Raw genomic sequence first — 56,225 nt, forward strand, 5'->3', positions numbered from 1 at the left:
GGCGCTGACCGTTGCGGCCCCTTCCAGCCCCAGCCCGCAAGGCAGTGCAATCGCAACCGCCCCTTTGCGCTGGCTGACATCCAGCGGATTGACGCCGATGGCGGTCTGCGCAAGCAATACCTCGCCCGGCCCCGGCGAGGAAAGATGCACCTCTTCCATCTGCATGACTTCAGGCGCGCCGGTGCTGTGAATTCGAATCGCTACGGCCATGGCTTTTATCCCCTAAAACAATGAGAAGGCGATCGTATGCACCCCGAATCTATGCATCAATATGGTTTAGTACAGATAATAAATGCACCACATGCAGCAATAGAAGCGTGCAGCCATGGCCACCTGCATGCGTCAAAATTGAGCCGTGCGCGTGTTCATGGCTGACGGAGATATCGGGTGGGGGAGGGTTTTCAAATCGGTTGCCGATGTCACCTCTTGCGCCATTTACTACGGCACGGATGAGGACAGCTGAGAAGGCGCTGAGTACGCATCGCGCCCGCGCTGTAGAACGCTTTGCAAAATACCTGGCGTGATATTTGGGGCGATGGCCAGGAGCACTCCTCCACTTTCTGAAATTTGCCCCTCTATACTGTCTTTCAAACCATGGGAGACAACGTGCCGGGCAACCGCAATCATTTTCTGCGAAAAACCATTGCCGCAGCAGCAATGGCCGTTACTTTTACGGCCAGCACCACCAGCTGGGCCGCACGCGATTTCACACCCCAGGCGGGCACCTGGGTCGTCAGCGATGAGTTGAATGGCAAACCCGGCCGGGGCCTCGCGATTGACGTGCAAGGCAACACCTTCTTCATGCAGGTGTTTGGGTATGAGAACAATGGCGACGCCACCTTTTACACCGCCACCGGCCAGATGCAAGGCGATGCCGTGACGGCGCCGCTCATGCGCTACCAGGGCGGCCGCAGCTTTGGCAGTGAAGCACGCGATGCGGTGGAAGACAAATCGCTGGGCAATGTGACGGTGAGCTTCAAAAACGGCCTCACGGGTACGATCCAGTTCCCCAACGAGCCCGCGGTGGCCATCGAGCGGTTTCTGGTGCAAAGCGATGAACCGTCTGCCATCAACCCGCGCATGCAAAACGGCATCCGCGTCGTGCAGTTGCTGGTACAGAGCCCACAAGGAGATGTTGCCTACGACTGGCGGCTGGACATGCTCCGGAACGAGGACAACAGTTTCCACCTGTATTTGTCGCAGCCCACCGATCGAAGGACTGACCGGGTTACCTACAGCGCGTTTCAGGAGATGGCGTGCCAACTGGTCGGCGCACGCGCGCGTTTTTCATGCACCGCCATTGGCAAGCCTCCTTATATCAATACCAATATGTCTCCAGAGCCCGTAGCTGGCCCCTGGGTGGACCGCATGCAGTTCGAGCTGGTGGGCTATGAAGTCACCGGTATGGTGCACATGGGGGACAAGCAAGCTGGCTTATCGATGCCTGCGACCGGCTACAACGCAGGGGCAGATGCATTCGGCCCGCAGAACGGTAGCGATACCACCCTATGGAAGACGCATGTTCAGCAGAACTACCTGCAAAGTCATTTCTCGTGGGGAGGCGCTACCTGTGCCGGTTGTGTGCCCAATAAATACCTCCATACCTTGATGCCCATCAACGGCACCTGGGTCGTGGAGGACGAGCTGACCGGCAAGCCGGGGCGAGGGCTGGCTTTGGATATCCAGGGCAGCACGGCCATTCTTCAGGTCTACAACTACCGAGCCGATGCACGGCCCACCTTTCACATGGGAAGCGCTGCGTACCTGAGCAAAGGTGCAAGCTCACCGACAACAGCCGCCACCATTCCCATGGACGAATATGCAGGTGGCCGCAGCCTGGGCGGAGCCAGGCAGTCGGCGCAGCTTCGCAATCGCGCGGGCGACGCGCAGCTGGAGTTCGCCTACCAGCGATCCGACGACCAACCCCTGGAAGAATGGATGTGGTGGACGGTAGGCCAGCTGCAACTGCCACAGGAAGCCCCCGTGCGCATTCGCCGGCTGCAGCTTGAAAGACCGGCCAATTTCGCAGAAGAGATGCTGGGGCAATGGTTTCTGCCGCTGGTTCAGAAAACCATCACCCTCACCCGCGCAGATGGAGACACCGTGACGTCGGCAGACGACCTTGTGGTCTGCACACCCGTCACCAACCGCAAAGGCGTCGATGCGAGCTGCGGGCAGCCGGGGGAAAACGGCGCATGGGTGTGGCACCAGTTCCTGAGCAAGCCACTGATGAACCGTGGCGGCACCATGGTCCGTTTGCGCGACCGCCATGGCAATGCGGTGGGATTGGGGCAGTTGGATTGAGTGCAGATATTGTGCGGTCTAGCCCGATAGCAGGCCTCGCGCTGCGAAAGAACTTTCGTCTATTCCAACTCCAAGTTTCAGGAAACAAAGTGAAAAACACCAAACGTATTAGAACGCTACGCTCCGCTATCGCCGCCTCTGTAGTAGCTCTTTCATGCACAGCAAGTTGGGCTGCACGTGATTTCACACCACAGGCGGGCACCTGGGTCATTTCCGAAGAACTGGATGGCAAACCTGGCCGCGGCCTGGCGATTGATGTGCAAGGCAACACCTTTTTCATGCAGGTGTTTGGGTATGAGAAAAACGGCGACGCCACCTTCTACACCGCCATTGGTGAAATGGATGGCAATATGGTTACCGCCCCTCTTTTTCGTTATGAAGGCGGGCGGCATTTTGGAGGCCATGCAACCGATGCAGTGGAGTCAAATTTTCTTGGCAATGCAATTATCTCGTTCACCAATGGGCTTGCAGGGATTATCGAATTACCCAATGAAAAGCCTAAAAAAATTGAACGATTATTAATTGATAATCGCAAACTCGAAGATGAAACGTTGCGAAAATTCGACCATGTAAAATCCAGCTTATGGTGGGTACTGGACGAAGAAAAAAACTCGACACTTCAATTGTTTGCAGAGCTGCATATGCCAACTGAAGATACCTATTTACTTCGACTAAGTTCTGCCTCGTTCAACGATTACCTCTTTTACAACTGCCAGCGCATGGAAGGGGTCCAAAAATTCAACTGTGAAAGTGTGGTGAGCAATGGCAATTGGGTCCCTTTTCCCCAGGTGAAATTTCAAATACTGGGGTCTGAAGTGGTCGCACGCCTGCGGGATCGCAACGGCTCCCACCTCGAGGCCATTGGTGCAGCAATGGGCGTTGGCAAGTCATTGAAGGGAGCAGTCTCGTTGTGCAACCTCTACCAGTACACCTACATGCCTGGCATCGGCTGCAGCAATTGGCAAGTACCAGCAAACGGAACATGGATTTTTGCGGACGAACAGACCGGTAAGCCTGGCCGTGGAATCAGTGTGGATGTGCAGGACAAGACAACCATCTTGCAGGTATTTAACTACTTGCCAAATGGCCAACCAAGCTTTCACATGGGAAGCTCCATCCTTGACATGAGTTCGGACACAGATGCCAGGACTGGAGCAAGGAATATTCCGCTTTCTCGCTATGCCGGTGGACGCCATCTCGGTGGACCAGCCTCAACAGCCGCAGTGGTACAAGGTGACCCCGAGGCAGGAAATGCAGTCATCAGTTTCCGCGCACAACCGCCAGGATCATCCCAAGATTTTGTTTCCGGTAGCTTGCAATTGCCAGGTGAGGGGGCCAAGCCACTCGTCCGTTTGGATCTTGAAGGCCTTTCTCCTCCCGCGCGCCTGCTTGGGCAGTGGATCATGCGCTTTGACAATCTCAGGGAGGGGGGGCAACAGATCAGTCGGAAAGTCAATTTGACCACCATGATCGACAATGCCGCCATCAGCAATGATGGCTCGACGGTCTGCACTCCTTCAGGCAGCGACAACACCTACCGTTGTGATGCATACACCGACGCCCACAGAACCATAAAGTGGGGTACTTTTGATGCAAGCTTCAATGGTTTCACTGTTCATGATGCCCGCGCTATCCAGTTGAGAGACAGGTTCGGCAATTGGCGAGGCTTGGGTAATGTGGTGCTCGACTGATAGTCTCTAGTCGCCAGCGACTACAGCGGCCCCTTCTACAGCTGTGACGGAGCGCTCCAGAGCAGACACCCAATCCACGAAGGCTTGGGTTAGGGAGCAGTAACTAGTTGATGTCTTCATGAAGGATCTTTAGATGCAAGCCGTAAAAATATGGGCTTCTTATGCCATGTTTTTTGTATCCTGTTCGGCCTTCGCTGCTTTGCCTCAAACGGGCATGTGGGGTGTTGATTCGGAGGTCAATGGCAAGCCTGGTCGAGGCATCCAAATTGATCGACAGGGAGGAAATACGGTGATCGCTTCTTACTATGGCTATCGAGACGATGGTTCTGCTACGTTCTACCAAGCAGTGGGCATCATGGAAGATGGCAAAAGCTTCACTGCAGATTTAGTAGAGTACAAAAACGGAACAGCCCTGGGCAAAGACGCTAAAACTGGTGAGGTATCTCGTGTCATCGGCCCTGTTTCGATGGAATTTGACACCCCCTCTTCTGGATCTATTTTATTACCAGGAGAAACAGCGAAGCGTTTCTCACCTTTAATTTATGAAGACACCCAGGCCCGACTGAATAATTCTTTTAGAGTATTAAGGCTAAATGAAACCAGTCAGAATATCAATAATTTGCAATTTTCCACAAAATCCGACGATATAACAATCTCGATTGGAGCTGAAAACTATACATGCAAATTTTATGGAAAGTTAGTGACAAATGGCCTCACCTTTGAGTCCATTGCGAGTGGCACATGTTCATCCGGCCCTTCAATTAGCGTCTACTCCAAAAAATTTGAGGAAATTACTATTGACGAGAAAGGCACACTGTCCATGTCGGTGAGCGACATCGATCCAAAGAATCCTATCAATATCGCCATCAATGGACAGTACTTTGGGCGTTGTATCAAGGCACTTGCAAATATTGATGATACGACGACGATTCCATCCCCATGCGATTAATCTTGACTCTTTCAAAGGTCAATATCTCTTTGCTAAGTACTCGTCATTTTTGAAACAGGGGACGCAATCAGCCGGCTCTCAATGAGCCCATCGCCTTTTACCTATAAACAGATCAACCGTCTATTGGCGGTTTCTGCGCCCCAACGGCCTCTTTACAGCCCATCCTTTCGGTGCCTGCAGGATGGTGGGCTTTCATTCAAATAGGCAAAGTGCGCCGATTCATGCGCCCTGCGGATTGACAGCCTGTTTGGCGAATCTTCGAAAATTACGACCCAACGCATACAGGTGCCTTTCTATTTCATCGGTTCCGTTTGCTCCTGAATTTTGAGCACTGCGGGCCGATTGACGACTTTTCTTACCCCCCACCAGCCGGCGCCACCCGCAGCGGAATCGTCACCGGCCCGTCGTTCATCAGATACACCTTCATATCCGCCGCAAAGCGGCCGGTGGCAACTACCGGGTGCGCTGCGCGGGCCTGGGCTACCACGTAGTTGTACAGGCGCTCTCCTGCGGCGGGCGGCGCTGCGTTGGTGAAGCTCGGGCGGTTGCCTCCGCTGGTGTCGGCGGCCAGGGTGAATTGGCTCACGATGACCAGGCCCCCCGCCACATCCTGCACGCTCTTGTTCATCTTGCCGGCCTCGTCCTGAAAGATGCGCAGCTTGAGCATCTTGGCCAGCAGTTTGTCGGCCTCGGCTTCGGTATCGCCTTTTTCGGCGCATACCAGGGCCAGCAGGCCCTGGCCTATCTGGCCGATCACCTCGCCGTCGACTTCGACGCGCGCCTCTCGCACGCGCTGCAATACACTGATCATTCCAACTCCTCTGGCAAGAGCTTGCGAGCTGTGCATTACAGCCATGCGCAGCTTTCTGCTTCAACTCAATGCTCTTTTATTGATAGCTTATAGCGCTTATCTTGCAAGCGCTAAGGCATGTTTTGCGCGGCAACCTCGCTCTGCGTCTGCACGCCGATGGGCAGTACTTCGACGGTGATGCGGGCGTTGGGTACATCGCGCAGCAAGGCCGCTTCCAGTTCCATGCGCAGACGGGTGGCGTGGGCCAGGCTCCAGTCGCCGGGCATGTGCAGGTGCAGGTCGATGAAATTGAGCGCACCGGCGCGGCGTGTGTTGAGCCTGTCGCTGTGCACGGCGCCGCCCCTCTCGGCTTCAAACCGGCGCACGCAGGCATCAATGGTGGCCAGGGTTTCGGCGTCGATGGCCTCGTCCATCAGGCCTTGCGAAGAGGTCCACACCAGCTTGCCGCCTTCCTTGAGGATGTGCAATGCCACGGCAATGCCCAGCACGGCATCCAGCCAGTGCCAGCCGGTCCACATGGCCAGCAGCAGGCCCAGCACCACGCCAACGGATGTCCAGACGTCGGTCAGCAGATGGCGGCCATCGCCCTCCAGCGCGGCAGAGCGGTGCTGCCGGGCCGCGCGCAGCATGACCATGGCCAGGCCGCCGTTGAGCGCGGTGCTGATGAGCGAGAGCACCAGACCCCAGCCCAGCTGTTCGAGCGGCTGCGGGTGCAGCAGCCGGTCGACCGATGCCCACAGGATTGCCATGGCAGCGCCGAAAATCAGCAGGCCTTCAAAGCCGGCCGAGAAGTATTCGGCCTTGGTGTGGCCGTAGGGGTGGTCGTCATCCGCCGGGCGCTTGGCAATGGTGACCATGCCCAGCGCAAACAGCGCGCCCACCAGGTTGACGAGCGACTCCAGCGCATCGGACAGTAGGCCGACAGAGCCGCTGACGGCCCAGGCCACGGTTTTGAACGCGATGGTGGCAATGGCCACGACGACCGAGATGCGCAGCAGGTTCTCGGGCGTGGTCCAGCGGGATGGTGTGGCGTCGGTCATTAAAAATGATAGCTATTCGCGCTTGCGGGTGAAGCGCCAGCAGCTAATTTACAGCAAACGCGCCTTCACGCTCTTGCCTTTGACGCGGCCACTGTTGAGTTTGTTCACGGCCTGCTGGGCAATGCCGCGCGCCACGGCCACGTAGGTGGAGAAATCGTTGACGTTGATCTTGCCGATCTGCTCCTTGGTGTAGCCAAAGTCGCGCGTCATCGCGCCCAGCACGTCGCCCGCGCGGATTTTCTCCTTGCGGCCGCCGATGATCTGGATGGTGCGCATCGCAGGCACCATGGGCTCGCCGGGCGCCGGTTTCAGCTCCGACAACGGGTGCCATTCCGATTCGCGGCCCTGCAGCAGCTCGATCTTGCCGACCGAGCCCATCTCGTCCATGCTGGCCAGTGACAACGCCAGCCCTTCGGCGTCGCCCCGGCCGGTGCGGCCGATGCGGTGGATATGCACTTCAGGATCCGGCGTGGTGTCGACGTTGATCACCGCTTCAAGGTTGGCGATGTCGAGGCCGCGCGCGGCCACGTCGGTGGCCACCAGCACACTGCAACTGCGGTTGGCAAACTGCACCAGCACTTCGTCGCGCTCGCGCTGCTCCAGCTCGCCAAACAGGGCCAGCGCGCTCACGCCCTGCGCCTGCAGCACGTCCACAAGGTCGCGGCACTGCTGCTTGGTGTTGCAAAAGGCAATGGACGATTCGGGCCGGAAATGCGCCAGCAGTTGCGAGACCGCATGCAGGCGCTCGCCTTCGCTCACCTCGTACCAGCGCTGTGCAATCTTGTGCGCGCTGTGCTGCGATGCGACCTTGACGGTCTGCGGGTCGCGCATGAAGCGCTGTGCCAGTTGAGCGATGCCTTCGGGGTAGGTGGCCGAGAACAGCAGGGTCTGGCGTTCTGCCGGGCATTGGCTGGCTACGGTCACGATGTCGGCGTAAAAACCCATGTCCAGCATGCGGTCGGCTTCGTCCAGCACCAGGGTGTTCAGCGCCGCCAGGTCGATGGCGCCGCGCTCCATCAGGTCCATCACCCGGCCGGGCGTGCCGACGATGATGTGGGCGCCGTTTTCCAGGCTGGCAATCTGGTTGCGGGAAGGTACGCCGCCATAGACGGTGACGACCTTGATGTTTTCTTCGGCCCGCGCGAGGCGCCGGATTTCGGTGGCCACCTGGTCGGCCAGTTCGCGCGTGGGGCACAGCACCAGGGTCTGCACGGCAAACCAGCGCGGGTTCAGGCGTGCCAGCAGCGCCAGGCCAAAGGCGGCCGTCTTGCCACTGCCGGTGCTGGCCTGGGCAATCACGTCCTTGCCCTGCAGCGCCAGCGGCAGGCTGGCGGCCTGGATGGCGGTCATCTGCGTATAGCCCAACTGCTGCAGGTTGGCCTGCATGGTGGCGCCCAGCGGCAGTTGGCTGAAAGAAGTGGCATCCGCTGCATGGGCGGACGTTTTGGATGGTGCGTTCATGCCCCAATTATCCCGTGCGGGCGGTTTTCGGGCCTGCCCACCGGCGCTTACCCCTGCATCTGGCAGCGGGTGCCCCGGGCCATGCCACCGTTTTGTCATGCGGGGCACCCGGGGCCGTTGCACAATGGTGCATGACCCATACCAAACCTGCTTTTATCGCACCGACCAGCCACCGCACGGCGGAAGCCGCGCTGGCGCAGGTGCAGGCGATCTACGCCGAACAGATCAATTTCCTGCGCGCGGCCATGCAGCGCTTCGTGGCGGGCGAGACACCCGCCGCGCCCTACCGTGCCTGCTACCCCTTTGTGCGCATGCATACGCGCACCGTGGCGCGCGCCGACAGCAAGCTGGCCTATGGCTTTGTCGAAGGCCCCGGCCACTACGAAACCACGCTGACGCGGCCCGACCTGTTTGACAACTACTACGCCGAGCAGTTTCGCCTGCTGATCGCCAACCATGGCGTGGAGCTGGAAGTGGGCACCAGCAACCAGCCCATTCCCATCCATTTCTCCTTTGCCGACAACGACCACATCGAAGGCCAGTTGAGCGCCGAGCGGCGCCTGCTGATGCGCGATGTATTCGACCTGCCCGACCTGCACGCCATGGACGACGGCATCGCCAATGGCACCTGGGAGCCGCTGGCCGGTGATCCGCAGCCGCTGTCGCTGTTCACCGCACCGCGGGTGGATTACTCGCTGCAGCGCCTGCGCCACTACACCGGCACCCTGCCCGAGTGGTTCCAGAATTTTGTGCTGTTCACCAACTACCAGTTCTACATCGACGAATTCATCCGCCTGGGGCGCGCCGAGATGGAGAACCCGGACAGCGAATTCATTGCCTTCATCGAGCCGGGCAATGTGGTGACGCGCCGCGTGGGCCTGCCCGCCCAGAGTGCCGATGCACTGGGCACCCCGCCGCCCCGCCTGCCGCAGATGCCGGCCTACCACCTGGTGCGCGCCGACCAGTCGGGCACCACCATGGTCAATATCGGCGTGGGCCCGGCCAATGCAAAAACGATCACCGACCACATCGCCGTGCTGCGCCCGCACGCCTGGATGATGCTGGGCCACTGCGCAGGCCTGCGCAACAGCCAGCAGTTGGGCGACTATGTGCTGGCCCACGCCTATGTGCGCGAAGACCATGTGCTCGACGAAGAGCTGCCGCTGTGGGTGCCGATTCCTGCGCTGGCCGAAATCCAGCAGGCGCTGCAGCAGGCCGTGGCCGATGTGACCCAGGTGCCCGAGGCAGACCTCAAGCGCTTCATGCGCACCGGCACCGTGGCCAGCACCGACAACCGCAACTGGGAGCTGCTGCCCAACAACACGCCGCAGCGCCGCTTCAGCCAGAGCCGCGCCGTTGCGCTGGACATGGAAAGCGCCACCATCGCCGCCAACGGCTTTCGCTTCCGCGTGCCTTACGGCACCTTGCTGTGCGTGAGCGACAAGCCGCTGCATGGCGAGATCAAGCTGCCCGGCATGGCCAACCACTTCTACCGCGAGCGGGTGGACCAGCACCTGCGCATCGGTCTGCGTGCAGTGGGTATCCTGCGCGCGGGTGGCATAGACCGGCTGCACAGCCGCAAGCTGCGCAGCTTTGCGGAAGTGGCTTTCCAGTAAAGCCAGGCCTCACCAGGTTACTCACAAAAAGAGAGCTGCAGGTGCTGATGGATAAAGCGTCAGCGGCTCTTTCTTACTCAATTTCGCCGCCCGATGTGGACAGCATATGCGTTGGCTGCACACGACTGGGCGGCAAACCCTGTGGAATTCTGCTCCCCGCCGCTTCACAATGGTGCATGGGCAACCCCGCCCATTACCTAGGGATCTAGTCTAGGGTTCCTCTGCAAATCGCCCTGCCTTGGTCTGAGCGCAGCCTTGGCCGATCCGCCCCCATCCCTATGGCAAGGGTTCTGCAGAGACACCCTGCACCAACACAACAATTCAGGAATCGCTCGTGTCCACTCCCCCCTCCACTGCTTTTCGCCTGCTGGCCGTTGCCGGTGCGGCGCTCGCGCTGACTGCCTGCAGCACCGTCCGTTTCGATGCCAGCGCCCTGTCGGGCCAGCAGGTTGCGGCCGACAAGATCGGCCTGCCCACCAACGGCGCCACGGTCACCAAGGTCGAGGCCGTGACCGCTGCCGATCCGGCCAAGGGCCCGCAGCCGCCTGCAGCCTTGCGGGCCGATGTGAGCATTGCCCCCGTTGACCCGGCTGCGCCCGCCATCAAGATGGCGCTCATCCTGCCGAAGGAATGGAATGGCAAGGTCGTCATGCTGGGCGGCGGCGGCTACAACGGCACGCTGCCCAACCTCTTCAGCTACCCGGCAGCGCCTGCCAGCCAAGGGCCGTATCCGCTGCTGTCGCAGGGCTACGCTGTGTTTGCCAGCGATTCGGGCCACCAGGCTGGCCCCGCAGGCAGCCGCGACGGCAGCTTTGGCGTGAATGACGAAGCGGTGGCCAACTTCTCGGGCGCTGCGCTCAAGAAGGTGAGCGATGTGGGCGACGCCCTCATCACCCGCTTCTACGGCAAAAAGCCCAGCAAGCGCTATTTCATCGGCGGCTCCACCGGTGGCCGCGAGGCGCTGGCCGTGGCCCAGAAATGGCCCAGGGACTGGGATGGCATCGTCGCCTGGTACCCAGCCTGGAACGCTGCCAGCCTGGATCTGCAGTTTGGCCGCATCAGCCGCGCCTTTGCCCAGCCCGGCGCCTACCCGAGCCTGGCCCAGCGCAAGCTGCTGCGCCAAGCCGCCATTGCACAGTGCGATGCGCTCGATGGCGTGGCTGATGGTTTGATCAGCAACGTGCCCGCCTGCAACGCACAGTTCGACCCGGCCAAGGCCCAGTTCGAAGGCAAGCCGCTGCGCTGCGCCAGCGGAGGCAACGAAGGCGACCAGTGCCTGAGCGACGCCATGATCGCCGCCTTGAAGGTCTATGACAGCGAAATCCGCTTTGGTGCCAAGCTGGGCAGCGGAGAGACGCAGTACCCCGGCTTCAACATCTGGGGCGCCGAACTGGGCGAGGAAGGCACAAGCCCGCTGCAGCCCACGGTGAACCTGCTGGCCATGAACACCACGCCTCCCGCAAGCCCTGCGCCGCTCACCGCGCCGTACTGGGCGGTGTTCTGGGACCAGTGGGTGCGCCATTTCGTCACGCGCGACCCGTCCTTCAACAGCCTCACCCTCGACCCGCAGAACCCCGGCCCCTGGGCCGAACGCATCAACCAGCTCACCCAGCTGCAGGACATCAACAACACCGACCTGACGGCCTTCTACAAACACGGTGGCAAGGTGCTGATGGCGCATGGCATGGCGGATACCCTGGTGAGCACCCGTGCCAGCGAGCATTATTTCGACCGGGTCATCAACAAAATGGGCCGCCAGGTGGTGCGCCAGTTTGTGCGCTACTACGAGGTGCCGGGCTATGGCCACGCCGTCAGCACCACCTTCAACGCCAACTGGGACTCGCTGGCCGCGCTGGACCACTGGAGCACGACGGGCAAGCCACCGGAAAACCCTGTGGTGACCGATGCGAGCGGCGTGCCAGGCCGCACCCGCCCGCTGTGCGAATACCCGTTCTGGCCGCGCTACAAGGGCACGGGTGATATGAACAAGGCCGAGAGCTTTATGTGCTGGATGGAGTAATCCGCCAGATACCCACCCTCTTTTTTCGATAGCTGCTTGCGCCCTACAGATGGGCGCAAGCAGTTTTTTTATGCAACTCCAACCCGCCAAGCCACCACAGGATGCGTCCATGTGTTGTGGCTCTGTCACATATATTTTAAAAATAGTTAATAACAATTGATTTGTATAAATTAATTAAATAATAGGATTTATAAATTTTTCTCTTGGGTTCTTCTGCACCCCGTTCTTCGCTATTCGTAGGTGAATCATGTCCGCGCCCTTCTTCCACAGTGATCGCACACTCCCGGCAACCTTCGTCACCGCGAGCAAGGCAGCGTTGCAAGCAGCGACTTTGCTCGCCTTGTGCCTGGCAGGTACTGCGACACACGCCCAAGCCATCACGTACACCCCGACCACTCCGCAAACCGCTGCCGATGTGGTGCCTGCAGGCGTTGGCGCCATCAAGGTCATCGTCAGAGGCGGTGCGGGCGGAGCGGGTGCCTACGACGGCATCGTAGGGGGCAAGGGTGCGGCAGGCACGCAGGTGGACGCCATCATCCGTGTGCAGCCGGGCCAAACCATCACGGCAGTGGCCGCCAGTGGTGGACAAGGTGGCGCTACCTATGGGCGTAGCCCCAGTGGCGGTACCGGAGGCAACGGCGCGGGCGCTGGCGGCAATGGCGCCGCCATGGGCCCCAGTTTTGTCAGCGGCGGCGGCGCGGGTGGCGGCGGCGCATCATTTCTGAACGTGGGCGGCGCCTGGGTGCGGGCCGGCGGTGGCGGTGGCGGTGGTGGCGATTCCTTCCGGGCGCCGCCTGTGGCGGATGCATCGGCCATTGCGCTGTTCACACCGGAGGTTGCCGCGTGCGCGACCCCTGCTCCAGGCGACGCAGGTATTCAGGGCACCGGTGACGGCGGCGGTGGTGGTGGTGGTGGCGGTGGCTACCAGGGCGCCGCAGGTACCGGTGGCACTTTTGGTATCGATACGGCACAAAGCGCAGGCTCCGGCGGCATGGGCGGCTCCTGCACCTATAGCGCTGCGCTCAACACGATCAGCAGCCCAGTGGCAACGGTGCCGGGCTCGCCTACAACGCCGCCTCCCAATACCGACCCAGCCCCCAATGGTGTGGATGGCCTGGTGTCGTTCGAATACATCTACCAACCCACCATTACCATCGCATGCGATAAATCCGCCCTGACGGACAGCGCCAACCAACAATCGGTCTGCACCGTCACGGCCAGCACCCCGGCTCCGGCGGGCGGTCTGTCCGTTCCATTCACCATTTCGGCGGCAGACCCGCAATACAGCACCCAAAGCTGCAGCAGCCCGGTCGTGATCCCCGAGGGGCAGACCCAGGCGCCCGCATGCACCATCATTGCCAACGACAACCAGGTGGCGGGCGAAGCGCCTGTGACGGTCACCCTGCAAATCACCGACAGCAACAATTACCTCACCGGCAGCCCTGCGCAGGCGAGCGTGGTCATCACCAATGACGACAACGGCACGGTCACGCCTCCGGTAGCAACGCCGCAGCCCGTGCCATCGCTGGGCGGCTGGGCCACCTTGCTGCTGACTGGCATGGTGGGTGCGCTGGTATGGATGCGCCGCAAGGCATTCATGAGCCTCTGAGCCAGAACGCTTCTAAATAAATAGCTGCCTGCGCCCTAACAATGGGCGCCAGGTAGCTATTTTCATATGCACCAACGCGATCCGAGCGGTTGCGCTTCTTGCGCTTGCCGGTCGTGCAGGCGGCAGAGGTATCCGATTCCGCTTACTCCGCCACGCGGGGGCGAACCAGCGCAGCCGCCTTCTTGGCGTTGTCACGCGCGGCATCCGTATCTGCGGCGCGCGCCAGCGCCACGCCCATGCGGCGGCGCTCAAAGCTCTCGGGCTTGCCAAACAGGCGCACTTCGGTGCCCGGGATCTGCAGCGCAGCGTCCACGCCATCGAACACAATGCCCTGCGCCTCGACGCCGCCATAGATGACAGCGCTGGCACCGGCCGTTTTCAGGCTGGTGTCCACCGGCAGGCCCAGGATGGCGCGGGCATGCAACTCGAACTCGTTCTGCCACTGGGTGATCATGGTCACCATGCCGGTATCGTGCGGGCGGGGGCTGACTTCGCTGAACCACACCTGGTCGCCCTTGACGAACAGCTCCACGCCAAACAGGCCCAGGCCGGCAGGCTCGCCATTCAAACCACGGCCCAGATCGGTGGTGATCTCGCGGGCAATGTCCTGCGCCAGCGTGAGCGCAGCAGGCGCCATGCGGGCGGGCTGCCAGCTCTCCACATAATCGCCCTTGACCTGCACGTGGCCGATGGGTTCGCAGAAATGGGTTTCGATCTGGCCGGAGGCATTTTTCGCACGCACCGTCAGCAGGGTGATTTCGTAATCAAAGTCGATGAAGCCTTCGACGATGATGCGGCCACCCTGCACACGGCCGCCTTCCATGGCGTAGTTCCAGGCTTTTTCCACATCGGCGGGACCGTCGATCTTGCTCTGGCCCTTGCCCGAGCTGCTCATCACCGGCTTGACGACGCAGGGGTAGCCGATGCCGCTGTCGATGGCGGCCTGCAGCTCAGCGAGCGAATCGCAGAACTTGTAGGGGCTGGTGGGCAGGCCCAGGGTTTCTGCGGCCAGGCGGCGAATGCCTTCGCGGTCCATGGTGAGACGCGTGGCACGGGCGGTGGGCACCACGCGCACGGTGCCAGCAGCCTCCAGCGCCTGCAGCGCGGGCGTGGCGATGGCCTCGATCTCAGGCACCACCATGTGCGGCTTCTCGGCCTCGATCAGCGCGGTCAGTTGGGCCGGGTCGCTCATGGCGATGGTGCGCGCATGGTGGGCCACCTGCTGGCCGGGGGCGTTGTCATAGCGGTCCACGGCAATGGTCTCCACACCCAGGCGCTGCAGCGCGATCAGCACTTCCTTGCCCAGCTCGCCACTGCCCAGCAGCATGACTTTGGTTGCGTTTTTGGAAAGCGGGGTGCCGAAGGTGGTCATATCTAGCCTTGTCGATGAAGGGCTGCAGCGCAGCGATGCGGGCGATTTTAGGTGCCCGGGCTTACCCCAGCAGCCCTGTCACCCAGTTTATGCGGCGGTGCAGCAGGGGCCGCTATGATGCTGGCGATGGCGGCGCAGCCGCTTTGGCCCAACAGCAAATCCAAAGGAAGACAGATGACGATCCAGACCGTAGGCGTGATTGGTGCAGGTACCATGGGCAATGGCATTGCGCAGACCTGCGCGGTGGCGGGCCTGCAGGTGGTGATGGTGGACATCTCCGACGCCGCCGTGCAAAAGGGCCTGGCCACGGTGGGCGCCAGCCTGGACCGCCTGATCAAGAAGGAAAAGATCACCGAAGCCGACAAGGCCGCCGCACTTGCCCGCATCAAGGGCTCGACCAGCTACGACGACCTGAAGGCCGCGCAGCTGGTGATCGAGGCCGCGACGGAAAACTACGAGCTCAAGCTCAAGATTCTCAAGCAGGTGGACGACCTGCTGGCCCCCGAGGTGCTGCTGGCATCGAACACCTCGTCCATCTCCATCACCCAGCTGGGCGCAGCCACCAAGCGCGCGGACAAGTTCATCGGCATGCACTTCTTCAACCCCGTGCCGATGATGGCGCTGGTGGAAGTGATCCGGGGCCTGCAGACCAGCGATGCCACGCATGACGCCGTCAAGGCCATGGCCGAGAAGCTGGGCAAGTCGCCGATCACGGTGAAGAACTCCCCCGGCTTTGTCGTCAACCGCATTCTGGTGCCGATGATCAACGAGGCCTTCTACGTGCTGGCCGAAGGCATTGCCTCTGCGCAGGACATCGACGACGGCATGAAGCTCGGCTGCAGCCACCCCATCGGCCCGCTGGCGCTGGCCGACATGATCGGCCTCGACGTGTGTCTGGCCGTGATGGAGGTGTACCTGAAAGACTTTGGCGACAGCAAATACCGCCCCTGCCCGCTGCTCAAGGAAATGGTGGCCGCCGGCCACCTGGGCCGCAAGACCGGCAAGGGCGTGTACCAGTACTGACCCGGGCCTGCCCTGGCGCACGCGCAGGGCTCCCGATCCACAGCCATGACCGCAAACGGCAAGCCATCCATCCTGCGCAAGGGGGTTCGGCTTGCCGTTGTGCTATTGGTGCTGGCGGGGCTGCTCGTGGGTTTTCGCCTGTGGAAGACCTCGCTGGAAAATGCCCCGGTGGATGCCAGCTACCGCGATTTCCTGGAATACGTTACCGCGCAGTCGCCTGCTGCACGGCTGTACCTGGGCCGCTACTACCAGCGGTATGCGCGCGACACCGTCGCCGCGCGCCACTTCTACCAGGTGTGCAGCAGCGTCACCCACCTGGCAGACCGCGACGGCGTGGATCTGCGAGGCAGCGCCTGGCACACCATGACCGATGCCTGCCGCAGGCCCATGACGGACGATGAAATCCACATCCTGCCCTGACACCAAAAGGCAGTGAAATCATGCAGTGAAGACGACCGGAGACATGCCATGCCCGACAAGAACCTCTTCAAGCACGCGCTGGCTACCGGCCAGACCCAGATCGGCCTGTGGTCGGCTTTCCCATCGCCCTATGTGACCGAGCTGCTCGGTGGCAGCGGGTATGACTGGGTCATGCTCGACACCGAGCACGCTCCCAACGATGTGCCGCAGGTAATGGCACAGCTGCAGGCGCTGGATGCCGCGCGCCAGCCGCGCCCCACCAGCGCCGTGGTGCGCCCGGCGTGGAACGATCCGGTGCTCATCAAACGCTACCTCGACATTGGCGCGCAGACCTTGCTGCTGCCCTTTGTGCAGAACGCGCAGGAGGCGCAGGCCGCCGTGGACGCCATGCGCTACGGCCCCATGGGCATACGCGGCATGGGCGGATCGACCCGCGCCAGCAACTTTGGCCGGGATGGCGCCTATATCGCCGACGCGCACCGCGAGTTGTGCCTGCTGGTGCAGGTGGAAACCCGGCAGGCGCTGGGCCAGATCGACGCGATTGCCGCCGTTGATGGTGTGGACGGCATCTTCATCGGCCCGGCCGACCTCTCGGCCAGCATGGGCTACCCGGGGCAGATGCGCCACCCAGAAGTGGACGCCGCCATCAACCAGGCCATTGGCCGCATCCGCGCGGCTGGCAAAGCGCCCGGCATTCTGATGGTGGACGAGGCCCGCGCCCGCGAATGCATTGCGCTGGGCGCCCAGTTTGTAGCCGTCGGCATGGACCTGATCCTGCTGCGCACCGCAGCCGACGCGGTGGCAGCCCGCTTCAAGGACCAGAGCGGCACGGTGGTGCAGACGGCGTACTGATACCGGTAATGCCCTACACATTGCAAAAGGCATTGCAGAAGGTGCTGCAGAAGGCAGGCCGAGCCCGCCCGTCGCCCAAAGCGCCACACCGCGCCTCCAACCACTGAAAAGCCCGCTGCCTGCGAGCGACGCATCGCCCCTTCCTGGTTCATGGTCTTGCATAATTAAATTGCGCACAATTTAATTGTCGGCAATAATAAACCCATGTCCAACGCCACACCCTCTGCATCCAACGCGCTGCTGCTCGATCACCAACTGTGCTTTGCGCTGTATTCCAGCTCGCTGGCAATGACCAAGCTCTACAAGCCCTTGCTGGAACCGTTGGGTTTGACCTACCCGCAATACCTCGCCCTGCTGGTACTGTGGGAGCACGATGGCTGCATGGTTTCGCAGTTGGGCGAGCGCTTGTTTCTCGACTCGGGCACCCTCACCCCGCTGCTCAAGCGCATGGAGGCTGCCGGTTGGCTGCGGCGCCAGCGCGATGCGCAGGATGAGCGCCGTGTGCGCGTCACCCTGACGGAGGCGGGCCGCGCCCTCAAGACCCAGGCTGCCGCCGTGCCCGCCTGTGTGCTGACGCGCAGCCAGTGCACCGTGCAGGAGCTGCAGGCCCTGACCCAACAGATCCAACAGCTGCGCGATCGTTTGACCGCGCAGCCGTCCACCGCTTCGTTGTGAAGCACTTTCGCCCATCCTCAACCAGGAGTTCACCATGGCCAATCTCGACAAAGTTCTGTACACCGCACGCTCCCACAGCACCGGCGGGCGCGAAGGCGTCTCGCGCAGCGACGACGGCAAGCTCGACATCACCCTGACCGCCCCTGGCGGCAAGGGCGTCAACCCCGAGCAGCTGTTTGCCAGCGGCTACTCGGCCTGCTTTCTGGGCGCGATGAAGGCTGTCGCCGGTCGCCAGAAGATCACCCTGCCGGCCGACACCTCGATTGACGCCGAAGTCGATCTGGGCCCCGTGGGCGATGTGTTCGGCATTGCCGTGCGCATGACCATCCACCTGCCCGGCATGGACAAGGCCGCCGCCGAAAAGCTGGTGCACGATGCCGACCTGGTCTGCCCCTACTCCAACGCCACGCGCGGCAACATCAACAAAACCTTGACCGTGGGCTGATGGCCCGCCAGCGCTAAACTCTCAAATCAATAGCAGCCTGCGCTTGCCTTTTGGGCGGCGCAGGCCTTTTTGTTCAATTTTTCCACCCTGTACGCCCATGCCCCTCTTCACTTCTGCGCACGGCGCAAGCGCCCCATGAGCTGGGTGTATCTGCTCACCGCCATCGTGGCGGAGGTCATTGCCACATCGGCCCTCAAGGCAAGCGATGGCTTCAGCAGGCTGTGGCCATCGGTCATCACCGTGGCGGGCTACACGGTGGCGTTCTACTGCCTGTCGCTCACCCTGCGCACCATTCCGGTGGGCATTGCCTACGCCATCTGGTCGGGCCTGGGCGTGGTGCTCATCACCATTGCCGCCTGGCTGCTGTTTGGCCAGAAGCTGGATCTGCCTGCACTCATCGGCATGGGACTGATCGTGGCGGGCGTGGTGGTGATGAATGTCTTCTCCAAGGCCGTGGGGCATTGACCGCAGCCCCCCCTCAAGCGTTTCTCGACAGTTGGCGTGCAGCGCTGCGGCAAGATGGCGGCATGAACGACATCAGTTTTGACGATTTTCTGAAGGTGGAGCTGCGCGTGGGCCGGGTGCTCGCCGCCGAGGTGTTTGCCGAGGCGCGCAAGCCCGCCTACAAGCTGCAGGTCGATTTCGGCCCCGAGATCGGCATCCGCAAATCCAGCGCGCAGATCACCCAGCTCTACCAGCCGCACGATCTGGTGGGCAGGCTGGTGGTGGGCGTGGTCAACTTTCCCAGAAAACAGATCGGGCCGCTCATGAGCGAGTGCCTCATCACCGGTTTTCACAACGCCGACGGCCATGTGGCGCTGTGCGTACCCGATGGCGATGTGCCCCTGGGCACGCGCCTGCTGTAGCGCTGTTGTCCTTGCACGACAGGGCGGCAGCGGCTGAGAGCGCCCTTTTACAATGCAGCCACACTATCCATAACAAGGGTTGCATATGCCGTATCTGGGCGCGGGCGCACACATCATCATTGCCATTTTCTTTGCCATTCATGCCGTGCGCACAGGGCAGAACAACTACTGGCTGTTCATCCTGCTGGCATTTCCGTTTCTGGGCAGCGTGGTGTACTTCTTCGCCATCTTCCTGCCCAGCTCGCGCCTGCAGCGCCACGCGCGCCAGCTGGCCAGCAGCGCTGTCAAGGCGCTGGATCCGACGCGCGAAGTGCGCGAAGCCCAGGCCGCCTACGACTACAGCCCCACGGCGCAGCATGAAATCCGCCTGGCGCAGGCGCAGCTGGCCGTTGGCAATGCACAGCAATCGCTGCGCCACTTCGAAGCGGCAATGAAAGGCCCGTTTGCCACCGACCAGGACATCCGCTGGGGCGCCGCGCAAGCCGCCTACCATGCGGGCGAGCCCCGCACCGCGCTGCAATACCTCAAGACCATTGCGCAGACCGATGTGCACTACCGCGCAGAGCCCGTGGGCCTGCTGATTGCCAAGTCGTACGCGATGCTGGGCGACCAGGAGATGGCGCGCAAGAGCTTTGATTTCGTGCGCGAGCAATCGGGCGGCTTCGATGTGATCGCCGAATACGCAATCTGGGCCGCAGAGCAGGGCGACTGGGCCACGGCCAACCGCCTCAAGGCCGACGCCGACAAGGCCATGACGCACTGGAGCGGCCAGCAACGCCTGCTGAACAAGGAAATGCTGCTGCGCCTCAAGGCAGCATTTGCCAAGCAGGGCAAGTAAAGCAGCGTTCGGCAGCTGCTGAAGCTTTTTGGCCTCTAGGGCATATACACAAAGCGCTACCAGCTATTGTTTTTGATATTACGAAACGCCCGTGCTTTGCGCCTGCGCAGCACAGGCCGCAATGCCCTCGGTAAAATCAGCGGCTATGGCAAAAATCATTGTTCTGGCCCTGGTGCTGCTCTTCTTTGGCTGCGGCCTGTACATGCACCTGCGTGGCAAGGTGCGGCACAAGGTGCTGCGTCAGCTGTTTGACCACTCCACCTTCACGGCGCCGTTCAATGTCTTCATGTTGATGTTCAGCAAGGTGCCGCGCACGCCTTACCTGCCCACCAGCACCTTCCCCGAGCTGGCACCGCTGCAGGCCAACTGGCGCGAGATCCGCGAAGAAGCCATCAACCTGCAGAGAAACATGCAGATCAAGGCAGCGGCCAACAACGACGACGCGGGCTTCAACTCCTTCTTCAAGACCGGCTGGAAGCGCTTCTACCTCAAGTGGTATGGCGACGCCCACCCCTCGGCCATGGAGCTGTGCCCCAAGACCACGGCGCTGGTCAAGGCCATCCCCAATGTGAAGGCCGCCATGTTTGCCGAATTGCCGCCCGGCGCCAAGCTCAACCTGCACCGCGACCCCTACGCGGGCTCGCTGCGCTACCACCTGGCCGTACTCGCCCCCAACGACGACCGCTGCATGATCGAAGTCGATGGCCAGCCCTATAGCTGGCGCGAGGGCGAAGGCGTGATCTTCGACGAGACCTATATGCACTGGGCCGAAAACCGCAGCGAAGGCAACCGCATCGTGCTGTTCTGCGATGTGGAGCGCCCCATGACCAACGGCTTTGCCCAGTGGCTCAACCACTGGCTGGGCAAGAATGTCGTCGCTGCTGCGAGCTCGCCCAACAACGAGGGTGATCCGCGCGGCTTCATCAGCCGTATCTTCAAAATCTCGTTCTACATGGGCCAGTGGCGCCGCCGCTACAAGGCCTGGAACAAGACCGCCTACAAGCTCACCAAGTTCGGCCTGATGCTGGCCGTAGCGGCGCTGTTTGCCTGGTGGCTGTGGCCTGCCTGACAGGCCAGGTCTCCGTCACCCCAAAAGCCACTGGTGCGCAAACACCCAGCGGCTTTTTCTTTTTATATGATTGGCTTGCCACCCGGCACACCTCAGGAGGCTTCATGCGCATCGTCTGTCTCACGTTGTTGTTGATTGCAATGCCCCCTTTTGCAGGTGCGCAGACGCTGTACAAAACGGTGGGGGCCGACGGCAAGGTGGTCTACAGCGACCGGCCACCTGCCGAAGGCAAGGTGCAGGCCTTGCAGCAGGAGCAATTGCCGATCAGCATCGTGCCGGGCATGCCACCGGCACCCGCAGGCAAGGCGACCACGAAGAAGGCGGTGGTGCAGCATGGCCAGGCCGTGCTGTACATGGCGCAATGGTGCGGCTACTGTCGGCTCGCGCGCGCCTATCTGGCCAAAAACCAGATCGCCTACCGCGAAATCGATATCGACACGCCAGATGGCAAGGCAGCTTTTGCAGAGATTGGCGGCAGGGGCGTACCGGTGCTGCTGGCGGACGGCCAGCGGCTGGCGGGGTTCCGCGAATCCAGCTATCACGCGCTGTTTGCCAAGCGCAAGGCTGCAGCGGGCAAGAAATAGGGCAGAACTGGCCACTGATTCCCGTCCATCAAGCGCAATACGCTACATAAAAAATAGCAATCTACAAGGTCTTGCGCAGGCTGGCCGCCGGAATGCGCAAGGCTTCGCGGTACTTGGCGACCGTACGGCGCGCGCACTCGATGCCCTGCTCCTGCAGCAGATCGGCGATCTTGGCATCGGACAGCGGTTTTTTCGGGTTTTCCTCGTCCAGCAGCTGCTTGATCAGCGCCTTCACCGCCGTGCTGGAGGCGCTGCCCCCGGTTTCGGTGCCCAGGCCCGAGCCAAAGAAGTACTTGAGCTCAACCGTGCCCTGTGGCGTTGCCATGTACTTGGCCGTGGTCACGCGGCTGATGGTGGATTCGTGCAGGCCCAGCTCATCGGCAATCTCGCGCAACACCATGGGGCGCATGGCCAGCTCGCCATGCACAAAGAAGTTGCGCTGGCGCTCCACAATGGCCTGCGACACCCGCAAGATGGTGTCGAAACGCTGCTGGATGTTCTTGATGAACCAGCGCGCCTCCTGCAGGCGCTGCTGCAGCGCACCATGGCCTTCGCTGCCCTTGTGGCTGCGCAGGGCATTGGCGTACACCTCCTGCACACGCAGGCGCGGCATCACTTCGGCATTGAGCTGCACGCTGAAACCCGGCACGGGCAGGCCGCGCTCGCTGCTGGGGCGCACGATGATGTCGGGGATGATGGCGTTGCGGTCAACGTCCGCATAGGGGCGGCCCGGCCGTGGCTCCAGCTTTGCAATCACCGCCAGCGCGCTGCGCACGGCGGCTTCGTTGCAGCCGGTCAGTTGCATGAGCTTGCGCACATCCCGGCGCGCCAGCAGATCGAGCGATTCCTGGCATACGAGCAGCGCGGTCTCCAGGGCGAGCGCATCGGCCTCGGGGTGGGCAGAGCCTTCTTCATCCAGCAGGCGCTGGCGGGCCTTGATCTGCAGCGCCAGGCATTCGGCCAGGGTGCGGGCGCCCACGCCCACCGGCTCCAGGCTTTGCAGCAGGCGCAGCGCCACGGTCAGGTGGTGCAGCAGCGCGTCATAGGCATCCGGATCGGAGGCATCGCCAAAGCTCTGTGCCAGCTCGGCCAGGGTCTCTTCCAGGTAGCCGTCGTCGTTCAGCGATTCGATCAGAAAGTACAGCGCGGCACGGTCTTCCGGGCACAGCCGCAGCGACAGCGCCTGGCGGTGCAGCACGTCCTGCAGGCTGATGTGGACCGAGCTGCGGTCTGATGCGGGCGTTTCGTCTTCGTCGTCGGCAGCGCTGGCGCGGGCTGGCACATCGCCGCCCCACTCTTCCCAGTCGGAGGCAGAGTCGCCCGCAGCGGCTTCGGCGTCGGCGCCGGTTTCCTTGCCAGCGGCAAAGTCCAGGGTTTCGCCGGAAGAAAAATCGGGCTCGAAATCAGCTTCTGCACTGACTGTGTCTGCGGAAGCAGCTATCTTTTCAGAAGTATTTTCCGCGCGATCATCACCCCCATCTGCACTGGTGCCCGTCGCATCGGCAGGCGCCGCTGCGGCGTCCGGCTCTGCAGCAGCCTCCTCCGCATCCCGCTCCAGAAACGGATTTTCGTCGAGCATCTGCTCCACTTCCTGCGACAGCTCCTGCGTGGACAGTTGCAGAAGCCGGATGGACTGCTGCAACTGCGGCGTGAGCGTGAGGTTCTGCGAGACGCGCAGTGACAGCGAGGGCATCATCGCCAACCCCTTGGCACTGCAATCACTGCAATGTATGCGCTTGCTACGAAATGGTTGCGTGGCCAGCCAGCCACCGCGCCAACAGCGCGCTGCCTGCTGACTCGCCGTGCATCACATGCGGAAATGCTCACCCAGGTACACCCTCCTCACATCGGCGTTTTCCACAATCTCTTGCGGCGTCCCGGCTGCCAGCACCTTGCCATCACTGATGATGCAGGCGTGGTCGCAAATGCCCAGGGTTTCGCGCACGTTGTGGTCGGTAATCAGCACGCCGATGCCACGGTCTCTCAAAAAAGCGACGATACGCTGGATCTCGATCACCGCAATCGGGTCAATGCCCGCAAACGGCTCGTCCAGCAGAATGAAACGGGGCTGCGTGGCAAGCGCCCGCGCAATCTCGACACGGCGGCGCTCGCCGCCCGACAGCGCAACCGCCGGCGACTCGCGCAGGTGCTCTACGCGCAGCTCCTGCAAAAGCGCCGTCAGTTGGCGCTCCACCTCATCGCGCGGCAAGGGCTTGCCATTGGGGCCTTTTTGCAGCTCCAGCACGGCGCGCACATTGTCCTGCACGCTCAGCTTGCGGAAGATCGATGCTTCCTGCGGCAGATACGACAGGCCCAACTGCGAGCGCTGGTGGATCGGCATGTTGGCCACCGAGTGGCCGTCGATGCGGATGTCACCGCCATCGCTGCGCACTAGGCCAACGATCATGTAGAACGAGGTGGTTTTGCCTGCGCCATTGGGGCCGAGCAGGCCGACGACCTCGCCCTTGCGCACGGAGAGCGACACATCCTTGACCACCTTGCGGCTGCCGTAGGATTTTTCGAGGTGCAGCACTTCGAGCTGGCTGCGATGATCGCTGGCTGCCGCCTTGGCGTTGACCGAGATTCCCGACGAAGTTTCAGCCACGGTCACTTGGCTCCGTCATTGAGTTGGGTGCTGGGGCGCAGCTTTTCCTTGTCGTCGGGAGCGGGCTTGGGCTTGCCTGCGTCCGCTTTCGCATCGGCCTTTTCATCGGCCTTGGGCGTCAGGATCACGCGTACGCGCCCATTCTTGGGCGCTCCGGGCTTGGTCTCCGCCGTCTGCTCGCCCTTCTGACCATTCACGGTAAAGGTGTCGGTCAGGTTGTTGTAGACGATGACCGAGCCGCTGACCTGGTCGGTCAGGGTGGTTTCACGGTAGCGGCGCAGCTCGCCCCGGCGCTCGAAGTGCACGGTGTCGTCCCGGCCGTTGTAGGTGATGACTTCGCCTTCGCCTTCGACAAACTCGGACGGTGCGCCGGGTGCGGTGTCGCGCTTCTGGCGGAAGAACGCCAGCTTGCCGGGCGCCGCCGTCACCACACCGTGCTGGTAACCATCACGGTCCTGGCTGACGGTCAGTTGGGCGCCACGGATGATGATGGTGCCCTTGGTCACCACGACATTGCCGGTGAAGACGCTGGTCTGCTTGAGCTCATCGTGCGTACCGTTGTCCGCCTCGATGTTCATGGGCTTGGTGCGGTCGGCGCGCTCGGCGTGCGACAGCAATGGCAGCGCCAGCACAGCCGCCATCAACAGGGTGGAAAAAATACTAGGTCTCATAAGGCATGAATCTTGCTCTTACCCATTGTAGCCATGCTGAGGGGCCTGCTGCCAGCGCTGCGGAAATCACCCACGTTCCCTGCGATGCAGAGGCGCCGGAATGTCCGGAAAGCCTGCACAATTGCCACCCCGATCCGCGCGCTTGCGGCAGGCAATGGTTTTTCGCTTGGCCGTGCCAGCCTGCCGCCTTTGGCGACATGGGTGCCTTTCAGGCCACCACCACCAGCGATGAAAAAAGCCCGCATGTTGCGGGCTTGGCGGTGCGATTCTGCGCGATATCCGTATTCGGTTCGGATCAGCCCTGGGTTGCCAGGAATTCCACCACCTGCAGCACATTGGTCATCGAGCCTGCGCGCGTTCCGTCGGTGTAGTACTTGCCTGCCACGCCCATGGCTGGCACGCCTTCCACGCCATAGGATTCCTGCAACTGCGTCGCCTTGCGCACCTGGTTGGTGACCGAGAATGAGTTGTAGATGTCCTTGAACTTCTTGATGTCGACGCCGTTCTTCTCCATCCAGGCGAAGATTTCGTCGTCCTTGTTCAGGCGCTGGCGCTCCACGTGGATGGCGCGGAAAACCTTGACATGCACGTCAGGGATCAGGCCCATGGTTTCCAGCGTGTAGTAGATCTTTTGCTGAGGAATGAAGGTGTTGTTGAACGCGACGGGCACGCGGCGCACCTGCAGGTTCTTGGGCGCCGTCTTGGCCCAGGCTTCAAACTGGGGCTCAAATGCGTTGCAGTGCGGGCAGCTGTACCAGAAGAACTCAATCACGTCGACCTTGCCGGCCGGCGCATCGGGGTTCACGGGCTTGGCCAGCTTGAGGTAGTCCTTGCCTTCCTTGAACTTGGCCTGGGCTTGTGCGCCAGTGGCAAAAGGCAGGCTGATGGCAGAGGCGGCCACTGCCGAGGCAGCGGTGGCGGAAAACGCACGACGTTTCATGTTTTGTTATCTCCAGTAGCAGGTTGCGAGGTAGGAGTCGCTGTGGTTCGAAAAAGTTCAACGCTGCACGCGCACAATTTGCGCGTCGACGCCAGCGCCGTCCAGTTTACCTTTGAGGCCATCCGCATCGTCACGCTTGTTGAAGGGGCCCACGCGCACACGGTAGACCGTGCGGCCATTGACTTCGCGCTCGGTCACGCGGGCTTCCCAGCCCATCATGGCCAGCTTGGCGCGCTGGGCGTCACCGTCGGACTGGGTGCGGAAAGCCCCTGCCTGGACGAAGTACTGGAAACCATCCGAGCCATCTGAACCACGCGATTTGGCCAGATCGCCCAGCGGATCAGCGGCCTGCCCGGCCTTGGGGTCGAGCTTGGCCACCTGGGTCTTGTCTGCGGGCTTGTCCGCAGGCTTGCCATCGGCGGTAGTCGTCTTGCTGTCGGGCAGCACCACTTCGGGCTTGGGCGGTTTGGTGTCGGCAGGCGGCTTGGTGTTTTCCGTCACCGTCTTGGGCGGCTCCGGCACAACCACGCCCTGCGCCGCAGGGGCTGCGGGCGCGGGATTTCTGGCCGGGTTCTTGCCGTACAGCGGCGAGTTCGGATCCCAGTTCTGGTTGCGCTCGGCCTCGGCCTTGTCCTTGGCTTCTCCGCGCACATTGCCTTTGTTGACAAACGGCACCGGTACGTTGGTCACATAGACAGCCACGGCCAGGGCCGCGCCTACGCCAATCAGCAGCCCCAGAATCAGGCCCAGAATCGTTCCACCACGTTGATGTCGTCGCATTGCAGTTTTTACCTTTGTTCGCAAAATCACATGCGTTCTGGCGCACCCACGCCCAGCACTGCAAGGCCATTGCGCAACACCTGCGCCGTGGCAGCCACCAGCGCCAGGCGGGCCAGCTTGACGGGCTCATCGTCCACCAGAATGCGTTCAGCATCATAGTAGCTGTGGTAGCTGGCAGCCAGATCACGCAGGTAGAACGTAACATCGTGTGGCGCGTTGCCGTCAGCGGCGGCCGTCAGCATCTCGGGGTACTTGGCGAGCAGTTGCATCAGCGCCTGGGCCTGCGGGCCCTGCAGGGCCGACAGATCCACGCCCTGGAGTGCCGCAGCCGCCGCGCCAGACTCCTGCCACGCGCGCAGCACCGAGCAGATGCGCGCATGGGCGTACTGCACGTAGTAGACGGGGTTGTCGTTGTTCTGGGCCACGGCCAGATCGACGTCGAAGGTGTATTCGGTGTCGGGCTTGCGCGAGAGCAGGAAGAAGCGCACCGCGTCCTTGCTGGTCCACTCGATCAGGTCGCGCAGGGTGACGTAGCTGCCCGCGCGCTTGCTGATCTTGACTTCTTCGCCGTTGCGCACCACGCGCACCATGGTGTGCAGCACGTAATCGGGGTAGCCCTGGGGAATGCCGACATTGGCTGCCTGCAGGCCGGCGCGCACACGGGCGATGGTGCCATGGTGGTCGGTGCCCTGGATGTTCACCACCTTGCCGTAGCCACGCTTGAATTTCTGGATGTGGTAGGCCACATCGGGCAGGAAATAGGTGTAGTTGCCGTCGGACTTGCGCATCACTCGGTCCTTGTCGTCACCAAACTCGGTGGATTTGAGCCACAGCGCCCCGTCCTGCTCGTAGGTATAGCCGCTGTCGATCAGGCGCTTGACGGTGTCCTCCACATAGCCATTGGTGTACAGGCTCGACTCCAGGTAGTACTCGTCGAACTTGAGGTTGAAGGCCTGCAGGTCCTTGTCCTGCTCGTTGCGCAGGTAGGCCACGGCAAAGTTGCGGATGTTGTCGTAGTCTTCGACGTCGCCGTTCGCGGTGAATTCGCGGTCGTCGGCCTTGACGGTTTCCTTGTTCAGGAAGGCCTGGGCGATCTCGGCAATGTAGTCACCGTTGTAGAAGTTCTTGGCCAGCGGGTTCTCGGCATCGGTCGGCCAGCATTCGTCGCCTGGCTTGAAGCCCTTGGCGCGCAGCTGCGTGCTCTTGGTGAGCGTGTCGATCTGCACGCCAGCGTCGTTGTAATAAAACTCGCGGTGCACCTTCCAGCCCTGGGTGGAATACAGGTTGCTGATGGCGTCACCAATGGCGGCCTGGCGGCCATGGCCCACGTGCAGCGGACCAGTGGGGTTGGCCGAGACGAACTCGACGAGAACGTTCTCGCCCCGGTCGGCCTGATAGCCGAAGTGGTCGCCCTGCGCAAGCACTTCGCGCACGATCTGCTGCTTGGCAGCGGGCTTGAGGCGCAGGTTCAAGAAGCCGGGGCCGGCGATTTCCACCGCATCCACCCATTGCTGGAAGGGCGCAGTCGCCTCCAGCGCTGCCTTCAATTGCTCGCCCAGCGCGCGCGGGTTGGCCTTGAGCGGCTTGGCCAGCTGCATGGCAGCGGTCACGGCATAGTCGCCATGGGCAGCCACCTTGGGTGTCTCGAACGCGGCGCGCTCGCCCGCGCCGGGCGACAATTTATCCAGCTCGCCAGCCAGGGCTGCGAGCAAATCCTTTTTGACTTGCAACATATTTAGAAATTCTTGGGAGGCTGGCAGCCAGCTGGGCTACCAACCCCGGGCATAAAACACGGCCACTGCGGCGATCACGGGAATCAGGTGGGCCTGCCACATGATCCATTTGCGGGTGGACTGCACCTCGGCCGCCGCAGGCAAGCTGCCATTGTCGCGCAATTGGCGTAACCAGCGCCGGAACACGACTGTCGGCTTGAAAGAGAGCAGCGCCCCGGTGATGAACAAGGCCATCTTCAAATGGAACAGCGGCTGCGACACATACCAGCCCGCGCCCTTGGCACCCAGGAAGACGCGCATCAGCCCGGTAGCCAGCACAGCGACGGCGGCAATGCCGAAGATCATGTCCAGCCGCGCCAGGCGTTGCACGACGGCAGCATTCATCCACTCGGTACGGCACAGCGCCGCCTCGCTGGAGAGAAAAACCACCATCGTGAGCAAGGCCAGCAGGTGGATACAGGCCAGAAAAGCTTCCAAAGTCATCGTGATACTCCGTTTTTCCAGAAATCGGCTTGCTCGTAGTGGTGTTTGACGAAATCGATCCACAGGCGCACGCGCAGCGCCAGGTGCTTGCGCTGCTGAAAAACCACATAGATACCATTGGGCGGCGCGGCAAACTCCTCCAGCACCGGCACCAGGCGACCTGCGGCAATCTCGGCCTCCACCTCCCAGGTGCTGCGCCATGCAATGCCCCAGCCCTGCAGGCACCAGTCGTGCAGCACCTGACCATCGGAGCAATCCAGCGGCCCGCCCGGCTTGAAATGCACCACTTCGCTCGTGCCACCATCGACCGGCATGCGAAATGCCCAGCCCCGCGTCTGCGAGGCCTCGCTCGACAGGGTCAGGCAGTCGTGCTGGGCCAGATCGCTCGGATGGCGGGGCGTGCCACGGCGGCGCAGGTACTCGGGCGTGGCCACGCACAGGCGCCGGTTGTCGGCCACACGCACGCTCACCAGAGATGAATCGGGCAGGTCGCCAACGCGGATCGCACAGTCATAGCCTTCGCCAGCCAGATCCACCAGGCGATCGCTCAGGTTGAGCGAGGCCGTTACCTCGGGGTGGCGGGCATGGTAGAGCGGCAAGAGCGGCGCCACATGGCGGCGGCCAAAGCCCGCCGGGGCCGTGACCCGCAAATGCCCGGTGGCCTTGACGCCGCCCGCGCTCACGCTGGCCTCAACATTGGCCAGATCGGTGAGCAGGCGCTGGCAGTCTTCCAGAAAGGCGATGCCCTCATGCGTGAGGGTGAGCTTGCGCGTGGTGCGCACCAGCAGCTTGACGCCCAGGCGCTCCTCCAGCGCATCGAGACGACGACCCATGATGGCGGGTGCCACGCCTTCGGCCTTGGCGGCGGCGGTGAGGCTGCCGCGCGTAGCAATGGCGACAAATGATTCGAGCTGCTTGAGACGATCCATAGCAAGATTGGCCCGGGCCGTGCCAACCATGGCAACGCGCCCCCGGTCTGCCTATTATCATCGGGGCTCCAAACCGCACCAGCCTGCGCGGCGACTTTGTACGTCCATCCAGCTGCGCTGTTGCGCCCTCGCTTTCAATCACCATGTCCGCCAGCTCCAGCGCCACCTTGAACACCAATGCCGATGCCCTGTGGTTTGCCCCCGCGCAACTGCTGCGCCTGTTTGGCAACAGCCCGGTTGCCATGGCCTACTGGGGGCATGACCAGCGCCTGCGCCTGGCTACGCCCCAGTGGTGTGAGTGGTTCGGCATTCCCAGCACCGGCGTGGCCGGCCAGCTGCTGACGGAGGCCTTGCCCGCCACCTTTCTGGACGCCCACCGCGATACGCTGCAGGCCGCAGCCCTCGGCCAGCGCCAGCAGTTTGACGCGAGCAAGACCGATGCCCACGGCGCCACCGCCTGGCGCCGCATCAGCTTGTCGCCCTATATCTGGCAGGGCAAGGCCAGCCCCAAGACCGCCGATGGCGTGCTGATGCTCATGCAGGACTGCACTGCCGAATACCGCGCCCGCGCCGAGGAGGCCCTGCTGCATGCGCAACTGGCCGCACTGTCGTCCACCGAGCAGGAGCGCACCGAGGAAAAGGGCGAACTGCTCAAGCTGCGCACCCTGCTGGACTGGCGCACCGCCATGCTGGCCGAGCACAGCGACATGCTCCAGCTTCTCTCGCATGAGATCCGCCAGCCGCTCAACAACGCATCAGCCGCCATGCAGGCCACGATGAAGGCCATTGCCGACCTGCATCTGGAACAGGCCACCCCGGCCAGCAAGGCCTTGCTGCGGGCCGAGCATGTGCTGCAGCAGGTCATCGGCACCCTGGACAACACGTTGGCGGCCGGCACCATTTTGGCCGTGGGCGGCAAGGCCGGCGCGTCCACCGACACCGATCTGCCCACCCTCATCAACCTGGTGCTGCACGACATCGCGGCAGACAACCGCCCGCGCATCCAGGTGGTGTGGGACGCCGATGCGCGCACGGTGCAGCTGCACCCGGCCCTGATGCGGCTGACCATCCGCAACCTCTTGAACAATGCGCTCAACTACGCGCCTGCCGACACGCCTGTGCGGCTGCGCATTGCCGAATCGGACGATCCGCTGGCGCTGATCATCGAAGTGATCGACGAGGGGCCGGGAATTTCCGAAGAACTGCGTCCGCGCCTGTTCGAGAAAGGCTCGCGCGGTGCAGAGCACCGCCACCGCGCCGGCGCCGGACTGGGTTTGTTCATTGTGCGCTCTGTGGTGCAATTGCACCAGGGCACGGTGCAAGCCTTGCCGCACGAACCGCATGGCACCATCATGCGGCTGGAATTGCCCCAAGGTCTGGACGACTAAACTCTCCCACCACTGAAGACACCATGCTCCCTGCCACGCTCGCCCTGGTCGACGACGACACCGAATATTGCGAATTCCTCGCCCAGCACCTGCGCAACCAGGGTGTGAGGGTTCAGGCCTATGGCGACAGCAGCGACCTGCTGGCCGACATCGAACCCTACCGTTTCGATTTCTATGTGCTGGACCTGATGCTGCCCGGCGTGGATGGTGCCGAGCTCATCCGCATTCTGCGCAAGCGCACGCAGGCCGGAGTGCTGATTGTCTCGGGGCGCCTGGGGCCAGAGGTGTTTGCCGAAGTCATCAACGCGGGCGCCGACATGTACCTGACCAAGCCAGTCACCTTCGAGCAGGTGGAACTGGCTATCCGCGCCGTGCATCGCCGTATCATGACCACGGCCAAGACCGCCACCGCCTGGAAGCTCGACAGCCGCCGCAGCGTGCTCACCGCACCTGACGGCCAGATTGTGGAACTGAGCCCGACGGACCTGCTGCTGATGGAATGCTTTCTGCAAGCCCAGGGCGAAGTGGTGAGCCGCGATCAGATCCGCGACCTGCTGGGCCACAGCAGCGCCGCCGACTCGGACAACAGCCTACACGCCACCATCTACCGCCTGCGCCGCCGTATCGAAAAAGTCACCCCGCTGGCCGTACCCCTCCAATCCCAGCAAAAGGTGGGCTACCAGTTTCGCGCGCCGCTTGTGGCGGCGTGACAGGGTCACCACGGTCATCACAACACCTGGGGATTTTCGCGCAACAGCCTGCAACGCCCGTCTTTTCAGCACATACAGCTCTTAAAATTAAGCAATCTCCAAAAAGAAAAGCGAGCCCATGGCTCGCTTTTACTGACCCGGCGCAACCCGGACAGTTGACCGATTACATGGTCATCTTGCTTTCCACATCTGCCACCTTGCGACGAGCCAGGGCCAGATTGGCGCGGGCGTTGTCCAGCACGTAGTACACAAAGATGCCCGACAGACGCTGCGATGGACGGATCAAGTGGTACTGCTTGCCCAGCGTGATCAGAATGTCCTCGATGTTGTCGTTCAGGCCCAGGGCCTTCATCGTCTTCATCTTGGCGCGCACCACCTCAGTGTTACCGGCGGCAGCCAGTTCCAGATCCACACCGGTACCGATGCTGCCCAGCATCATGCCGCTGTTGTAATCCACCACGGCGGCACACATGGCGCCGTCCATCGTCATCAGATCATTCAAGCTGTCGTTCAGATTTGCCATGGTTTCCCCACTTTGTTTGACGTAGATCAGTTTCATCACCCGGTTAAGGTGTTAGTGATTCTATTGAGTCACTTCTGACAAGATCAATCATTGAAAATGTTTTGCATTCGGCAACTCTGCGCTTACGGCTCCAATGCTACCGAATTTGATAGCAGACGGACAAATCGGGCCACGCACCGGACCCCTATTTCATCGGTGCAGGATTGATTCTCGCAATCGTAACAAAGCGTGTGTTATTTACGACGATTTACGCAAGGCCCTATGGCGCCCACATGCAAGCAGATGTTATGACCGCCGGCACAACACCCGCATCCAGAAACAATCACCCCACGAAATCGCCCCAGCGGGCAGCATCGGAGGAAAAAAAAACGGGCCCGAAGGCCCGTTGTCGCAATGATGGGAATACCCAGGCCATTACATGGTCATTGCGCCTTCCACATCGGAGACCTTGCGGCGAGCAAGCGCCAGGTTGGCGCGCTTGTTGTCCAGCACGTAGTACACAAAGATGCCAGCCAGCTTGGCTGCGGGACGAATGATGTGGTACTGCTTGCCCAGGGTGATCAGGATGTCGTCGATGTTCTCGTTCAGGCCCAGAGCCTTCATGGTCTTCATCTTGGCGCGCACCACTTCGGTGTTGCCAGCAGCAGCCAGTTCCATGTCAACGCCAGAGCCGGCGCTTGCCAGCATCATGCCGCTGTTGTAATCCACCACGGCAGCACACATGGCGCCGTCGAGGGACATCAGATCGTTCAAGCTATCGTTCAGATTTGCCATGTTTTTTTCTCCTGTGGGATGAGCGAACTCTGTGAAAAATTACTGAGACTCAATGAAAGTGATCATATCTGATCATTTCTGATCTGTATCAACAAACACATTGTTTTGCAGTTGACTCTTCGCTTCTCGCACTGTGAGTTTTCAATTTTCATAGCAATAATCCAAGCAAAATCATTGCATTTATAGGATTTATCGCGTTTTCCTCGGCTGTTTCATTTGCGATACAACTTGCGTATCTGCCCCCAAAAACTGACTTTTTATTCCTCTTCATGATCAGAACTGATCACCAGTACAGATCTGCTTATGACCGCGAACGGGTGATTACGCACTAAAAAGTCATGTATCTACGCTTTTTTTGTGGATTGATCACTACGCAGGTATGCAATACAGTGGTCTGACAGGGTGCCGACAGGTACCGTTTGCTCAGAGACATTGACCGAGGTAGAGACCATGACCGATCGCACCACCATCCACGGCCTGCAAGTGGCCACCGAGCTGTACAACTTCATCAACCAGGATGTGTTGCCTGGCACCGGCGTGGACCAGACCGCTTTCTGGCAAGGCTTCGACGCCATCGTGGCGGACCTGGCCCCCAAGAATGCCGCCCTGCTGGCCGAACGTGACCGCCTGCAGTCCGAACTGGACACCTGGCACAAGGCCAATCCCGGCCCCATCACGGACATGCAGGGCTACCGCAAGTTTCTGGAGACGATCGGCTACCTGGTGCCGCAACCCCAGGGCGCGAAAGCCACGACCGAGAATGTGGACGCCGAGTTGGCCATCCAGGCTGGCCCACAGTTGGTGGTGCCGATCCTCAACGCCCGCTACGCCCTCAACGCCGCCAACGCCCGCTGGGGCTCGCTGTACGACGCGCTGTATGGCACCGATGTGATCGGCGAAGAAGGCGGCGCCGAAAAGGGCAAGGGCTACAACCCGGTGCGCGGCGCCAAGGTGATCGCGTTCGCGCGCGATTTCCTCGACCAGGCCGCACCTCTCGCATCGGGCTTGCACAAGGATTCGACGGCTTACGCCGTTGAAGGTGGCAAGCTGTCGGTCACGCTCAAGGACGGCAGCAAGACGGGCCTGAAGGACGATGACAAGTTCGTGGGCTTCCAGGGCGACGCCGCAGCTCCCACGTCTGTGCTGCTGAAGAACAACGGCATTCACATTGACATCATCATCAACAAGTCCACCCCCATCGGCCAGACTGATGCAGCCGGCGTGTCCGACGTGGTGGTGGAAGCCGCGCTCTCCACCATTCTCGATCTGGAGGACTCCGTGGCCGCCGTCGATGCCGAAGACAAGATCAACGGCTACGCCAACTGGCTGGGCATCCTCAAGGGCACGCTGACCGAATCCTTTGACAAGGGTGGCAAGACCGTGACCCGTGGCCTGAATGCCGACCGCCAGTACACCGGTGCCGATGGCAAGCCCGTCAAGCTCCATGGCCGCTCGCTGATGTTCGTGCGCAATGTGGGCCATCTGATGACCAACCCGGCCATCCTGTGGGGCGCAGACAAGAAGGAAATCCCCGAAGGCATCATGGACGCCGTGGTGACCACCGCCATCGCCATTCATGACCTCAAGGGCAATGGCGCCAATGGCATCAGGAACAGCCGCACCGGCTCCGTCTATATCGTCAAGCCCAAGATGCACGGCCCTGCCGAAGCCGGTTTTGCCAACGAGCTGTTCGGCCGCGTCGAGAAACTGCTGGGCCTGCCCGAGAACACCGTCAAGCTGGGCATCATGGACGAAGAGCGCCGCACCACGGTGAACCTGAAGGCCGCCATTGCCGCGGCTCCTGCACGCGTGGCCTTCATCAACACCGGCTTCCTGGACCGCACCGGCGACGAAATGCACACCGCCATGTATGCGGGCCCCATGGTGCGCAAGGCCGACATGAAGGCCAGCGCCTGGCTGCCTGCCTATGAAAAGAACAACGTGCTGGTGGGCCTGGGCCTGGGCCTGCGTGGCCGCGCCCAGATCGGCAAGGGCATGTGGGCCATGCCCGACCTGATGAAAGCCATGCTGGAGCAGAAGATCGCCCAGCCCAAGGCCGGCGCCAACACCGCCTGGGTCCCTTCACCTACCGGCGCCACGCTGCACGCCCTGCACTACCACCAGGTCAACGTGGCCGACGTGCAGAAAGAACTGGAAAAGACCAATGCCGACGGCGAGCGCGACAACCTGCTGGGCGCCATCCTGCAGGTGCCCGTCTCCAGCAACCCGAGCTGGAGCGATGCCGAGAAGCAGCAGGAAGTGGACAACAACGTGCAGGGCATCCTGGGCTATGTGGTGCGCTGGGTCGACCAGGGCGTGGGCTGCTCCAAGGTGCCCGACATCCACAACGTGGGCCTGATGGAAGACCGCGCCACACTGCGCATCTCGAGCCAGCACATTGCCAACTGGCTGCAGCACGGCGTGGTGACCGAAGCCATGGTGCGCGACAGCTTTGCCCGCATGGCCAAGGTGGTGGACGAGCAGAACGCAGGCGACGCCGCCTACAAGAGCCTCGCAGCCAACCCGCAGGGCGCTGCCTTCCAGGCCGCGCTGGACCTGGTGTTCAAGGGCAAGGAACAGCCTTCTGGCTATACCGAGCCGCTGCTGCACGCCTGGCGCCTGAAGGTGAAGGCCGCAGCCAAGTAAAAAACGGCAGCGGGTCGCGCTTGCTCATCAATGGTTTCAGGTTACTTTCAATCTGAAGCCTTTGTTTAAAAAGCGCGCACAGCTATAAAAAATGCACCCCTTGAGGTGCATTTTTTTATGGAAGGCACATCAGCTGCCTCGCCGCAGCCAGCCAAACCAGATGCACGTGGCCGCCGGAATGCCCAGCGTGAGCCACGCCAGCATGTCGCCAAGGCCGCCGTCGCTGAACAGCGCAGATACCAGTCCGATGCAGGTGAGCAGGCCCATGGCGAGGGGCCAGCCCCACAGCGCCCAGAAGGGGTGGTGCGGCTTCATGGCGAAGTCTCCAGCGATTTTTTCAGCGTTGCCAGGGCTGGCGTCGCCCCATTTGCCTCGGTGGCGCTCTCTGCCTTTCGCTCGGGGGCGGTGTTGCCCTTTCTGAGCCACAGGTACAGGCCGCTGCCCAGCACGATGATGGTGGCGATGTCGAGCAGCGCCCAGAGGATCTGCATGGGCATGCCGCCGTAGTCACCAAAGTGCAGCGGCTGCGATACCAGCAGCGCTGTCAGATACCAGGGCAGTTGGGGCGCCGCCGTCACTTCGGTCGTCCTGGCATCCACCAGCACCGGCTGCAGCAGCTTGGATGTGAAGGGTTCATTGCCCTTGAGAAAGAAAGTGGTGTGGTGCGGGCTGGAGAAGGCCGTGCCGGGGAAGGCAATGAAGGAAAGCTTGGTCTGCGGCGCCTGGGCCTGCGCCACTTCCATCGAGCGCTGCACCGAGCCGCGCTCGGCCACCGGCACAGTGGACTGGCCCTGGTAGGGCACCATGAGCGCGCTGAGCTGGTCGTACTGCCAGTACTTGATGACCAGATCCGCCCAGGTGTTGATCATGCCCGTGGCACCCACCACGAAAAGCCACACCAGCGTGACAATGCCCAGCAGGTTGTGCAGATCGAGCCACTTGAGGCGCGTGCGCCTGTCGCGCCGCACCGTGCCGAAATCGAGCTTGCGCATGAAGGGGGCGTACAGCACCACGCCGCTGACGATAGCCACCAGAAGCAGCAGGCCCATGAAACCCAGAAACAGCTTGCCCGGCAGGCCAGCGAACAGGTCGACATGCAGCTTGAACATCACGTACATGAAGCCTTCGTCAAAGCGCGGCTGCGCCAGCACCTGGGCCGTGCGCGCATCGACGGCCACCGAGCGGAAGTCCTCCGTAGGCTCCGGCGTGGGCGTCAGGGTGATGAACCAGAGGTTGTCGTCGTCCGCATCCTTGGAGGCGAACTGCACCACACGGTCGGGGTGCTGGGCGCGCGCCACTTCCAGCACCTTGTCCAGGCTGGCGTGCGGCGTGCCCGGCGCCATCTTGGGGGTCTCCACCTCGGTGCCCAGCAGGTGGCCGATCTCGTGGTGAAAGATCAGCGGCAGGCCGGTCAGGCACAGCAGCAGCATGAAGACGGTGCAGACAAGGCTGCTCCACTTGTGCAGCCATGCCCAGGTCTTGATCGTTCGGCTCTGCATGGATCAGAACCTGTAGGTGGCGCTGGCCACCACGCTGCGCCGCGCGCCCCACCAGCAGTCACCACGGGCGAGGCAGGTGCTGAAATAGGCCTTGTCCGTTGCGTTGTTGACGTTGAGCGCGTAGCGCCAGTGTTCCGAATCGTAGGCCACCATCAAGTCAAGCAAGGTCACAGAGGGCATGCGGGGGCCGCGAGCTGCCCCATCGATGTCCTGGAAGCCGCTCAGATAGCGCACGCCCGCGCCTGCCGAAAAGCCCGTCACCCCGGCAATGGCGAAGCGGTACTTGCCCCACACCGATGCCTGGTTGCGCGGCATGTCGGTGAGCTTGCGGTCCACATTGGTGTAGTTGTAGTTGGCGATCAGGTCGACGGACTTGGCCAGCGTGGTCTTGATCTCCAACTCCAGCCCCTTGTTCCGGGTTGCGTCAACTTGCCGGCCATAGTTGGGGTTGGTGGCGTCGGCAACAATGCGGTTCTTTTCCTTGAGCGAGTAGACCGACGCGGTGAAACTGGTGGCCGAGCCCTCGGGCTGGTACTTGACGCCAGCCTCCACCTGCTCGCCGCGCAGCGGCTTGAACAGGCTGCCCGCCACATCGGTGCCCGCCTGCGGCGTGAACGATTCGGTGTAGCTCAGGTATGGCGACCAGCCCGAGGGCAGCGCGTACATCACGCCCAGGCGGCGGCTGTTGGCAGTGGTGGTCTCCGATGCGCTGCCTTCTGAGCCGCTGGTGCTGCGGTCATGGCGCAGACCGGCCACGAAGATCCACTGGTTCCACTTCATCTGGTCCTGCAGGTAGATGCCCGCATTGCGCTGCGTGGTGCGCGGCCGGTCGGTCAGCTCGGTTACCGGCACATAGCCAACGCCGTAGACCGGGTTGTAGGCGTCGATGGTGCTGTAGGCGGAGCCTTCGCGCTTGTCCTGGCGCTGGCGCGAGTATTCCGCCCCCACCAGCAGGGTGTGCTGCACTGCACCCGTGCCGAAATGGCCTTCGACATGGTTGTCGATGGCGTTCATGCGGGTCCATGCCAACGATTTGTCGTTGTAGCGCCCCAGCAGGCGCTGGCCCGCCGGGTCCTCCTTCCAGCCACCGGGCAGCGCGAAGGAGTCGGCGTAGTGGTAGTGCGAATCGTTGAAGGTGCGCGCAGTGCGGGCGTTCTGGCGATAGCTCCACTGGTCATTGAAGCGGTGCTCGAACTGCCAGCCGAAGGTCTTGCGCGTGGTGTCGTAGCCATCGCCCGGCTCTCCGATGAAACGGCTGCTGGGCAGCTGGCCATTGACGTTGGGCAGGAAGGTGCCCTGCCAGGGCAGGAACTGCGCGGTGCTGCCGGTCTTGTCCTTCTGCCACAGGCCCTGCAGCGTAAGCGATGTGGCAGCGCTTGGCCGCCAGGTGAGCGAAGGCGCCAGCAGCGAGCGATCATCGGGCACATAGTCCACCTGGGTGTCTGACTTGCGCTGCAGCGCAACCAGGCGGTACGACCAGGCACCATCGGCACTGAGCGGGCCGGTCAGATCCGCCTGAATCTGCTTGCGGCCGAACGAGCCAAATTGCACGCCCACTTCGCGCGCAGCCTCTGCCTGCGGGCGCTTGCTGACCATATTGACCACGCCAGCCGCCGTGCCGGCACCGAACAGCATGCCCGCTGGCCCGCGCAGCACTTCCACCCGCTCCAGCGTATACGGATCGGGCCGCGCGGTGGCCGTGTACCAGCCGGAGGAATACATCTGCAGCCCATCCAGGTACAGCGACGGCTCGCTGCCCCGGATCAGAAAGCTGTCGGTGCGTGAGTCGATGCCATAGGCGTCGGAGCGCACGCCCGCGGCGTAGGTCAGCGCATCCTGCAGGTTGGTGGCACCCTGATCGAGCATCTGGTCGCGCGTCACCACCGTGACGGACTGCGGCGTTTCGGCCAATGGCGTGTCGGTCTTGGTGGCGGTGGCAGCATTCCAGGCCCGGTAGCCGATCACGGACGAAGTCGCCGTCTCGGCCTCTGTGGATGCGTTGACCCGCACTGTCGGCAAGGTAGCCTCCGCAGGTGTTGCTGCAGACGGCTCCTGCGCTATCGCGGCCGAACCCGCGGACAGCGCGACTATCGCGGCCGCAGAATGCACGGCCAGACGTGTGCGGCTGGCAATCGGAAATGAGGAAGCCATTGATGTTATAAATATTAATGAGAATAATTCGCATTCTAATCAAATTCTTGAATCAATGCACCCCTGCCGCAGTGTGTGGACTGCCTGCAAAGCCATGGACTGGCTGGCGCCGCAGCCCTCCAATAGGCCGACGCGCTGAAAGTGCATGCCCGCGCCGCTAGCATGCGCACCATGTGGAAAACCAAGACACTCCCGCCTGCCCTCCTGGCCGCTGGCTCGCTCGTTTTCATGCTGGCTGGCTGCGCCAGCAGCGCTTCGCCCCCCGCCACTCCGCTGGGAGACTGGAAGCGCCAGCTGCTACTGCAACACCCGCCAGATGTGCTGTTGCTCGGCGAACAGCACGATGCCCCGGAACACCAGCAGTGGCAGCGCGATACCGTGGCGCAATGGGCTGCGCAAGGCCGTCTGGCCGCCGTGGTTCTGGAGATGGCCGATGCAGGCAACAGCACGCAGGGCCTGCCCGCATCGGCAAGCGAAGCCGAAGTGCAGAAAGCCCTGGCCTGGAATGATGCAGGCTGGCCGTGGAAGAGCTATGGCCCCGTCGTGATGACCGCTGTGCAGGCCGGTGTGCCGGTGGTTGGCGGCAACCTGCCACGCGCAAAGATGCGCGAGGTGATGCAACAGCCGCAATGGGACACCCACTTGCCGCAACCCGGCTGGCAGCGCCAGTTGGATGCCATCCGCGACGGCCACTGTGGCCTGCTGCCCGATGCGCAGTTGGCGCCCATGGCACGCATACAACTCGCCAAGGATGCGAGCATGGCCCGCGCGGCGCAGCAACAGGTGCGGGCAGGCAAGACGGTGATCCTGATTGCCGGACGCGGCCATGTGCTGCGCAGCATCGGCGTGCCCAGCTGGTTGCCGCCGGGATTGCGCTCAGTGGTGGCCATCGGGCAGGCAGGCGATGCGGAGCAAGCTCCGCAAGCCGACCGGGACTCGGTGCATTACACCCCCGCCATTGCCGCCAAGGACCATTGCGCCGAGCTGCGCGCCAAGTGGAAGAAATAGGGATAGCGGCAGCGCCTGCGCCAGATCAGGCGGCGCGAAGATCGCGCCAAGCCGGCGAATGCATGGACAACCGGATCAGCCGTCCACTTTCACATTCGCCTCCTTGATCACTGCCGCCCATTTGGCAACTTCCGCCTTCTGAAAATCTGCCACCTGCGCGGTGCTCATCGCCGAGGCATCCATGCCCATGGATTTGAGCCGCGCCTGCATGTCGGGCGTGGCGATGATCCGGGCAATCTCCTGGTGCAGCCGCTGCACGATGGCATCGGGTGTGCCGGTCGGCGCAAAAATCGCCTGCCACGAAGTCACCTCGAAATCACCCAGTCCATTGATGCCCGACTCGGCCACCGTGGGCACGTCCTTGAGCGCATCGAGCCGCTGCTTCGACGTCACCGCCAGCGCACGCAGCTTGCCGCTTTGGATGTGCGGCGCAGCCACCACCGTGGTGTCGAACATCATGTCCACCTGCCCGCCCATCACATCCTGGATCGCCGGGCCGCTGCCCTTGTAAGGCACATGGGTGAACTTGACGCCCGATTTCCAGCCCAGCATCTCCAGCGCCAGGTGCTGTGAAGTGCCGGTACCTGCCGATGCGGAAGACAGACCGCCCTGCCTTTTCTTCGATGCCTCCAGCACGTCCTTCAGACTCTTGTAGGGGCTGTTGGCCGCCACCACCAGCACGAGCGGATTGGTTCCGATCAAGCTGATGGGAGTGAATGATTTGACCGGGTCGTACCCCAGTTTGGGGTAGAGGCTGATGTTGATGGCGTGCGAGCTGATGGTGCCGCCCAGAATGGTGAACCCATCGGGCTGGGCGCGCGCCGCCAGTTCCGAGCCCACACTGCCGCCCGCCCCGCCCTTGTTCTCGATCACCACCGTGGTGCCCAGCGCCGGGCCCAGTTGCTGCGCAATCAGGCGGCCCAACGTATCGGTAGTGCCCCCGGTGGCAAACGGCACCATGTAGGTAATGGGTTTGCCCTTGGGCCAATTGCCCTGCGCACGCACAGCGGCGGGCAGGCAGGCCAGTGCCAGGGGCGCGGCAGCGGCTTTCAACAGTTGACGGCGTTGCATGTCTGTCTCCAATCGGGTGGTTCAAAAAGGGGGACGCACCCGTCTTGCTGCGGGTTGGAATGGCTCTTCAAAATATGCGCTCAGGTCACCGGCGCGGGGTTGAACAGCACAAGTGCGTTGTGCAGCTTCCAGTGCTCGGCCCAGGTTTTTTTCCTGCCGCTGGCCACATCCAGCATCAGGTGAAACAGCTCCCAGCCCAGGTCTTCGATGCTGGCCTCACCATCGGCAATGCGACCCGCATTCACATCCATCAGATCGTGCCAGCGGCGCGCCAGATCGCTGCGCGTGGCCACCTTGATCACCGGGCACTCCGCCAGTCCGTATGGCGTGCCGCGACCCGTGGTGAAGATGTGCAGGTTCATGCCTGCTGCCAGTTGCAAGGTGCCGCAGATGAAGTCGGACGCGGGCGTGGCTGCATAGATCAAGCCCTTTTGCTGCAGCGTTTCGCCGGGCGCCAGCACACCGTCGATGGGTGCCGAGCCTGATTTGACGATGGAGCCCATGGCCTTTTCCACGATGTTGGACAGGCCGCCTTTCTTGTTGCCTGGCGTGGTATTGGCACTGCGGTCGGCACTGCCGCGCGCCAGGTAGGCGTCGTACCAGGCCATCTGCTCCACCATGGCCTGTGCCACCTCCGGCGTGCGGGCGCGCGAAGTCAGCTGGTCAATGCCGTCGCGCACCTCGGTCACTTCCGAAAACATCACGCTCGCGCCAGCGCGCACCAGAAGATCGGTGGCAAAACCCACGGCCGGATTGGCCGTGACGCCGCTGAAGGCATCGCTGCCGCCGCACTGCACGCCCACCACCAGCGCGCTCGCGGGCACGGTCTGGCGGCGGCGCTGGTTGAGCTTTCGCAGATGCACGTCGGCCTGGCGCACGATGGAGTCGATCATGCTCATGAAGCCCACATGCTCTTCGGCCTGCAGGCACACCACATCCAGGCTGGCGGCGGGCGCAGGGGGTGCGACCGCTTCGCGCTTCAAAGGCAACAACGGCGCTTCGAGCGGCAGCAGGCGCTCGGGCTGCAGCTTTTCGCAGCCCAGGCTCACCACCATCACCTCGCCGCCAAAATTGGGGTTGTGGCTGATGTTGCGCAGGGTGCGGATCGGGATCACCGCATCGGGCGCATCAATCGCCACGCCGCAGCCGTAGGTGTGCTCCAGGCCCACCACATCATCGACATGCGGGTAGAGGGGCAGCAGCTCCTTGCGGATGCGCGCCACTGCCACATCCACCACGCCCGACACGCATTGCACCGTGGTGGTGATTGCCAGAATATTGCGCGTGCCCACCGAGCCGTCGGCGTTGACGTAGCCTTCAAAGGTATGACCGTCAAGGGGCGGCTGCGCAGGCGGCTTCACCGTTGCCATGGGCAGGCCATGCAGCTCGGGCGCGGTGGGCATGCGCAGGGTCTGCTCGTTGACCCAGCTGCCGCGCGGCAAGGCGCGGCTGGCGTAGCCGATGACCACGTTGTAGCGGCGCACGGCATCGCCTTCGGCCAGATCGGCCAGCGCCACCTTGTGGCCTTGCGGCACCGTGTCCACGAGCGTCAGCCCGTCGGCAAACACGGTGCCCGCAGGCAGGCCGCCATCGTTGGCGACAATGGCCACGTTGTCTGCCGGGTGCATGCGGATGTAGAGCGGTTGGGTGGTCATCGCGTCGCCCTCACTTCACGGTCATGAACAAGCCCGGCAGCCAGGTGGTGAACGCAGGCACGAAGGTGACCAGCGCCAGCGCGAAGATCAGCGCGCCATAGAAAGGCCAGATGGTACGCATCACCGTGCCGACCGAAACCCCGCCAATGGCGCAGCCGACGAACTGCGTGGTGCCCACGGGCGGCGTGTTCAGGCCCAGCGCGCAGTTGATGAGCAGCACGATGCCGAACTGCACCGAACTCATGCCGTAGTGCTGCGCAATCGGCAGGAAGATCGGCGTGCACAGCAAGATGGTGGCAGCCATGTCCAAAAAGGTGCCCAGCACGAACAGGATGACGTTGATCAGCAGAAAGATCATCCACGGTGTGGTGGTGATCTCAGACAGCATCTGGCCCGTCAGCTCGGCCACACCGTACAGGCTGATCAGGTAGCCGAAGGTGCTCGAGATGCCGATCAGCAGCAGGATGATGCCGGTGTTGCGCACTGCCTTGGAAGCCGCCTTGACAAAGTGTTCCCACTTGATGGAACGGTACACCAGCACCGTCAGCGCCAGCGCATACAGCACGGCCACCACGGCCGATTCCGTGGCGGTAAACACGCCGGACAGAATGCCGCCCAGGATCAGCACCACCACCAAGAGGCCCGGCAGCGCCGCCGCAAAGCTGCGCGCCACAATGTGCCAGCCGGGAAAGGTACCCGCAGGGTAACCGCGCCTGCGCGCCACCCAGTAGGCCGCTGCCAGGTTGGACAGCGTCAGGATCACGGCTGGGAGGATGGCCGCAAGGATCAGCGCCGCAATCGATACCTTGCCGCTCGCTGCCAGCGCATAGATGATGATGTTGTGGCTGGTGGGCATGAGCGCGCCCACCAGGGCGGCGTGCGTGGTCACATTCACCGCGTAGTCCGCGTGGTAGCCCTCTTTCTTCATCATCGGAATCATTACCGCGCCCATGGCCGAGACATCGGCCACTGGCGAACCGGAGACACCGCCAAACAGGGTGCAGGCCACCACGTTCGACATGCCCAGGCCGCCGCGCACGTGGCCAATCAGCGCCCGGGCAAAGTTGACGATCCGGTCTGCAATGCCGCCGTACAGCATCAGCTCACCGGCAAAGATGAAGAAGGGAATGGCGAGGAAGGAGAAAACGCTCATGCCCGCCGTCATCTGCTGAAAGCCGACTTCCAGCGGCAGGCCTTCATATGCCAGTGTGGCCAGCGCCGACAGGCCAATCGAGAACGCCACGGGCACGCCCAGCAGCAGCAGGAGTGCAAACGAGATGCACAGAATCAACAAGGGGGTTGTCATCGCGAGACCTCGGCTGCTCAGTTGGCTTCCACTTCGCGGCCCTGCGCGAGTGCAATGATGTGTTCAATGGAAAACAGCACGATCAGGCTGCCTGCAATGACGGCTGGAATGTATTTCCAGCCCTCGGAGATGCCCAGGGTGGGCAGGCGGTACTCCCATACCGATTCGGCCAGCGACGCGCAGCTGTAGGCCATGCAGGCGCCAAACAGCAGCACCAGTGCGTGGATCAGGTATTCCATCTTGGTGCGCAACCAATCCGGCGCCAGCACCAGAAACGATTCCAGCCCGATATGGCCGGAGTTGCGCACGCCTACGGCAACGCCGAACATGGTGACGTACAGCACCAGCAGCAGCGACAGGCTCTCGGCCCAGGTCGGCGTGTTGTTGAGCACGTAGCGGCCAAACACCTGCCAGCTCACCGCAGCAATCAGGAGCACCAGGCCCAGCACCCCCAGCCACATGCACAAGCGGGACAATGCGCTGCAAATTTTGGTATACATAGTTTTCAGGCCAGATCAAACCCCGGCACCCGCACAGCAAGCGCCAGCAGCTATTGTTTTTGATACCGAATCGCCTGACGAGGCTTGCGCCAGCCAGGCAACCGTGGCTGTGCTGTTTATTGGGTTTCCTGCGTGCGCTTGACCAGATCCTTGAGCTTGGCATCGGTGATGAACTTGTCGTACACCGGCTTCATCGCGGCCTGGAACGGCGCCTTGTCGATCTCGATAATCTCGGCGCCACCAGCCTTCACGATGGCCAGCGATTTGGCCTCGCGCTCGGCCCACTGCTTGCGCATGTAGGGCACCGATTCCTTGGCAGCCTGGCGAATCCAGCCTTGCTCCTCGGGCGAGAGCTTGTCGAAGGTGCGCTTGGAGAACAGCAGAATCTCGGGCGCCATCGAATGCTCGGTCTTGGTGAAGTACTTGGCCACCTCGAACGAACGCGAGCTTTCATAGGTCGGATAGTTGTTTTCGGCTGCATCGATCAGGCCGGTCTTCAGGCCCGTGTAGACCTCGCCCATCGGCATGGGCGTGGCATTGGCGCCCATGGCTTCGAGCATGCTCACCCACAGGTCGGACTGCTGCACGCGCACCTTCATGCCCTTCATGTCGGCCAGGCTCTTGACCGGCCGCTTGGCGGTGAACATCGAGCGCGCGCCGCTGTCGTAAAAGCCCAGGCCGACAAAGCCCTGCTTTTCGCAGGCCTTCAGAATCTCCTCGCCCACCGGGCCGTCAAGCACCTTGTGCATGTGCTCCACCGAGCGGAAGAGAAACGGCATGGTCGGCACAATGGTTTCGCCGCAGACATTGTTCATCGCGCCGACGTTCACGCGCACCATGGCGAGCGCCCCGATCTTGGCCTGCTCGATGGTTTCCTTCTCACCACCCAGCGCCCCATTGGGGTAGACGCGAATGGTGTGCTTTCCGCCAGACAGCGCCTTCAGGCGCTCCCCCATGAACTTGACCGCCTGCACGGTCGGATAGTCGTCCGGGTGGATATCGGACGAGCGGAATTCCGTTGCGCTGGCAGCCAGCGACAACACACTTGCGGCCAAGGCCACCCACAGTTTGTTGGCGTTCATTTGTCTTCCTCTTTCTCAACAGTTTTCTTTGTCAAACAGCGCCCGCGCTCTGGCGCAGGCCATACCTCAAAAAACCTAGCCTCCGGCAAACGCAGGCTCGGGCACGCCCTGCACGCCCGGTTGCAGCGCAAACACGCCCCCGGCAAGCGGCTGTTCGGCCAGATCCACGCCGTCAGGCCGGATCGATGTGACGTACAGCACATCCAGATTTGCGCCGCCAAACGCACACATCGCTGGCTTCTTGACAGGAACGGCGAGCGACCGATCCAGCCTGCCGCCCGGCGTGAAGCGGTGCACCAGCCCCGCGTCATTGCCGCAGATCCAGTAGCAGCCATCGGCATCCACCGCAGCCCCGTCGGGCCGACCGGGCAAGGGCTTCATGTCCACAAACACCCGGCGATTGCGCGGCGTGCCCGTGGCAATGTCGTAGTCGAAGGCCCAGATGGTCTGCACGCTGGGGTGCGAATCGGACAGATACATGGTTTGGCCGTCAGGGCTGAACGCCAGGCCGTTGGGCGTGATCAGCGGCCCCAGTTGCAAATCGGTGGCAGCGCCTGCAGCCAGCTCGCCCGCCCCCAGGCGGTACACCTTACCCACAGCCTGCGCGGCTGCCATGTCCATGAACATGGTGCCCGCAACAAAACGGCCCTGGCGGTCGCAGCGGCCATCGTTGAAGCGCATGCCGGGCAAGGCGTGCTGCACGGCAGCGAGTGGGCGCACCTGCGCGGTCTCCACACCCGCTTCTGCGGTCACCTCGTAGATGCCGTCTTCCAGCCCCGCTACCCAGCGCTGGCCATCGCCATTCCAGGCCGCCATGCAGGCCAGCATCTGCGGCAGTTGCCACTGCGTGTGCTGCAACTTGCCCGCCAGCCAGCGGTGAAGCACGCCACGCGGAATATCGGCCCAGTACAGCGCCTGCTCGCAGGCCCGCCACACCGGGCTCTCGCCGGTGGCGTTGCGCGCATCCAGAACGAGTTCGGCACTCATGCCGGCTGGCCTTTACCGTCGCCAAAAGGGCCTTGCGCCGTAAAGGCACCGCCCTGGTAGACCGCCACTGGGTCATTGGCGGCGGGTGCGGGCTGCGCTTCGACCTTGGCGCGCCAGGGCTCGGAGCTGTCCATGGGCGCAAAGCCCAGGTGGGCCGCGGCGTGGTTGTCCCACCATGCGTCGCGGTTGTCGGATGCGCCGTACACCACCGTGTGGCCGACATTCGGGGTGAACAGGCCCTTCTCGATCAGTTGCACCAGATCGTCGTAGCTGAGCCATGTGCTCATCATGCGGCGGTCCTTGGGCTCGGGAAAAGACGAACCGATGCGCATGCTGACGGTTTCGATGCCGTAGCGGTCAAAGTAGAAGCTCGCCATGTCTTCACCGAAGGATTTGGACAGGCCGTAGTACCCGTCGGGGCGGCGGCGCACATGGGCGTCGAGTCTGTCGCTCTGCTTGTAAAAGCCGATCACGTGGTTGGAGCTGGCAAACACCACGCGCCGCACGCCGTGGCGCCGCGCGGCCTCATACAGGTTGAAGATGCCTTTGATATTGGCTTCCAGCACCTCTTCAAAGGGGCGCTCCACCGAAACGCCGCCCATGTGCACAATGGCATCGCACCCGGCCACCAGCGCGTCGACCGCCTGCTTGTCTGCCAGATCGCAAAGCACCACCTCCTCGCCCGCATCACGAGCGGGCGCCATGCCTGCCACGTCCGACAGGCGCAACACCTCGGCATAGGGGCGCAAGCGCTCACGCAGCACCTTGCCCAGACCGCCGGCAGCGCCGGTCAACAACAAACGATGCACTTTCAATGGCTGGCTCATAAATGTTCAATATCCGGGGTTAGTGATATGTTGTCATACAACATGTTGCGATTATCATCAGAGCCATGAGCAAGCCGACTTCGGAATTACCCCAATCTCCTGCAATTTTTTCCAGCCCGGACGCTGGCGCCCTGCGCAACAAGGCCAACCGGGGCAGCCGCAACCTGGCCAACCTGCTGTCCGAAGAGTTTGAAACCAAGATCCGCCAGGGCCTGCTGGGTGAAGGCGACAAGCTGCCCACCGAATCGGAACTGGTGCGCAGCTACGATGTCAGCCGAACCGTCGTGCGCGAGGCGCTGTCCAAGCTGCAGGCGTCGGGTCTGGTGGAGACGCGGCACGGCATCGGTACCTTTGTGCTGCCTGCGCGCCAAAGCCCAGGCCTGGTGCTGAGCGCCAGCGAACTGAGCGAGTCGGTCGACGTGCTTGCCGTGCTGGAATTGCGCATCAGCCTGGAGACCGAGGCTGCAGGCCTTGCCGCCCAGCGCCGCCAGCCACAGCACCTGCATGCCATGCTGCAGGCGCTGCAGGCCTTCGAGATCAATTTTGCCGCCGGGGCAGAGACGGTCAGCCACGACCTCGCATTCCACCTGAGCATTGCCCAGGCGACGGGCAACCGCTATTTTCAGGATATCTTGCAGCACTTTGGCAGCATGCTGATTCCCCGCACCCGCATTGCATCCATCGACAAGCCCGCACGCGATCCGGACTATCTGCGCCGTGTCAACCGCGAGCACGAAGAGATCTATGCCGCCATCGAGCGCCAGGACGCCGATTCGGCCCGTGCCGCCATGCGCATCCACCTGACCAATTCACGCGAACGCCTGCGCCTGGCCCAGCGGCAAAGTGCAGGAGCCACTGCTCAGAACGCCTGATCCGCGCAGAAAACCGCTCGCTTGGCGAGCGCCTGGCGCCCTTTTTGGCAGGCGGGTGTGCAATACGAGCGCTCATGCCCACTGCGCCTTTCTCTCAGCCCTTTATTCCGTGGTTGACGCGATCTAGGTGTTAACCTGCAGACGAGGTGCCTTTACATTCTGATTTTAAGTTGTATGATGACTTACAACAACTCAGGAGACAGCTCCCCATGATCACCCGCGCCCGGTTTCTCCACACCGCGCTGGCACTTGCAGCCAGCGCCGCACTCGGCCCGGCCCTGGCTGCCGATGCCTGGCCGAGCAAGCCCATTCGGCTGGTTGTGCCCTATCCGCCCGGGGGCAGCTCCGACATCATTGCACGCTCGATCGGCCAGCTGATCTCGCAGGAGCTGAAGCAACCGGTCGTCATCGACAACAAGCCCGGCGCCAATGGCAACCTGGGCGCCGAGTTGGTGGCCCGGGCCCAGCCCGATGGCTACACCTGGCTGCTGTGCGATCTGGGTGCGCTGGCCATCTCGCCCTCGATCTACACCAAGCTGGCTTTTGACCCGAGCAAGGACTTGCGCGGCGCCGCCATGCTGGCCTATTCGCCGCACATGCTGGTGGTGCACCCCTCGGTGCAGGCAAGCAACCTGCAGGAGCTGGTGGCCCTGTCGAAAAAGCAGGACTTGAATTTTGCCGTGACGGCCACCGGCAGCGCCCCGCATCTGGCCGGGGTGGAGCTGGCCCGCATCACCGGCGCCAAGTGGGTGTATGTGCCCTACAAGGGCGGCGTGCAATCGGTGCAGGACACCGTCGCCGGGCAGACCCAGGTGCTGATGAACGGCATGCTGGCCACCTACCCGCAGGTGCAGAGCGGCAAGCTCAAGCTGCTGGGCATCTCCAAGGAAAGCCGCATGCCGCTGATCGCCGATGTACCCACACTGGCCGAGCAAGGCGCCAAAGGCTTTGCCTCCGGCACATGGCAAGGCGTGGTGCTACCCGCCAAGACGCCGGACGCGGTGGTCCAGCGCGTCAACCAGGCGCTGCTGGCAGCCATCCGCACGCCCGATGTGCGGGCCCGCCTCACCGGCCAGGGCGCCGAGGTCGTCACGATGACACCGGCCCAGACCGACCAGTTCTTCAACGCCGAACGCCAGCGCTGGCGCACGGTTGTTCAATCCGCCAACCTGCAGTTGGACTGATCACCACTGCGGTTGCTCCCCCTTACTCGTTCTTGAAAGATTTTCCATGACCACCATGAGCCCCCAGGATGTGAAGCACGTGATGAGCTCCGGCCTGCTGTCCTTCCCCGTGACCGATTTTGATGCCCAGGGCAACTTCAACGCCAAGGGCTATGCATCGCGCCTGGAATGGCTGGCGCCCTATGGCGCAAGCGCACTGTTCGCTGCGGGCGGCACGGGCGAATTCTTCTCGCTCACGGCAGACGAATACCCAGAGATCATCAAGACCGCCGTCGATACCTGCAAGGGCAAGGTGCCCATCATTGCAGGTGCTGGTGGCCCCACGCGCTTTGCAATCCAGTGCGCCCAGGCCGCAGAGGCAGCTGGCGCCCATGGCATTCTGCTGATGCCGCATTACATGACCGAGGCCAGCCAGGAAGGCCTTGCCGCACACGTGGAAGCGGTCTGCAAGAGCGTGAAATTCGGCGTCATCATCTACAACCGTGGCCAGAGCAAATTCACGCCCGAGACCGTGGCGCGCCTGTGCGAGCGCAATTCCAACCTGGTGGGCTTCAAGGATGGCGTGGGCGACATCGAGGCCATGTCGGCCATGTACCTGACGATGGGCGACCGCCTGGCCTACCTGGGCGGCCTGCCGACTGCCGAGGTATACGCGGCCGCGTACAAGGCACTGGGCACGCCGGTGTATTCGTCTGCGGTGTTCAACTTCATTCCCAAGACCGCAATGCGCTTTTACGAAGCCGTTCGCACCGACGACCATGCCACCCAGCACCAGTTGCTCAAGGACTTCTTCATGCCTTACCTGAAGATCCGCAACCGCAGCGCAGGCTATGCCGTCTCCATCATCAAGGCGGGGGCAAAACTGGTGGGCCACGATGCAGGCGCGGTACGCGCACCGCTGGCCGATTTGAAGCCGGAAGAGGTCGACATGCTCGCAGCCCTGATCAAGAAGGTTGAAGGCTGAACCTACCACCACTGCCTGCCCGCAGGGCAGGCGCCCACCTTTTCACCATGACTGAAGCCACCCGCCCCCGTGTCCTGCAAATGGGCAAGATGCCTTTGCCCGCGCTGGATGCCGATCTGGCGCGCGAATTTGACATCACTGTTCTCAGCGAGCAGCCGGACCCGGCGCAGTTTCTGGCACGGCATGGCGCGCAGTTCGAATACTTCGTCACCTCTGCCGGCATGGGCGCGCCCGCCCAGGTGATCGAGGCCCTGCCCCGCCTGCGCTGCATCAGCAGCTTTGGGGTGGGCTTTGATTCGCTGGACCAAGCCGCCATCCTTGCGCGCGGCGCCCGCGTCGGCTACACACCCGGCGTGCTGGACGATTGCGTGGCCGACATGGCCTTTGCCTTGCTGCTGGACGCCGCACGCCACGTGTCTGCCGCCGACCGCTTTGTGCGCGCCGGCCTGTGGCCACAGCAGCGCTTTGGCGTCTACACCCGGGCATCGGGCAAGCGCCTGGGCATTCTGGGCATGGGCCGCATCGGCCTGCAGGTGGCGCGGCGTGCCAGCGGTTTTGATATGCAGGTGGCCTACCACAACCGGCGCCCGGTACCAGATTCCGCGCACCGGTACATGGCCTCTGTGCAAGAGCTGGCCGCGTGGTGCGACTTCCTCGTCATCACAGCGGCGGGCGGCAGCGCAACGCAGCACCTCGTCGATGCCAAGGTGCTGCAGGCGCTGGGGCCGCAAGGCTTTCTCATCAATGTGGCGCGTGGCAGCGTGGTGGACGAGGCTGCGCTGCTGCACGCCTTGCAAAACGGCGCCATCGCCGGGGCGGGCCTTGATGTATTTGAAGACGAGCCTCGCCCACTGCCCGGCCTTTTGCAGCAAGACCATGTGGTGCTGGCCCCGCATATCGCCAGCGGTACGCAGGAGACGCGGCGCGCCATGGCCGACCTGGTGCTCGCCAACCTGCGCAGCTTTATCGCCCACGGCAGCCTGGTGCAGGAAGTGCCCTGGTCGCAAGCCGCTGCCGCAGCACGCACCGAATGACAGAACCGCAGAGAGACACGCCCATGGCTCCAACGCCCACCATCACCGACATCGAAGTCATTCCCGTAGCAGGCCGCGATGGCATGCTGATGAACCTGAGCGGCGCGCATGCGCCCTTCTTCACCCGCAACGTGGTGCTGGTGCATGACAGCAGCGGCCACACCGGTGTGGGCGAGGTGCCGGGCGGCGAAGGCATACGCCAGGCGCTCGAAGACAGCAAGGCCGCGCTGCTGGGCCAGCCCATTGGCCAGCACCTGCAATTGCTGCAGAAGGTACAGCTGCTGCTGGCAGGCCGTGACAGCGGCGGCCGTGGCCTGCAGACGTTTGACCTGCGCATCGCCATCCATGCCGTCACGGCGGTCGAGTCTGCCTTGCTCGACCTGCTGGGCCAGCACCTCGGTGTGCCGGTGGCCGCCTTGCTGGGCGAAGGCCAGCAGCGCGCGCGTGTCGAAATGTTGGGCTATCTGTTCTTCGTTGGCCCGTCCGAGAAAACCGACCTGGCGTATACCAAGCCGGGCGATGACCGCACGGGCAGCGACGCCTGGAGCCAGGTGCGCCACCAGATGGCCATGTCGCCCGAGGCCATCGTGCGCCAGGCAGAAGCCGCGCACGCGCGCTATGGCTTCAACGATTTCAAGCTCAAAGGCGGTGTGCTGTCAGGCGAGGAAGAGGTGCAGGCAGTGACCGCGCTGGCGCAGCGCTTTCCACAAGCGCGTGTCACGCTCGACCCCAATGGCGGCTGGCTTCTGAAGGACGCCATCCGCCTGATGCGCGACATGCACGGCGTGCTGGCCTACGCAGAAGACCCCTGCGGGGCGGAAGGCGGCTTTTCGGGCCGCGAGGTGATGGCCGAATTTCGCCGCGCCACCGGCCTGCCGACGGCCACCAACATGGTGGCGACTGACTGGCGCCAGATGGTGCATGCGCTGTCGCTGCAGTCGGTCGACATACCGCTGGCCGACCCGCATTTCTGGACCATGGCGGGCTCCGTGCGTGTGGGCCAGACCTGCCGCGACTGGGGCCTGACCTGGGGCTCGCATTCCAACAACCATTTCGACATTTCGCTGGCCATGTTCACCCATGTGGCCGCAGCCGTTCCCGGCAAGGTCACCGCCATCGATACTCACTGGATCTGGCAGGACGGGCAGTTCCTCACGACCAACCCGTTCCAGATCAAGGATGGCTTCGTCGATGTGCCACAGACCCCGGGGCTCGGCGTCATCATCGACCGCGCAGCACTGCAGCGCGCCAATGCCCTGTATCTGGAGCATGGCCTGGGAGCGCGCAACGACGCCATGGCCATGCAGTACCTGATTCCAGGCTGGCAGTTCGACCCCAAGCGCCCGTGCATGGTGCGTTGATTACTATTTATTTCATAGCAATCTATGCCAACCCATCGGGCGCCAGAGACCTTTTTATCCAAATACCACCATGACGATCTACAACAACCTCATCAACGGCCACTGGACTGCGGGCCATGCCACCACACCCAACACCAACCCCAGCGATCAGGCCGATGTGATTGGCGAATACGCGCAAGGCGACGCAGCCGATGTGAATGCAGCGGTGGCTGCGGCGCAGGCAGCTTTTCCCGCCTGGAGCACCTCGGGCATTCAGGCACGCCACGACGCGCTCGACAAGATCGGTAACGAGATTCTGGCCCGCAAGGACGAGCTGGGCGACCTGCTGGCACGCGAGGAAGGCAAGACCCGCCCCGAAGCCATTGGCGAGGTGGCGCGGGCAGGCCAGATCTTCAAGTTCTTTGCAGGCGAATGCCTGCGCCTGGCCGGTGAGAGCCTCCCATCGGTGCGCCCCGGCATTGGCGTGGAAATCACGCGCGAGCCCATCGGCGTGGTGGGTCTGATCACGCCGTGGAATTTTCCCATCGCCATTCCGGCGTGGAAGATTGCCCCGGCGCTGGCCTTTGGCAATTGCGTGGTCCTCAAGCCTGCGGACCTGGTGCCGGGCAGCGCCTGGGCGCTGGCCGACATCATCCACCGCAGCGGCATTCCCGCGGGTGTGTTCAACCTGGTCATGGGCCGGGGCCGCGTGATCGGCGAAGCCCTGGTGCAGCACCCCGATGTGGCGGCCATCAGCTTTACCGGGTCGGTAGGCGTGGGCCGCGGCATTGCCGAAGCCTGTGTGAAGAGCGGCAAAAAGGTACAGCTGGAGATGGGTGGCAAGAACCCCCAAGTAGTGCTGGACGATGCCGATCTGGCCCAGGCCGTGGAGCTGTCGGCGCAAAGCTGCTTCTACTCCACCGGCCAGCGTTGCACGGCATCGAGCCGCCTGATCGTGACCGAGAAAATCTACCCGGCCTTCATCGACGCTTTGCAGGCCCGCATGGCCAAGCTCAAGGTGGGCGATGCGCGCGCAGCAGGCACCGACATCGGCCCCGTGGTCAGCCAGGCGCAGCTGGAGCAGGACCTGAGCTACGTGGAAATCGCCAAGGCAGAAGGCGCCGTGCTGGCCAGCGGTGGCCAGCGCATTGGCTGCCACACGGGCAGCGGCAAGCAGGGCTTCTTCCTGCAACCCGCCTTGTTGGTGGATAGCACGCCTGCCATGCGCATCAACCGCGAAGAGGTGTTTGGCCCGGTAGCCAGCGTGATCCGTGTGCACGACTATGACGAGGCGCTGGCTGTCGCCAACGACACGCCATTCGGCCTGTCGGCAGGCATTGCCACCACCAGCCTGAAATACGCCACCCACTTCAAGCGCCATGCGCAGGCTGGCATGGTGATGGTGAACTTGCCCACGGCGGGCGTGGATTACCACGTACCCTTTGGTGGCCGCAAAGGATCGAGCTACGGCCCGCGCGAGCAAGGCCGCTATGCGCAGGAGTTCTACACCACCGTCAAGACGGCATACACCCTGGCATGAGCACGGCCAGTACCAGCCACGCGCCTGCACCCATAGCATCGGCGTGGCGCAGCCCTGCCGTGGTAGCCAGTGTGGCGCTGCTGTGCTGTCTGCTGTGGGGCAGTTCGTACCCGGCCATCAAGGGCGGTTATGCGCTGTTCTCCATCTCGCAGTCCGATCTGCCCGGCAAGCTGCTGTTCGCAGGCTGGCGTTTTGTGATGGCGGGCGGCTTTGTGCTACTGGTGGCAACTGCCATGGGCAAGCCCGTGCTGCAGACGTTTCGCGCGCATCCGCGCCAACTGCTGGTGCTGGGCGCTACGCAGACCAGCCTGCAATACGTGTTCTTCTACCTGGGCCTGGCCTACACCACGGGCGTCAAGGGCGCCATCATGAACGCCACAGCCACCTTTTTCAGCGTGCTGATCGCGCATTGGTTCTACGCCAACGACCGGCTCACACCTGCCAAGGCCCTGGGCTGCGTGATCGGCTTTGCTGGCGTGCTGACGGTAACGCTGGGCGGCAATGGCGAGTTGGGCGGTGCTTTCAGTTGGCTGGGCGAAGGCTCGGTGGTGCTGGCGGCGCTGATCCTGGCGGCATCCAGCATCTACGGCAAACAGCTGTCGCAAACCGTGGATGCCATGGCCATGACCGGCTGGCAATTGGGCCTGGGCGGCGCGCTGTTGGTGCTGATGGGCTGGGGCTGTGGCGGCCAGATGGGCCTGCCGTCCTGGCAGGCATTGGCGCTTCTGATGTATCTGGCCTTGCTGTCCTCAGCCGCCTTTACCTTGTGGAGCCTGCTGCTCAAGCACAACCGGGTCAGCCAGGTGACGATCTACAACTTCACCGTTCCCGTTTTTGGCTCCGTGCTGTCGGCGTGGTTCCTGGGGGAGACTCTGTGGGCCTGGCACTATGTGCTGGCCCTCGCCATGGTGTGCCTGGGCATCTGGCTGGTGACGCGAGAAGCACGGGGAATGCGCAAATCGGGAAACGCATAAAGCGGGCCAGAAATAGCGCGCACACTCGGGTACTGCAGCTGGCGGAAAATAGCGGGCATGAAACTCCTGCCCGACCTGTCCCTGCCGGTAAGCGCCGACATCAACGACCCCAAGCCGCTCATCCTCTACCACGGGCGCAGCTGCCCTGATGGCTATGGCGCCGCGCTGGCGGCCTGGCTGTTCTTTGGCGACAAGGCGGAGTTCCGTGGCCTGGACCACGGTGAAATCCAGACCGTGGACGACCTGGGCGACCTGAACGGCCGCACCATCTACATCCTCGATTTCGCCTTTGGCCCCGAGTTGCTGGCCGCCATTGAAGCCAAGGCCCATAAGCTCGTGCTGCTGGACCACCACAAGAGCGCCGCAGAAAAGCTGATCGGCTACCGCTGCACCTGCGGCGTGGT

The 56,225-nt window shown here is 62.6% G+C and carries 53 protein-coding genes (2 of these 53 only partly in view); 28 read left to right on the plus strand and 25 right to left on the minus strand.

Going from position 1 to position 56,225, the window contains the following annotated elements; genetic code table 11:
- Positions 1–210 carry the beginning of a quinone oxidoreductase family protein gene (locus ACH2DG_RS07285; RefSeq protein ID WP_395025128.1) on the minus strand. Its footprint begins 765 nt before the window's first position, so only the first 210 of its 975 coding nucleotides appear in the window; it begins with the start codon at positions 208–210; the stop codon falls past the left edge of the window.
- A 447-nt stretch (positions 211–657) separates the two neighbouring features.
- Between ACH2DG_RS07285 and ACH2DG_RS07290 the strand changes: the two genes are divergently transcribed.
- The 3 genes from ACH2DG_RS07290 (at position 658) to ACH2DG_RS07300 (ending at position 4,944) form a co-directional block, all read left to right on the plus strand.
- The gene (locus tag ACH2DG_RS07290; RefSeq protein WP_395025129.1) at positions 658–2,304 is read left to right on the plus strand and encodes a hypothetical protein; all 1,647 of its coding nucleotides are present in this window, start codon (positions 658–660) and stop codon (positions 2,302–2,304) included.
- A gap of 89 nt (positions 2,305–2,393) precedes the next feature.
- On the plus strand, positions 2,394–3,995 hold the full coding sequence (locus ACH2DG_RS07295) for a hypothetical protein (protein ID WP_395025130.1): 1,602 nt from the start codon (positions 2,394–2,396) through the stop codon (positions 3,993–3,995).
- Between the two features lie 133 nt (positions 3,996–4,128).
- Positions 4,129–4,944: a hypothetical protein gene (locus ACH2DG_RS07300; protein ID WP_395025131.1), complete on the plus strand. Its 816-nt coding sequence runs from the start codon at positions 4,129–4,131 to the stop codon at positions 4,942–4,944.
- 355 nt (positions 4,945–5,299) lie between these two features.
- Here ACH2DG_RS07300 and dtd read toward each other — a convergent pair whose 3' ends face one another.
- The 3 genes from dtd to dbpA all read right to left on the minus strand — a co-directional run bounded on the left by dtd (position 5,300) and on the right by dbpA (position 8,256).
- Positions 5,300–5,755: a D-aminoacyl-tRNA deacylase gene (dtd, locus tag ACH2DG_RS07305; protein WP_395025132.1), complete on the minus strand. Its 456-nt coding sequence runs from the start codon at positions 5,753–5,755 to the stop codon at positions 5,300–5,302.
- 110 nt (positions 5,756–5,865) lie between these two features.
- On the minus strand, positions 5,866–6,795 hold the full coding sequence (locus ACH2DG_RS07310) for a cation diffusion facilitator family transporter (RefSeq protein WP_395025134.1): 930 nt from the start codon (positions 6,793–6,795) through the stop codon (positions 5,866–5,868).
- Between the two features lie 48 nt (positions 6,796–6,843).
- On the minus strand, positions 6,844–8,256 hold the full coding sequence (gene dbpA, locus ACH2DG_RS07315) for an ATP-dependent RNA helicase DbpA (protein WP_395025135.1): 1,413 nt from the start codon (positions 8,254–8,256) through the stop codon (positions 6,844–6,846).
- A 131-nt stretch (positions 8,257–8,387) separates the two neighbouring features.
- Here dbpA and ACH2DG_RS07320 point away from each other — a divergent pair, with 131 nt between their 5' ends.
- From ACH2DG_RS07320 to ACH2DG_RS07330, 3 genes are all read left to right on the plus strand, one after another.
- On the plus strand, positions 8,388–9,872 hold the full coding sequence (locus ACH2DG_RS07320) for an AMP nucleosidase (protein WP_395025136.1): 1,485 nt from the start codon (positions 8,388–8,390) through the stop codon (positions 9,870–9,872).
- 334 nt (positions 9,873–10,206) lie between these two features.
- On the plus strand, positions 10,207–11,892 hold the full coding sequence (locus ACH2DG_RS07325; RefSeq protein WP_395025137.1) for a tannase/feruloyl esterase family alpha/beta hydrolase: 1,686 nt from the start codon (positions 10,207–10,209) through the stop codon (positions 11,890–11,892).
- 247 nt (positions 11,893–12,139) lie between these two features.
- Complete coding sequence (locus tag ACH2DG_RS07330; protein ID WP_395025138.1) at positions 12,140–13,501, plus strand: hypothetical protein; 1,362 nt, start codon at positions 12,140–12,142, stop codon at positions 13,499–13,501.
- Between the two features lie 142 nt (positions 13,502–13,643).
- On the opposite strand, the gene purT is transcribed toward ACH2DG_RS07330, so the two are convergent.
- The gene (purT, locus tag ACH2DG_RS07335; RefSeq protein ID WP_395025140.1) at positions 13,644–14,873 is read right to left on the minus strand and encodes a formate-dependent phosphoribosylglycinamide formyltransferase; all 1,230 of its coding nucleotides are present in this window, start codon (positions 14,871–14,873) and stop codon (positions 13,644–13,646) included.
- A 126-nt stretch (positions 14,874–14,999) separates the two neighbouring features.
- Here purT and ACH2DG_RS07340 point away from each other — a divergent pair, with 126 nt between their 5' ends.
- The 10 genes from ACH2DG_RS07340 to ACH2DG_RS07385 all read left to right on the plus strand — a co-directional run bounded on the left by ACH2DG_RS07340 (position 15,000) and on the right by ACH2DG_RS07385 (position 21,645).
- Complete coding sequence (locus ACH2DG_RS07340) at positions 15,000–15,896, plus strand: 3-hydroxybutyryl-CoA dehydrogenase (protein ID WP_395025214.1); 897 nt, start codon at positions 15,000–15,002, stop codon at positions 15,894–15,896.
- 45 nt (positions 15,897–15,941) lie between these two features.
- Complete coding sequence (locus tag ACH2DG_RS07345; RefSeq protein ID WP_395025142.1) at positions 15,942–16,316, plus strand: hypothetical protein; 375 nt, start codon at positions 15,942–15,944, stop codon at positions 16,314–16,316.
- Positions 16,317–16,364: 48 nt separating this feature from the next.
- Complete coding sequence (locus ACH2DG_RS07350) at positions 16,365–17,168, plus strand: HpcH/HpaI aldolase/citrate lyase family protein (RefSeq protein WP_395025143.1); 804 nt, start codon at positions 16,365–16,367, stop codon at positions 17,166–17,168.
- A gap of 204 nt (positions 17,169–17,372) precedes the next feature.
- Complete coding sequence (locus ACH2DG_RS07355; RefSeq protein ID WP_395025145.1) at positions 17,373–17,843, plus strand: MarR family winged helix-turn-helix transcriptional regulator; 471 nt, start codon at positions 17,373–17,375, stop codon at positions 17,841–17,843.
- Between the two features lie 34 nt (positions 17,844–17,877).
- On the plus strand, positions 17,878–18,288 hold the full coding sequence (locus ACH2DG_RS07360) for an organic hydroperoxide resistance protein (protein WP_395025146.1): 411 nt from the start codon (positions 17,878–17,880) through the stop codon (positions 18,286–18,288).
- Positions 18,289–18,423: 135 nt separating this feature from the next.
- The gene (locus ACH2DG_RS07365) at positions 18,424–18,753 is read left to right on the plus strand and encodes a DMT family transporter (RefSeq protein WP_395025215.1); all 330 of its coding nucleotides are present in this window, start codon (positions 18,424–18,426) and stop codon (positions 18,751–18,753) included.
- Between the two features lie 62 nt (positions 18,754–18,815).
- On the plus strand, positions 18,816–19,154 hold the full coding sequence (locus ACH2DG_RS07370) for a tRNA-binding protein (protein ID WP_395025148.1): 339 nt from the start codon (positions 18,816–18,818) through the stop codon (positions 19,152–19,154).
- A gap of 85 nt (positions 19,155–19,239) precedes the next feature.
- On the plus strand, positions 19,240–19,992 hold the full coding sequence (locus tag ACH2DG_RS07375) for a hypothetical protein (RefSeq protein ID WP_224153095.1): 753 nt from the start codon (positions 19,240–19,242) through the stop codon (positions 19,990–19,992).
- A gap of 145 nt (positions 19,993–20,137) precedes the next feature.
- The gene (locus tag ACH2DG_RS07380; RefSeq protein WP_395025150.1) at positions 20,138–21,061 is read left to right on the plus strand and encodes an aspartyl/asparaginyl beta-hydroxylase domain-containing protein; all 924 of its coding nucleotides are present in this window, start codon (positions 20,138–20,140) and stop codon (positions 21,059–21,061) included.
- Positions 21,062–21,165: 104 nt separating this feature from the next.
- A complete protein-coding gene (locus ACH2DG_RS07385) occupies positions 21,166–21,645 on the plus strand; it encodes a glutaredoxin domain-containing protein (RefSeq protein WP_395025151.1) in 480 nt (159 codons plus the stop codon).
- Between the two features lie 61 nt (positions 21,646–21,706).
- On the opposite strand, the gene rpoN is transcribed toward ACH2DG_RS07385, so the two are convergent.
- The 8 genes from rpoN to ACH2DG_RS07425 all read right to left on the minus strand — a co-directional run bounded on the left by rpoN (position 21,707) and on the right by ACH2DG_RS07425 (position 29,786).
- Entirely contained in the window at positions 21,707–23,341 is a 1,635-nt protein-coding gene (rpoN, locus tag ACH2DG_RS07390) for an RNA polymerase factor sigma-54 (RefSeq protein WP_395025153.1), read from the minus strand.
- 111 nt (positions 23,342–23,452) lie between these two features.
- Positions 23,453–24,229 carry an LPS export ABC transporter ATP-binding protein gene (lptB, locus tag ACH2DG_RS07395; RefSeq protein ID WP_377779608.1) on the minus strand — a complete coding sequence of 259 codons (777 nt, stop codon included), beginning with the start codon at positions 24,227–24,229 and terminating at the stop codon, positions 23,453–23,455.
- A gap of 23 nt (positions 24,230–24,252) precedes the next feature.
- The gene (gene lptA / locus ACH2DG_RS07400) at positions 24,253–24,921 is read right to left on the minus strand and encodes a lipopolysaccharide transport periplasmic protein LptA (RefSeq protein ID WP_395025155.1); all 669 of its coding nucleotides are present in this window, start codon (positions 24,919–24,921) and stop codon (positions 24,253–24,255) included.
- 295 nt (positions 24,922–25,216) lie between these two features.
- Entirely contained in the window at positions 25,217–25,861 is a 645-nt protein-coding gene (locus tag ACH2DG_RS07405) for a thiol:disulfide interchange protein DsbA/DsbL (RefSeq protein ID WP_224153089.1), read from the minus strand.
- Positions 25,862–25,918: 57 nt separating this feature from the next.
- Positions 25,919–26,641: an SPOR domain-containing protein gene (locus tag ACH2DG_RS07410; RefSeq protein ID WP_395025157.1), complete on the minus strand. Its 723-nt coding sequence runs from the start codon at positions 26,639–26,641 to the stop codon at positions 25,919–25,921.
- A gap of 26 nt (positions 26,642–26,667) precedes the next feature.
- A complete protein-coding gene (gene argS / locus ACH2DG_RS07415; protein ID WP_395025159.1) occupies positions 26,668–28,374 on the minus strand; it encodes an arginine--tRNA ligase in 1,707 nt (568 codons plus the stop codon).
- Positions 28,375–28,410: 36 nt separating this feature from the next.
- Positions 28,411–28,857, minus strand: coding sequence for a DUF2214 family protein (locus ACH2DG_RS07420; protein ID WP_395025160.1), 447 nt, complete (start codon positions 28,855–28,857; stop codon positions 28,411–28,413).
- The gene (locus ACH2DG_RS07425) at positions 28,854–29,786 is read right to left on the minus strand and encodes a LysR family transcriptional regulator (RefSeq protein ID WP_395025162.1); all 933 of its coding nucleotides are present in this window, start codon (positions 29,784–29,786) and stop codon (positions 28,854–28,856) included. Before ACH2DG_RS07425 ends, ACH2DG_RS07420 begins: the two co-directional genes overlap by 4 nt.
- Positions 29,787–29,929: 143 nt before the next feature.
- Here ACH2DG_RS07425 and ACH2DG_RS07430 point away from each other — a divergent pair, with 143 nt between their 5' ends.
- Both ACH2DG_RS07430 and ACH2DG_RS07435 read left to right on the plus strand, forming a co-directional pair.
- On the plus strand, positions 29,930–31,174 hold the full coding sequence (locus ACH2DG_RS07430) for an ATP-binding protein (protein WP_395025164.1): 1,245 nt from the start codon (positions 29,930–29,932) through the stop codon (positions 31,172–31,174).
- A 23-nt stretch (positions 31,175–31,197) separates the two neighbouring features.
- A complete protein-coding gene (locus ACH2DG_RS07435) occupies positions 31,198–31,884 on the plus strand; it encodes a response regulator transcription factor (RefSeq protein ID WP_395025166.1) in 687 nt (228 codons plus the stop codon).
- A gap of 163 nt (positions 31,885–32,047) precedes the next feature.
- On the opposite strand, the gene ACH2DG_RS07440 is transcribed toward ACH2DG_RS07435, so the two are convergent.
- The gene (locus ACH2DG_RS07440) at positions 32,048–32,407 is read right to left on the minus strand and encodes a hypothetical protein (protein WP_224153082.1); all 360 of its coding nucleotides are present in this window, start codon (positions 32,405–32,407) and stop codon (positions 32,048–32,050) included.
- Positions 32,408–32,821: 414 nt separating this feature from the next.
- Positions 32,822–33,181: a hypothetical protein gene (locus ACH2DG_RS07445; protein WP_395025167.1), complete on the minus strand. Its 360-nt coding sequence runs from the start codon at positions 33,179–33,181 to the stop codon at positions 32,822–32,824.
- Positions 33,182–33,631: 450 nt separating this feature from the next.
- Here ACH2DG_RS07445 and ACH2DG_RS07450 point away from each other — a divergent pair, with 450 nt between their 5' ends.
- Positions 33,632–35,827, plus strand: a complete 2,196-nt coding sequence (locus ACH2DG_RS07450; RefSeq protein ID WP_395025169.1) for a malate synthase G — start codon at positions 33,632–33,634, stop codon at positions 35,825–35,827.
- A gap of 129 nt (positions 35,828–35,956) precedes the next feature.
- On the opposite strand, the gene ACH2DG_RS07455 is transcribed toward ACH2DG_RS07450, so the two are convergent.
- The 3 genes from ACH2DG_RS07455 to ACH2DG_RS07465 are packed head-to-tail and all read right to left on the minus strand — an operon-like array spanning position 35,957 to position 39,477.
- The gene (locus tag ACH2DG_RS07455; protein ID WP_395025171.1) at positions 35,957–36,142 is read right to left on the minus strand and encodes a hypothetical protein; all 186 of its coding nucleotides are present in this window, start codon (positions 36,140–36,142) and stop codon (positions 35,957–35,959) included.
- Positions 36,139–37,326, minus strand: a complete 1,188-nt coding sequence (locus ACH2DG_RS07460) for a PepSY-associated TM helix domain-containing protein (protein ID WP_395025172.1) — start codon at positions 37,324–37,326, stop codon at positions 36,139–36,141. Before ACH2DG_RS07460 ends, ACH2DG_RS07455 begins: the two co-directional genes overlap by 4 nt.
- Positions 37,327–37,329: 3 nt before the next feature.
- Positions 37,330–39,477, minus strand: coding sequence for a TonB-dependent siderophore receptor (locus tag ACH2DG_RS07465; RefSeq protein ID WP_395025174.1), 2,148 nt, complete (start codon positions 39,475–39,477; stop codon positions 37,330–37,332).
- 171 nt (positions 39,478–39,648) lie between these two features.
- Here ACH2DG_RS07465 and ACH2DG_RS07470 point away from each other — a divergent pair, with 171 nt between their 5' ends.
- Positions 39,649–40,485 (plus strand): ChaN family lipoprotein, encoded by an 837-nt coding sequence (locus ACH2DG_RS07470; RefSeq protein WP_395025176.1) that lies wholly within the window; start codon positions 39,649–39,651, stop codon positions 40,483–40,485.
- Between the two features lie 75 nt (positions 40,486–40,560).
- Here the strand turns inward: ACH2DG_RS07470 and ACH2DG_RS07475 are convergent, their stop codons facing one another.
- From ACH2DG_RS07475 to ACH2DG_RS07505, 7 genes are all read right to left on the minus strand, one after another.
- A complete protein-coding gene (locus ACH2DG_RS07475; RefSeq protein ID WP_395025178.1) occupies positions 40,561–41,556 on the minus strand; it encodes a Bug family tripartite tricarboxylate transporter substrate binding protein in 996 nt (331 codons plus the stop codon).
- An 80-nt stretch (positions 41,557–41,636) separates the two neighbouring features.
- Complete coding sequence (garD, locus tag ACH2DG_RS07480) at positions 41,637–43,211, minus strand: galactarate dehydratase (RefSeq protein ID WP_395025179.1); 1,575 nt, start codon at positions 43,209–43,211, stop codon at positions 41,637–41,639.
- 10 nt (positions 43,212–43,221) lie between these two features.
- Entirely contained in the window at positions 43,222–44,517 is a 1,296-nt protein-coding gene (locus ACH2DG_RS07485) for a TRAP transporter large permease (RefSeq protein ID WP_224153072.1), read from the minus strand.
- 17 nt (positions 44,518–44,534) lie between these two features.
- The gene (locus ACH2DG_RS07490; RefSeq protein WP_395025181.1) at positions 44,535–45,017 is read right to left on the minus strand and encodes a TRAP transporter small permease; all 483 of its coding nucleotides are present in this window, start codon (positions 45,015–45,017) and stop codon (positions 44,535–44,537) included.
- Between the two features lie 116 nt (positions 45,018–45,133).
- Positions 45,134–46,099, minus strand: a complete 966-nt coding sequence (locus tag ACH2DG_RS07495; RefSeq protein WP_395025183.1) for a TRAP transporter substrate-binding protein — start codon at positions 46,097–46,099, stop codon at positions 45,134–45,136.
- Positions 46,100–46,174: 75 nt separating this feature from the next.
- Positions 46,175–47,086, minus strand: a complete 912-nt coding sequence (locus ACH2DG_RS07500; protein ID WP_395025185.1) for an SMP-30/gluconolactonase/LRE family protein — start codon at positions 47,084–47,086, stop codon at positions 46,175–46,177.
- On the minus strand, positions 47,083–47,913 hold the full coding sequence (locus ACH2DG_RS07505) for an NAD-dependent epimerase/dehydratase family protein (RefSeq protein WP_395025186.1): 831 nt from the start codon (positions 47,911–47,913) through the stop codon (positions 47,083–47,085). Before ACH2DG_RS07505 ends, ACH2DG_RS07500 begins: the two co-directional genes overlap by 4 nt.
- Positions 47,914–47,978: 65 nt before the next feature.
- Between ACH2DG_RS07505 and ACH2DG_RS07510 the strand changes: the two genes are divergently transcribed.
- The 8 genes from ACH2DG_RS07510 to ACH2DG_RS07545 form a co-directional block, all read left to right on the plus strand.
- Entirely contained in the window at positions 47,979–48,785 is an 807-nt protein-coding gene (locus ACH2DG_RS07510; RefSeq protein ID WP_395025188.1) for a FadR/GntR family transcriptional regulator, read from the plus strand.
- 209 nt (positions 48,786–48,994) lie between these two features.
- Positions 48,995–49,969: a Bug family tripartite tricarboxylate transporter substrate binding protein gene (locus tag ACH2DG_RS07515; protein ID WP_395025190.1), complete on the plus strand. Its 975-nt coding sequence runs from the start codon at positions 48,995–48,997 to the stop codon at positions 49,967–49,969.
- 55 nt (positions 49,970–50,024) lie between these two features.
- Complete coding sequence (gene kdgD, locus ACH2DG_RS07520) at positions 50,025–50,933, plus strand: 5-dehydro-4-deoxyglucarate dehydratase (protein WP_395025216.1); 909 nt, start codon at positions 50,025–50,027, stop codon at positions 50,931–50,933.
- Between the two features lie 47 nt (positions 50,934–50,980).
- The gene (locus ACH2DG_RS07525) at positions 50,981–51,967 is read left to right on the plus strand and encodes a 2-hydroxyacid dehydrogenase (RefSeq protein WP_395025191.1); all 987 of its coding nucleotides are present in this window, start codon (positions 50,981–50,983) and stop codon (positions 51,965–51,967) included.
- A gap of 23 nt (positions 51,968–51,990) precedes the next feature.
- Positions 51,991–53,328 (plus strand): enolase C-terminal domain-like protein, encoded by a 1,338-nt coding sequence (locus ACH2DG_RS07530; RefSeq protein ID WP_395025192.1) that lies wholly within the window; start codon positions 51,991–51,993, stop codon positions 53,326–53,328.
- Between the two features lie 70 nt (positions 53,329–53,398).
- On the plus strand, positions 53,399–54,847 hold the full coding sequence (locus ACH2DG_RS07535) for an aldehyde dehydrogenase family protein (protein ID WP_395025193.1): 1,449 nt from the start codon (positions 53,399–53,401) through the stop codon (positions 54,845–54,847).
- Positions 54,844–55,821, plus strand: a complete 978-nt coding sequence (locus tag ACH2DG_RS07540; protein WP_395025194.1) for a DMT family transporter — start codon at positions 54,844–54,846, stop codon at positions 55,819–55,821. Before ACH2DG_RS07535 ends, ACH2DG_RS07540 begins: the two co-directional genes overlap by 4 nt.
- A gap of 57 nt (positions 55,822–55,878) precedes the next feature.
- A protein-coding gene (locus ACH2DG_RS07545) for a DHH family phosphoesterase (protein ID WP_395025195.1) crosses the window boundary here: on the plus strand, positions 55,879–56,225 show its 5' portion. The gene runs 616 nt beyond the window's last position; 347 of the gene's 963 nt are visible here — the first part of the coding sequence; the start codon lies at positions 55,879–55,881; its stop codon lies off the right edge, out of view.

Origin of the sequence: Comamonas odontotermitis (genome assembly GCF_040396735.1) — a bacterium.
In the GTDB taxonomy this organism is placed as follows: Bacteria; Pseudomonadota; Gammaproteobacteria; order Burkholderiales; family Burkholderiaceae_C; genus Comamonas; species Comamonas odontotermitis_C.

What these genes read in the sequence shown, in the direction of transcription:
- ACH2DG_RS07405 (WP_224153089.1), bottom strand. Translation starts at nt 25,861, where the DNA reads ATGAAACGTCGTGCGTTTTCCGCCACCGCTGCCTCGGCAGTGGCCGCC.
- ACH2DG_RS07430 (WP_395025164.1), top strand. Translation starts at nt 29,930, where the DNA reads ATGTCCGCCAGCTCCAGCGCCACCTTGAACACCAATGCCGATGCCCTG.
- ACH2DG_RS07435 (WP_395025166.1), top strand. Translation starts at nt 31,198, where the DNA reads ATGCTCCCTGCCACGCTCGCCCTGGTCGACGACGACACCGAATATTGC.
- ACH2DG_RS07350 (WP_395025143.1), top strand. Translation starts at nt 16,365, where the DNA reads ATGCCCGACAAGAACCTCTTCAAGCACGCGCTGGCTACCGGCCAGACC.
- ACH2DG_RS07535 (WP_395025193.1), top strand. Translation starts at nt 53,399, where the DNA reads ATGACGATCTACAACAACCTCATCAACGGCCACTGGACTGCGGGCCAT.
- ACH2DG_RS07445 (WP_395025167.1), bottom strand. Translation starts at nt 33,181, where the DNA reads ATGGCAAATCTGAACGATAGCTTGAACGATCTGATGTCCCTCGACGGC.
- lptA (WP_395025155.1), bottom strand. Translation starts at nt 24,921, where the DNA reads ATGAGACCTAGTATTTTTTCCACCCTGTTGATGGCGGCTGTGCTGGCG.
- ACH2DG_RS07510 (WP_395025188.1), top strand. Translation starts at nt 47,979, where the DNA reads ATGAGCAAGCCGACTTCGGAATTACCCCAATCTCCTGCAATTTTTTCC.
- ACH2DG_RS07320 (WP_395025136.1), top strand. Translation starts at nt 8,388, where the DNA reads ATGACCCATACCAAACCTGCTTTTATCGCACCGACCAGCCACCGCACG.
- ACH2DG_RS07440 (WP_224153082.1), bottom strand. Translation starts at nt 32,407, where the DNA reads ATGGCAAATCTGAACGACAGCTTGAATGATCTGATGACGATGGACGGC.
- ACH2DG_RS07345 (WP_395025142.1), top strand. Translation starts at nt 15,942, where the DNA reads ATGACCGCAAACGGCAAGCCATCCATCCTGCGCAAGGGGGTTCGGCTT.
- ACH2DG_RS07475 (WP_395025178.1), bottom strand. Translation starts at nt 41,556, where the DNA reads ATGCAACGCCGTCAACTGTTGAAAGCCGCTGCCGCGCCCCTGGCACTG.
- ACH2DG_RS07485 (WP_224153072.1), bottom strand. Translation starts at nt 44,517, where the DNA reads ATGACAACCCCCTTGTTGATTCTGTGCATCTCGTTTGCACTCCTGCTG.
- ACH2DG_RS07310 (WP_395025134.1), bottom strand. Translation starts at nt 6,795, where the DNA reads ATGACCGACGCCACACCATCCCGCTGGACCACGCCCGAGAACCTGCTG.
- ACH2DG_RS07375 (WP_224153095.1), top strand. Translation starts at nt 19,240, where the DNA reads ATGCCGTATCTGGGCGCGGGCGCACACATCATCATTGCCATTTTCTTT.
- ACH2DG_RS07450 (WP_395025169.1), top strand. Translation starts at nt 33,632, where the DNA reads ATGACCGATCGCACCACCATCCACGGCCTGCAAGTGGCCACCGAGCTG.
- ACH2DG_RS07540 (WP_395025194.1), top strand. Translation starts at nt 54,844, where the DNA reads ATGAGCACGGCCAGTACCAGCCACGCGCCTGCACCCATAGCATCGGCG.
- ACH2DG_RS07505 (WP_395025186.1), bottom strand. Translation starts at nt 47,913, where the DNA reads ATGAGCCAGCCATTGAAAGTGCATCGTTTGTTGTTGACCGGCGCTGCC.
- ACH2DG_RS07470 (WP_395025176.1), top strand. Translation starts at nt 39,649, where the DNA reads ATGTGGAAAACCAAGACACTCCCGCCTGCCCTCCTGGCCGCTGGCTCG.
- ACH2DG_RS07465 (WP_395025174.1), bottom strand. Translation starts at nt 39,477, where the DNA reads ATGGCTTCCTCATTTCCGATTGCCAGCCGCACACGTCTGGCCGTGCAT.
- ACH2DG_RS07355 (WP_395025145.1), top strand. Translation starts at nt 17,373, where the DNA reads ATGTCCAACGCCACACCCTCTGCATCCAACGCGCTGCTGCTCGATCAC.
- rpoN (WP_395025153.1), bottom strand. Translation starts at nt 23,341, where the DNA reads ATGATGCCCTCGCTGTCACTGCGCGTCTCGCAGAACCTCACGCTCACG.
- ACH2DG_RS07420 (WP_395025160.1), bottom strand. Translation starts at nt 28,857, where the DNA reads ATGACTTTGGAAGCTTTTCTGGCCTGTATCCACCTGCTGGCCTTGCTC.
- ACH2DG_RS07410 (WP_395025157.1), bottom strand. Translation starts at nt 26,641, where the DNA reads ATGCGACGACATCAACGTGGTGGAACGATTCTGGGCCTGATTCTGGGG.
- ACH2DG_RS07330 (WP_395025138.1), top strand. Translation starts at nt 12,140, where the DNA reads ATGTCCGCGCCCTTCTTCCACAGTGATCGCACACTCCCGGCAACCTTC.
- ACH2DG_RS07460 (WP_395025172.1), bottom strand. Translation starts at nt 37,326, where the DNA reads ATGCAGAGCCGAACGATCAAGACCTGGGCATGGCTGCACAAGTGGAGC.
- ACH2DG_RS07525 (WP_395025191.1), top strand. Translation starts at nt 50,981, where the DNA reads ATGACTGAAGCCACCCGCCCCCGTGTCCTGCAAATGGGCAAGATGCCT.
- ACH2DG_RS07495 (WP_395025183.1), bottom strand. Translation starts at nt 46,099, where the DNA reads ATGAACGCCAACAAACTGTGGGTGGCCTTGGCCGCAAGTGTGTTGTCG.
- ACH2DG_RS07300 (WP_395025131.1), top strand. Translation starts at nt 4,129, where the DNA reads ATGCAAGCCGTAAAAATATGGGCTTCTTATGCCATGTTTTTTGTATCC.
- dtd (WP_395025132.1), bottom strand. Translation starts at nt 5,755, where the DNA reads ATGATCAGTGTATTGCAGCGCGTGCGAGAGGCGCGCGTCGAAGTCGAC.
- ACH2DG_RS07380 (WP_395025150.1), top strand. Translation starts at nt 20,138, where the DNA reads ATGGCAAAAATCATTGTTCTGGCCCTGGTGCTGCTCTTCTTTGGCTGC.
- dbpA (WP_395025135.1), bottom strand. Translation starts at nt 8,256, where the DNA reads ATGAACGCACCATCCAAAACGTCCGCCCATGCAGCGGATGCCACTTCT.
- garD (WP_395025179.1), bottom strand. Translation starts at nt 43,211, where the DNA reads ATGACCACCCAACCGCTCTACATCCGCATGCACCCGGCAGACAACGTG.
- ACH2DG_RS07290 (WP_395025129.1), top strand. Translation starts at nt 658, where the DNA reads ATGGCCGTTACTTTTACGGCCAGCACCACCAGCTGGGCCGCACGCGAT.
- ACH2DG_RS07365 (WP_395025215.1), top strand. Translation starts at nt 18,424, where the DNA reads ATGAGCTGGGTGTATCTGCTCACCGCCATCGTGGCGGAGGTCATTGCC.
- ACH2DG_RS07530 (WP_395025192.1), top strand. Translation starts at nt 51,991, where the DNA reads ATGGCTCCAACGCCCACCATCACCGACATCGAAGTCATTCCCGTAGCA.
- argS (WP_395025159.1), bottom strand. Translation starts at nt 28,374, where the DNA reads ATGTTGCAAGTCAAAAAGGATTTGCTCGCAGCCCTGGCTGGCGAGCTG.
- purT (WP_395025140.1), bottom strand. Translation starts at nt 14,873, where the DNA reads ATGACCACCTTCGGCACCCCGCTTTCCAAAAACGCAACCAAAGTCATG.
- ACH2DG_RS07500 (WP_395025185.1), bottom strand. Translation starts at nt 47,086, where the DNA reads ATGAGTGCCGAACTCGTTCTGGATGCGCGCAACGCCACCGGCGAGAGC.
- ACH2DG_RS07360 (WP_395025146.1), top strand. Translation starts at nt 17,878, where the DNA reads ATGGCCAATCTCGACAAAGTTCTGTACACCGCACGCTCCCACAGCACC.
- ACH2DG_RS07455 (WP_395025171.1), bottom strand. Translation starts at nt 36,142, where the DNA reads ATGAAGCCGCACCACCCCTTCTGGGCGCTGTGGGGCTGGCCCCTCGCC.
- ACH2DG_RS07370 (WP_395025148.1), top strand. Translation starts at nt 18,816, where the DNA reads ATGAACGACATCAGTTTTGACGATTTTCTGAAGGTGGAGCTGCGCGTG.
- ACH2DG_RS07490 (WP_395025181.1), bottom strand. Translation starts at nt 45,017, where the DNA reads ATGTATACCAAAATTTGCAGCGCATTGTCCCGCTTGTGCATGTGGCTG.
- kdgD (WP_395025216.1), top strand. Translation starts at nt 50,025, where the DNA reads ATGAGCCCCCAGGATGTGAAGCACGTGATGAGCTCCGGCCTGCTGTCC.
- ACH2DG_RS07385 (WP_395025151.1), top strand. Translation starts at nt 21,166, where the DNA reads ATGCGCATCGTCTGTCTCACGTTGTTGTTGATTGCAATGCCCCCTTTT.
- ACH2DG_RS07340 (WP_395025214.1), top strand. Translation starts at nt 15,000, where the DNA reads ATGGCGGCGCAGCCGCTTTGGCCCAACAGCAAATCCAAAGGAAGACAG.
- ACH2DG_RS07425 (WP_395025162.1), bottom strand. Translation starts at nt 29,786, where the DNA reads ATGGATCGTCTCAAGCAGCTCGAATCATTTGTCGCCATTGCTACGCGC.
- ACH2DG_RS07515 (WP_395025190.1), top strand. Translation starts at nt 48,995, where the DNA reads ATGATCACCCGCGCCCGGTTTCTCCACACCGCGCTGGCACTTGCAGCC.